Origin of the sequence: Sphingobacterium sp. E70 (genome assembly GCF_019285695.1) — a bacterium.
Taxonomy (GTDB): domain Bacteria; phylum Bacteroidota; class Bacteroidia; order Sphingobacteriales; family Sphingobacteriaceae; genus Sphingobacterium; species Sphingobacterium detergens.
This window is the reverse complement of record NZ_CP079104.1, coordinates 4337055-4390968: the sequence shown is the minus strand read 5'-3', so window position 1 is coordinate 4390968 and position 53914 is coordinate 4337055. Positions and strand designations below refer to the sequence as shown.

Genomic DNA, 53914 nt, shown 5'->3' with positions numbered 1-53914 from the left:
TGATATACTCTTGTTATTTGATCTGTTTTATTCAAGACAAACGATGTTGTCAAAACGACCGCATTAGGATCTGAAAAATAATTATTCACTATGATTATCTATTAAGAGCTAAAATAAACTGGTATTCTGAATGTAGTTCTCACAAAATTGTTGTTCTTCTTCGCAGGGATCCACTTCGGCATTTTTTTGATAAGACGAATGACCTCCTTGTCACATTCTTTATGAAGGGGCTTGACAATTTTTATATTTGATAGTTCACCAGTTGGCTCTACAACAAATTCCACCAAAACATTGCCTTCAATACCCAGTTCTAATGCCTCATCAGGATATTTTAGATTGGTTTGGATAAATTTTTGAAGGCGTTCAATTCCACCCGTATATTCTGCAGGGACGTCAGGGATAACACATGTAGTGTCAGGCGATGACTTTGAGACAGGTTTGACCGTATCATTTAGCACGTTGGGATACTCCTTTTGAGATTGTCCGTTTACACCAAAATAGTAAACAATACAATAACAAAAATTGTATTTAACCCAATCATAAAATATCTTTTTTCATCTGTATAAATTATTTGATCATCAATTATTTTTAGATTAAGGCATTCACGCTGCCTTCGGCGGTATAAGTGTTTGTCTCATCGGTATAAATGAGCTTGTTTTACTCGGTTTGAATAAATCATGATAGTTTCATCTATCTCAATTTTTGATATTTTCAAATGGGCCAATATTTCCCCTTGGATAAAAAAGGAGGTATTACCCGTCAAAAATCACAATTATAGAGACCATTCCGCTCGAATAGATTAGTCTGCGTTTTTTAATTATGATGGAATATAAAGGTAATTTACAATAGATAGCAGGTCAGTTTACAATTCGTTAAGGAATATTTTAAATTCGATGGATTTAAAAACTAGACAAATATAAAAACGCTAGATTTTATCGAATAAAAAAAGGAATTAAAGAAACAAAATCTGTCTATAGAAATAACCTTAGAACGCTCACAATGTTTTTATTACAATTTATGATCAGGAGATTATATCTCAAAAAGAATCTGCAAAATCGGAATAAAACAATAATGATTTATTATTTTTAAAGTAAATAATGTAATTGATTATATAACCAGTATATGGACAAAATCACTAAAGAAGACGTTTCCGAAGCAGAAAACCAGCTTTTCCAAGCTCAGCTAACAAGCAATGTAAATGCCCTTGACCAATTATTGTATGATAATCTCATTGCAGTTGCACCAACGGGACAAATGCTAACCAAAGAAATGGATTTAAATGCGCATAGAACAAAAGCAATGATTATTGAAGAGGCTTCCACAGAAATTGATGATATCAGAATAACCGGAGATACCGCGCTTTCCGTCGTTACGATGACGGCAAAAGGCAAAGTAATGGGAGCTCCATTGGAAGGAAAATTCAGGTATTTCAGGGTTTGGAAATATGTTGATGACAAATTAAAAGTCATTGGTGCAAGTTTCATGCAATTGCCGGAATAAAGATGTGATGAGTCGCTTGCATCTATAGCTCGTTGATGTTAAACCAGACGCTATATGGAACCAATCGGTATACCTTAAGAATATCATGTGACGCACTTGCTTATAATGCGATATCTGACACAACAAATGACTGTATTGAATTTAAGTTTGAACTTGACACAAAGTATTACATTATCTTATTGATTAGATTATTTGAAAACCGTTTAATCTACAATTTACTTCCTCCGACCTTTAGTGAATACAGCCCTTATCGTGCGGGGAAATGGACTTCACATAGAATAGACCGCATCCTCACACTCTTTGGGAAAATAAATGATGCCTATGATGAATATCGTGCTTATGGGGATACTTGCATGGATTGTACCGTCGGTTATTCAAAAGAAGAACTCGAGGACATGTAGGCCAGTTATATACTAAGACCTAACAAAAGTTGAGTTAAAAAGTCATCACAGTATGGAATGTTTAATTGGACTCTGCTATTTCGATAGCACAACCTGTGTATGATTAAAACCTTTCACTGATTGCTGTACCTTTAACACCCCAAAAATCGATTTTGGACATTATTTGCTCAAAATCGAAGGACACTTTGAATTAAACAACTGAATAGTTATTGTTTCATTGATTGAAAAACAATATTTTTGTCAAAACCCAAATTATGAAGAAGTTTTTCAAAATTCTTAAGTACGCATTTGTTTCCATATTAGCCGTTCTTGCACTGGCTTTTAGCTATATATTTATTTCCAACAAGATTTTCATCGGAACAGTTAACAAGAAAAATACAGATTACCTCAGCTTGCACAAAGTGCAGATTGCGGATAGTATTCCAAGTAAGTTATTCGACGATAACTTCTATAATTCGGACGTCATTTTGCTTGGGAAATCCATGGTTATGCGGATAACCAAAAACTGGATAAAGAGCTTCTTTTATACTTGAATAAAAAACTGAATATTAGGTACTATATCGCTGAGATGGATAGTACGAATGCAGACAAATTAAACTGTTTTCTTTCAAAATCCGTAAAAGATGAGGCATTGCTAAAAGAGGTTGTTACTGCTATACGCAAACGCATCCCTCAACAATCGAGTGTCGAATTATATCGTAAATGGATCGAAATATATGACTATAATCAAAAGCTAGCTGACAGTGCAAAAATCAGCGTCATTGGCATTGACAAAAGTTTTGTAAACGATAAATCGACTATATCCCGAGATTCGGCAATGATGCTTAATCTGGAGGACTATATCAAAAAGCATCATCTAGAAGGTGAAAAATTTTATGGATTATTTGGCTTCTTCCATGTATTACAAAAGGAAAAGATACAACTAGCGTTCCCTTCGCTGCGAGATTAAAAGACAAAGGTCGTAAAATAACAAGTTTGGTCAGTTATACCCTTGATAGTGAAATGTATCTCCCAAAGAATCCGCAATTCCCAACGCCACCGGACGAAAAAGTAGCTTGATAAATGCAGATGGCCCCTGATGCTCGTGAAAGGAATTAACGATCTAAAGGAAATGAGCCAGCCGAATAGCATTTCATTATTTAAGCTAAATGCGAAGGATTCGCCTTATTTGGATTCTCAAGATCTAATATCGGTGAAGTCACGAATGTTTGGTGAAAATATTATCCCCAGCGATAAGACCCATACGACAGATTATTTTCAATATGTATTTTTATTGCGAAACTCTAAAGCGCTTAGGAAATTAGATTAGGGCTGATTTTATTGCCAATTTGGCCAAATTTGATTATTGATAGCGGTTATAAGATTATTTTTACAGATTATATCTAGATTCAATTTAGATGGTCACTTCGCCCCGGAGACCGATGATCTAAAACCTCTAAAGATTCGGTAATCTATTACATGAGAAAAGAAAAAGTCTTTTTTTTTTACCGATATATTGGTGCTTTCACCGATTAAAACAAACACTTCACCTAAATAATACCAAGAAGGGAACTCGAAAATAACTAAGTTAGATGCACAAAATAATAGTTCACCATTGACATTTAGGCAACATAACTTTAAAAATAGATCCCCAATGAAAAAACACTTAAGTATAGCGTATTCTTATCATAAATCGCCGACTCAATATGCGAAAGAGAGATTACATAAAAGCGTAATTTTACTCTTACTTTTTCTATTATTTACAACCAACATAATCGCCCAAACTACAACATACACCGTAAAAGATATAAAATTTAAAAGTAAAGGGATTGAATTAGCGGGGACAATTTTCACCGCTTTAAATTCGAAAATTGGAGTTGTCATAGTCCACGGATCTGGACAAGAACTTAGATCGAATAAGTTTGCAGCAATGTTGGCTAAAAATGGGATATCTGTATTGACTTATGATAAGAGAGGGGTTGGTGAATCAGGAGGGGAATATGCCGGTCCCGAAGTTGGTACGAATAATATTGACTCAGCAAACCTCAATCTTCTAGCGGAGGATGCCAGTGCAGCAGTTTTAACCCTTAAAAATTATTTTGGAAAAAAACTAACACATATTGGTCTCTCGGGGCAGCCAAGCTGGCTGGATTATTCCTTTGGCATCAAATAAATCAAACAACGTGGATTTTACGGTCATTTTTAGTGGACCAGTAGTTCCTACATTGGAACAGCTCCGTTTTCAATTTTTTACCGAAGGAAAGGCAAATTTTTGGTCGAATCACACCGAGCAAGAGGTAAGGGACCATATCCGAACTGCCCCGATAGATATAAATTTATTACAACCGATCCGCAGGTATCCCTTCGCAGTTCAAATACAGCAGGAATCTGGCTTTTTGGTGGACAAGATGTCCAAATCCCTGTCGGTTTATCCATTGATCATCTCAATTTACTTAAAATTGAAGGGAAACCCTTTGAATACTGTCTATTTCCAGAAATGGGGCACTTTCTAACAGCTTCGGACTCTTCAGCTCCTATTAAAATCGCTATAAATTGGATCAAAAAGCTAAGCGGAAAAGCAAAATAAAAGCGAAAAAAAGCTCATGTCTTAAATAATTAGACATCTACAGATCGTTCTGATAAAGTTCCACCACAGCAAAAAATATATGTATACAAATTTTTAAGTATTTTTATTTAAAAATTATAACCGACATAATGACTTTAATAAGAATCTTGGCCCAAATCTGGTTTACAATAATACTGATTACTGTCAATTTATTACTCCATACACAAGCCGCTTCTGCGCAACAGGATTTCCAAATTATGGGGATCGGAAAGACAATGTCAGATAACGATATTATCTATCTCGTCTACAAGCAAGATGGGAAGCTTGTTATAGATTCGACAAAGGTCAAGAATAATTCCTTTCGATTTAAAGGAAAAATTGGAAACTCTCCCCTTTCCGCTTCATTGTCCAGAAATCAGAATCCTACCAATAATAATTATAATTTCATAAGTGACAGTAAGAGCATTTTCCTGGAGGCAGGGAAAATAATCTTGAGAAGCAATGACACCCTCAGCAATTCTGTTCTTTCAGGTACAGACTTAAACCGAATACTTCAGTTGAAAAATGAAAGGTTGTTTCGTATCTTAAATGAACTAAAAAGTATAAAAGACCCCTACTTTTTTAATGCGGAGGAATTGAAAGATACTATTTTGGTAAAGCAAAATCAACGGATTGTAGATTCGTTGTATTTCATTTGGAAAGATCAGGAATTGGATTTTGCCCGAGATTTTCCCGACTCCTATATTAGCCTTGATCTAGTCGACCAGATTTCAAAAATAAACAGGTTAATAGATAAAACCGAAATGGTCTTCAATGGATTGAGTGAGCGACTTAAAGCGATGCCACAAGCAGATATCGTGAGAAATAATATCAGAGAGAAAAAGAAAATACGAATAGGAAATAACGCGCCTTTATTTGACATGAAAGACATTCATGGAAATATTGTTCAATTGTCATCCTATAGAGGGCAGTTCGTCTTAATCGATTTCTGGGCCTCCTGGTGCCTACCATGTCGAAACGAACATCCCAACCTGATTGAAATCGATAGATTATATGGGAAGCGAAATTTTTCTATTATCAGCGTTTCCATTGATCATAAAGAAGATGACTGGAAAAGAGCTGTCAAAAAGATGGTCTCACATGGACCCAATTGTCCGATTTAAAGGCTAGCGATAGTGACGTTTACAAGCAATATGGAATTACAACAATACCTGCTAGTTTTTTGATAGATCCTGACGGAAAAGTAATAGCGAAGGATCTGAAAGGTGATGCGCTAAAAAATAAAATTCATGAAATCGTAAAGTAAATTTAAGGACGCTCAATTTCACAAATTTCTACCAGTCGAGGGGCCTATTGAATATGCTTGATAAGAAAAGAGCTAAACGCCATCCCAAACAGAACGATAGGGCAATTTATCTTGGACGCGATCATTTAGCTTGTGAAAATTAGCACTTATCCCAATAATTCTTCACGATGTGTTTTAAGAAGGCCGTGTAAAAATTCAAATGTGGGGTTGGCTAAATACAGAGAATTGATCATGAGAGGTGTGGAATCCCATGTAAAACAGCCAAAACCCCAATGAAAGATAGGGTACCAGCGCTAATTCCTCATCTTCGACAGGGCGTATAAGACGATATCCATCCAAGAAGATGCGATAGGAATCATGAGCAGCCTGCTGTGTCATCCTCCCAGTATATACATCTAAGATGAGGTGTTGCCAAAAGGTCATGATATCATTCACCAGCCAGCCGTACCCCATGAAATCAAAGTCAAAGAAAGTCACCGAATCATTTTCGAAATGAAAATTTTTGGGTAGAAAATCAAAATGGCAATAGCCTTTTGAAAATACCGATGGATCTATTTGCGACAGTTTTTGTTCAATACGATGAGCCATCTCACACAACCAGCTATATTCTCCAGCGTTTTCTTTAAAAACAGGTCTCAGCTTTTCCAAAGGCTTAAAAACTGTTGTCTCAAGATCGAAAGTCCATCTTTCTCCGCCCAAACTAACTGTGGATGAGGTATGGTGAAAACGTGCCATTTCGTTTCCCAAAACACGAAGCTGATTTTCATTCAAAGACCGGACGACCTGACCTCGGGCAAAACTGAACAACACCGCATAACGCTCCCCTCTACTGCTTCAATTTTCTGTATTGATTCTCCCAAAATATCAGTGATCGGATAGGATACGGAAACCTTTACCTCCTTTAACGCTTGCAACAATTTCACTTCCTCTCCTATCTGCGGTAAACTTCGATGTGATGAACGATAAACCCGCAATATAAACTTGGCTTCAGAAGCTTCTACAAGATAAGTATCCCCTACCCCGCGAAGCAGAAATTTACATTGAACATTTTCAAGTCTATATTTCGCTGAAATCAGCGAAGATAATGCGATTGGACAGAGTGTAGAATAAGTAGCAGGAAAAACAGGTTTCATTTCATAAAGATACCTGAATATTTGGCAGATCACAAATACACATCCATTGCAAAACCAAATATTCCAAAAGGTTTATTGACCTAATATTAGATTTGGTTCTTTATAATTTTACACAAAAAAATTCCCTTTTTAAATTCCACAGTGTAAATTTATATAAATGAACACTATAAAGAAGATGGCATCGATTCTACCAAACGGGCAAGTGAAAAAATACTTTTTTTTCCTGGCTTGCATTTTACTCAGTTTTTGTACCTCATGTAAAGATATTGGCAAACTGGTTGATAAGCAAAAATCGAGTTCCTATTTTATCGATTCCAAAGGACAGGTAGTCTATTGTCAGAATGGCAATTGGTTTAGCTTGGGCATATTGCAAATGCAGGCTGATGCGAAATCGTTTGAGGTTTTGGCGGAAGATATAGGCAAAGACAAAGACTCCGTATACTTTCGTAATATGGCACAAAAACTGGTAGACAGGAATTCCTTTTATGTCGACAATCAGGTTCCTAAAGATCGTTTTCACGTATATTATATTGATCAGGTCTTGGGCTTTAATATCATTGAAGGAGCGGATCCAAAACCTATGAACTAATCAGCAATCATATCAACTGGGCCCGGACAAAGACCATTACTTCTACTCTAATGATATGATACAGGCCGATCGGAAAACTTTTGCATTCGTCAATGACTTTTTCTGAAGGATAAAGATTCTGTTTATGTTTCGCCTAATATTGGGGACTTTAGGTCAGTCATGCCTAACACCGGAAATGTTGAAGCCATAAATAAGTATTACATGAGAATCGAAAATACAATATGCTATCCGCCTTTTCAGCAAGGCTCTACTGCCCTAACGAAATCATTTGATTCCATACATACCATTCGGGTGCTTGATCAGGATATAATTTGTGTCAACAATAAAACCATCCTATTCCGGGGCAAAGATTTTAAATACACAAATGTTGATGCCTCCTCCTTTCAATTATTTCCTGTACATGAAAAAGATGGAATATATGCAGACAACCCTTATTCAAAAGACAAGAACCATATATACTATGATCAAGAAATAGTTCCGGATGCGGATGTAAAGACATTTATACCCGTCGGTCGTGATTTCGGAAAAGACACCAAAAATGTATATTATCAGAAACAACGGCTAGAAGGTGTAGATGCAGGAAGCTTTAAGAAAGACGGGGATTTTTATAAAGACAAACGAGGTAATAAATTCAGCGCTTTGACAGGAAATAAAGTGTAAATAAATATCTCCTCCCGAGGGAGCTTGCAGGAGGGGATAAACTTTAAATTATGTTCTTTAAAAGATCAAATACTTGCTTTTGATTCGCGAAAGTAGCGTCGAAAATACAATCCTCCAATACTTACTTAAAGTTAAACTGCTGCTGCATCTATATTTAAAAAGTCTCTCCTAATTCCGAAGCAACATATTGTATGTGGCCAAATAAAACTCATCAATCAGTTGCTTAATTAAATCATCTTTTTTACAATCTACGGCCAGTCCGACCCAATTTTTGGTTGGAAGATATTTACTTCGAATCCATTGAACAGGCAATTCTACTTGCTTTTCCGTGCGCAACCATTCTAATCCACATTCGTTGAAATAGATCTTTTCATTAAATAAATCCATAACAAGGAATGGTCTTTTTTGAAATAGAAAATACTCATATCAAGATCAGCAAGCTCATTGAGGCTGATATATTTTTTTAGATGCATATAGGCATTTATTTCGGTCAACATAACGGTCTATTTATTCTATTGGTTCATTAAATTATCCATTGGTCCAGATCACTAATCACAGTTGATTGGCTCGCTTATCAGTTGGGATTAGTTACCAGTTTCCTCTTGGAATTTGGATTATAATTCAGTTACGAATCAAATCTAGGTGAATCAGAGCTGTTGGTTGGGGTAATTTTTGGTCTAATAGGTGGAAAAACACAATTTTATATTGCCAATTGGTTTCTTAACTGAAATGCATTTGAATATCTTGGTATTTGAAATAGTTAGGGTGACAACATCCATTCTGATAGGAAAAGCGATAGTGGTATTTTTTCAGTACAAATTTTTTTTTTTAAAAAAGAATCTCCGCAATCCAAGCAATCCAAAAAGTCGTAAATGCTTATAAGTACAGAAAAATTATAAACTAAAAGACTTTTGTTATGAAAAAGATAACACCAAACAATGAGTCACTATTGACCTCCGATAGTGAATTTGAAAAGAAAGATCTCGGACGTAGAGATTTTCTAAAATTTGCAGGCGCCAGTGCCGCCTCACTTGCCATTCTTAGCGTGGCAAGCTGTAAAAAAGATCGCGATGACGATATGGATAATGGTGGTAAAGGCATGTACTTCGGTAGTGGGGACATAGCCATCTTAAATTATGCCTATGCATTGGAACAGCTTGAAGCTGCTTTTTACATCCAGTTGGTCAACAATCCTTATTCAGGCATTTCGGATATGGAAAAAGCCTTCTTTACAGATATCCGTAACCACGAGATTGCCCATCGAGAGTTTTTTAAAGTGGCTTTGGGAGCAAAAGCCATATCCAGTCTTGAATTCAACTTATCAGGTATTAATTTTAGCAGTCGAGCATCGGTCTTAGCTACCGCTAAAACATTTGAAGATCTGGGTGTTTCGGCCTATAATGGTGCCGGTTGGTTGATTAAAGATCCTAAATATCTCCTTTTAGCAGGTAAAATCGTTTCCGTGGAAGCCAGACATGCCGCTTGGGTGCGTGATATGATCGACAATGGTAGTTTTGCCAACCAGGAAGTTGTCGATTCCAATGGACTTGACCTGGCCAAGAGCCCTAGCGTAGTTTTGAGTGCAGCGGCACCATTTATCAAATCAAAAATAGATGTAAAGGATCTACCTACCTATTAATTCACTTAAAATCTAATTATCATGAATCTCTTAAACGTATTTGACCAAATAAATGCTGTAGATCCAGAATTTAGCGATCGCATCAGCCCACGTCGTGAAGCTATCAAAAATCTGGCCTCTATAAGCGGAAAAGTCACGCTAGCGGCAATTCCTTTTTAATCAGCGAACTCTTTAAAAGGCTTATGGGGCTACCGCACCCACTGACGTCAACGGTGTACTTAACTACGCCTTGACCTTGGAATATCTCGAAGCGGAATACTATACAATGGGGTTGCCAAAGCTGGTCTTATTCCATCGGGTAGACCACTTGGTGCCATCACCACCATCCGCGACCATGAAGTTGCGCATGTCAATTTCCTCAAACAGGTACTTGGCAATAAAGCTGTTTCCAAACCTACATTTGATTTTACTGCTGGGGTACTTTTGGTAATGTCTTTAGCAATTACGACACCTTTTTAGCTGTTGCACAAGCTTTTGAAGATACAGGGGTACGCGCATACAAAGGACAGGCTGGTATACTCCTCGGTAATCGTGTTGTGCTTACAGCAGCTTTACAGATTCATTCGGTAGAAGCGAGACATGCCTCCCACATCCGTCAGATGCGACGGGCCCGTGGTGGAGGTGCAACTGATCAAAAACCGTGGATCACAGGAAGCAATGACACCGGTATCGGCGCAGTTGTAGACCCTATATATGCTGGTGAAAACAATATTACACAAGCTGGAGTGGACATCACAGGCCTCTCTAGTACTATGGGAAAAATATCAACAAATGCGGCTACCCAGTCTTTTGATGAACCACTTTCTGCAGAAGCTGTACTTAATATTGCAGGTTTATTTATTAAAGCATAACAAAAAAAAAAGTAGTTTATCTGTTTAGCATGTCCTGGTTTGTTTATCGAATCAGGGCATTTTTTAGATACCGCCCATAACATAGAGTTCACTAAGCGTAGGCACATCTTTGCCGCCTTCATCCTCCAATGTAATAGCAAAAGCTTGCGCTTTGGGTATGTCCAGCATTTTGCTTGTGCCATCTACCTTTGCATCCAATGGAAATACACCCGCATTCACCGGCTTACCATCAACCATTGCCCACAATTGATATTGCTTACCTTTAGGAGCAACAGGCATCTGCTCAAGATTTAGGTACACTGCTTTCGAAAGTTGATCCCAAAAACCAAAGCATGAAGGTCTGGTTTATTTTCAACCCCTTTTAGCGGAATTGTTTTTATTGCAGGATTTTGCACAAGGCGCCATTTATCTTGTAAGGTGGCTAAGCTCGCTTGTTGCTGATCAAACGAAGCACTCGTCTTTGTCAGTTTATCTTTCGTTTCATTGTTTTGCTGATACAGCAACACATTAGCGCCGACACTGAGTACAAGCAACACGCTCGCGGCTATTGCCCAATTGTAGGACTTACGTGGTACAATTATATTACTCGGATCCTCCTTCGTATTCAGTTTTCTACTGTTATCTATTTCAGTCTCTTTTCCTTTGGAAAGATCATTAGCAGCAACTAGATTTTCTGTATTTAGCTTATTCCAGATATCCTCTTTTAGAGACACAGGCATAGCCATCGCTTGGATATCAGCCAACTCTTCGAGCGTTTTCTCCGCCTCAGCGATGGCCTGTTCCACTTCGACATTATTTTTTCGAATACAGTTCAAGATGCTCACTTCCTCTTCCGAAGCAAGCCCCAAAACGTATGATTCAATAATCCCTGACGATATGTATGCTTTAATATCCAAAACTAACGATACTCCTTTAATAATTGTTGTAGCTGTAAAAACGCAGCTCTGGTACGTGTTTTGACCGTTCCCAAAGGAACGTCAAGCTGTTCGGCAATTTCCTGTTGCGTATAGCCTTCATAGTATGCCATCTCGATTAAGATACGCCATTCAGGCTTTAATTTATCCAAAATATTTCTGAATCCAATAAAATCTGCTTTGCTGCTCTGTTCGATTTGAGCCTGATCCTGTTCTTCCTTACTATTTACGATATTTGAAAGCGGTTGGTTTTTTTGTTCGTTTAACACAGCCTTGGATTTTCGGTAGTCTAGGGCGGTATTCCGGGCAATACTGATCATCCAGGTGTAGAGCCTGCCTTTTTCAGCGTCGAAAAGATCCACATGCTTCCAGATCTTAACAAATACATCCTGTATCACTTCCTCGGCATGCTCACTTGAAGCCACCATACGACACACCACTCCATAGAGTGCCTCCGAATAGTTATCATAAAGATAACTAAAAGCCTGTTGGTTCTTTTTTTTCAATAAAAGAATCAGTGTTTCTTCAGGAAGGTTGTGTAAAGGACTCAAATTTTACGTTTATAACTGGATAAAGATCAAAATTATATATTATAAAACCAAGCCGCTGTTATAAAACAAGTTAAAATACCTAACCAGCCGCATAAAATACTTAAACTGCAGATCGATTAATAATGATCTCATCCGTTTTATTGTTCTCTGCTATAATCCATTTTTCTCATCTGAAGAACGTTCTAAAATAGACTTCAAATGATCAACGTTAGAATATAATATCTCTTTAAAAAAGAACAACTGATAGCTTAGTAAAAAATGTAGTGAGAAGAGGACAATGATCTGGCTTCACTATTTTAAATAGTATTTGTAATATCTTTACTTTTATTCGCAAAAAAAAATAGAAAGATGCGCATATTAGTAACAGGTTCAGCGGGAAAACTAGGAAGTACAACAGTTCAGACGCTACGTCAGGCGGGACATCATGTCACAGGAATTGATTTATTGGAAAGTAACATGACAGATCACTTTCTAGATATCCAACAACTTGATTCTGTCATCGAATTTACTGTTGGTTATGATGCAATTATTCATACGGCAGCACTACATGGAAGACATATGGATTTAAATTATATTCGACAACATTTTATAGATACAAATATTACGGGACATTGAACTTGCTAAATGCCTGTGTAAAAAACGGTATAAAACGATTTCTTTTTACTAGCACAACTTCTATATATGGCAACGCCATGGTTAATGATGAAAAAGCGGTATGGGTTACGGAAGAACTAACAATCCAACCACGTGATATTTACGACATCACAAAACAAACCTGTGAAGAACTCTGTAGAGATTTTTTTAAAAAAGAACAAATAATGACTAGCGTCTATCGTGTAGGTAGATTCCTTCCCGAACCTGAGAATCTCATGTTAAACCATCGTTTGTATAGGGATTAGATGAAAGAGATGGCGCTGAAGCTCTTCGACTCGGTGTTGAATTCCACTTTACAGATTTTCAGATTTTCAATGTGTCCAGTGGATCCCCTTTTGAAGTTGATGATTTAATTGAATTAAAATCTAATCCTTTGCAAATTATCACTAAGCGTATTCCCAAAGCCATTGAAATATACAAACAAAAAGGCTGGAACTTTCCAACCTCAATAGATCGAGTATACAGAAGTGATAAGGCAGCTCATGTACTTGGCTATAAGCCACAATTCACATTCATGTTTCTTTTAAATCAACTATCCTAGAATTTTAGTTATTTTCAATATCTAAAATTTCATTTAATATAGCTTAGTTTTGGACAATAATTACACAAAGTTTTATTAGTGAATTCAATCAAGGAAAAATTATGATACATAAAGTTCTCATTTTGAGTTTAGGAATTTATAGTCTGGCAAGTTGTATCTCCCAAAAGACTGTTAATACTTATGGAAAAGAAGTAGAAAGTATACATCTAACTGAGGGACAACAAAAATATTGAAAGAATATCCATTGCAGATTAAATTCAACCGCATTGTAGAAGAAAGCCGTTGCCCCGAAGGGGTGGATTGTATATGGGCCGGAGTTGCTGTTGCCGAAATTGAATTAACGGATAAGGCTACCAAACCCGTAATTTTGAATCTCGCGACAACGGATATGCAAACAAGGGATTATCAGAAATCTACTGATTTTAACGGCTATACCGTTACATTACAGAATGTTGCCCCTATCCCACGGCAGAACGCGGAGCACAAGATTTAAAAGGAAACTATAAAATTTTCATTTCTGTACAAAAAAGTAAAATAAACGATGTTTAATAAGTGAATGATGATCACCGCACTGTGGGATAACAATGAACAAAAACGTGGTCTTTCAAGATATAATACGTATGCGTAAAGAAAATTCGACCAATGCCGTCAATGAAAAAGCACTACAACAATATTGCAGTGCCTTTAAGACATTATCATTAATTAGCGGACGCTGGAAGCTTTCCATTTTATTCAAACTGCTTAAAACCGAGACAAGCTATTCGGAGTTCAAACTCCTTCTACCTGAAATAAGCGACCGAACGCTTTCTAAACAATTGAACGAATTAATGGCGGATGGATTAATTTTAAAGAATAAAAGCAAGGTTTCGTCGATATATTCATTGACAGATAAAGGCCTGAAGCTCGAAAAATTCTAATAGACCTTTCCGCATTTCATGATCAAGATTAACCAAAATCTATTTTTTCCAGAAACTCTATCACTTCCCCATTAGGACTGTATACCAAACTATTTCTCACAGGAATAGTTTTTGTACCATTTGATAAATCTAGCTCAAACAAGCCTTGACTTAGGTCTTTGGCCCCATATTCAAGGGCTTGTTTTCTTGCCGCATCCGCATCTTTCACAACGAAACATATATGAAGCAAAGCATTTTCTATGTATTCGTCATCCGGTCTTCTTTTTCTGCCCTGTGTTGGTATAGCTGCATTTTCATCACATATCTCCAAATAATAATTGATGGCTCTGTTATGAAGCATAACACATTTTTCTAAATTGAAATCGGGTAAGGACCAGCTGTGTACTATTTCGAAACCAAAATTCTTATAAAAATCCACAGTATGCTCAAAGTCCTTAGCTTTAATAGATATATGATGAAAACCGATGATGTTATTTTTTAATCCATATTGCTAAGTTTTGTATTTTCAAAGGTACCCATCAATAGATAGCAATAAAAGGACTTACAAAATTGTTAGTACATGAAACCAAGGGCTAAAGTATAGCAATCTTTACCTTCTTGGCTTAGGGAGCTCTTTGATCCAGATATTCTTAAAATCTACTGGTTGCCCCTCACTCTGCAAGGCGATAAATCCGCTACTCAACAACTTACCATCAATCTTAATTTTGGGGTCATACCCATTTGCTGTTCCCCCTCCGATCTGCGGTTTTGAGTATTCAAGAACGGTATCGCCGTTAATAATATGTTTAATAAGTGAATCACCCAATACTATCAATTCTCCCTTAACCCATTGATCACCATCATAGGTCTTGGAAGTCGAATTTAAACAATGTGAAGAAGCGATCTTACCTTTGTAAACCACGTTAGTCCCCGGAGAACACATATTACCTGTAGGCCGTGGCTTGCCATCACTTAATCCGCCCAAAAGCTGCATTTCTACAGAGATGGGCCAATCTTGTTCTTTCAGCATCGTGCGGGGATCTTGTGAATGAAACATGACACCACTATTGCGCAATGTATACGAAGGTGCTCCTTTGTGAAGATCACCCACAAACCGATATTCAAATTTTAAGTGATAATAAGAAAACGGTGTTTTATAATATAAATGACCAAACTGATCATTGAAATCACCATATTGATCGTATCTGATCTTAATAATTCCATCTTCAACCCTAAAGGTGTTCCCATAATTCTCACCAACTTCATGGTGATGAATTTTGACAAACCAATCATTAATATCCATTCCATCAAATAATGGTTTCCAGCCTGCGTTATCAGACTTACCTTTTATTCCGGCACAACCACCAAACACCAGAGCGGCGGCTAAAATTATATAAAACAATCTTTTCATTGAATACTTATTTGGTTTAAATCGGATGGCAATATACGACATATTCCATTAAGCCTCATTGAACAGGCTTGTTCTTCGTATTTAATAATTGCTTTTAAACATCTTAGCTTGATTTATAAAAGTTTCGAGTGTAAACAGCTCCAAGGCAACACTGCTGAAAAATTTCAAATGCTTTTCTCTGCGGAGAAGAGCAGGTATCATTTTTCCCGGATTTAGCAAATCTGACAGAATTCAAGTAACTATAGGAAAAATCACAGTAGAATAATTTTTATATAAGAGATACTCCCGAGATTTTGATCCCGGGAGCATTTTTCGCGTTAATAGGCGACCAACTTCTCTTCGATTTCCTTGACGGCTTTCACTGTTTTCATAAAGGAATCGGGTGTAACGGAAATAGAATCTATACCTTCTTCGACCAGAAACTGGGCAAAATCTGGATAGTCGGATGGGCCTTGACCGCAGATGCCGACCTTGACTCCCTGCCTCTTTGCGGTGCGAATAAGGTTCGCAATCATTATTTTGACCGCAGCATTGCGCTCATTATATAAACCGGAGACTAAGGCCGAATCGCGATCCAATCCAAGTACCAACTGGGTAAGATCATTCGATCCAATGGAGAATCCATCGATATAACGAGCGAACTCTTCAGCGAGGATGATATTGGAAGGAACTTCCGCCATCAGATAAACCTCCATACCCTTTTGGCCCCGTTTAAGACCAAATTCATCCATCACCTGATAAACCCGCAGCAACTCATCTACTGTACGGCAAAATGGGATCATAACAACGACATTGTCTAGCCCCATTATTTCGCGAACCCTTTTTATCGCTTTACATTCCATCCCAAAGGCCTCCTTATAGGCCGCTGAATAATATCTCGAAGCTCCCTCCAACCAATCATTGATTTTCCTCTCCGGGTTCAAAGTGCTTTCCACCGGGCATATTATAGTATTCATTAGTTTTAAAATCTGAAAAACGAACGATTACCTTATTTGGATAATAGGCCGAAGCGATTTTACCGATTCCGTAGGACAGCTTTTCAATGAAATATTGCTGCTCATCGGCATAACCGGTAATAAGCGAACTGATGTAGTTGCTCAATTCGATATCATTCAGTTCCCGATGTTTTAAGAGCGCCATCGGATGAATCTTGATATAGTTGTTGATAATAAATTCCTCCCGTGCCAAACCTACTCCTTTTGCCGGATACTCCGCATATTGAAAGGCGATGTCCGGGGATCCAATATTCATCATTATTGGCGTACTCACATCAGGTAGGTCAGAAAGATCATGTTCATGCTTACTATATGGAATCTGTCCTTGGTAAATGAACCCGGTATCCCCTTCTGCACATGAAACAGTAACTTCCTGTCCGGTAAGTAATGTTTCTGTCGCTCCATCACAGCCCACGATAGCGGGCACCCCCAATTCACGGGCAACAATAGCAGCATGACATGTCCGCCCACCTTTGTTGGTAATTATTGCAGCTGCCTTTTTCATAATTGGCTCCCAGTCGGGATCGGTTATCTCCGCAACCATGATATCACCTGTATTAAAGTTGATCTCTTGTATATTTTGCTTATTGACGCCTTTGAAATTATGAACTCTCCCGGAAGCAATCTTGTCTCCCACCGCAATACCTTTTAAAAGAACCTGCGAGGACCTGTTTTTCGCATTGATTTTATATTCCGTGATACAATTGGATTTTTTTAGTGAATGGATGGTCTCAGGTCTTGCCTGAACAATGTATAAATCACCTTTCAAACCGTCAAGAGCCCATTCTACGTCCATAGGGCACCATTTTCCTTTGAGCGCGGTATAATACTCTTCAATAATACACACCCATTTGGATAACTGAAGGATTTGCGCATCGCTTAGACAAAATCGCTTCGTGCTTTCCACTGGCGTATCGATCACCTTCACTGTTTCACTTTCTGAAACACTGTAAATCATCTGTAATTGTTTGCTCCCTAGCTTCTTTTCTACAATCGATGCGTAACCTCTTTTTAACAAGGGCTTGTATACAATAAATTCGTCCGGATTCACCATCCCCTGAACAAGAAGTTCGCCCAATCCATAGGATCCATTGATAATCACGGCATCTTTAAAACCACTTTCTGTATCAATAGAAAAAGCAACTCCTGAAGCCCCAAATCGGATCGTACCATCTGTTGTATGCATACAGAAAGTCCGATATTAAAATGCCCAAAATTAAATGCTTCTCTATAACTGATCGCTCGATCCGTGAAAAGAGAGGCAAAACAATTTTTAATCGCTACCAACAGATCTTGCCGCCCCTAATATTTAAATAGGTATCCTGCTGACCAGCAAATGAGGCATCAGGGAGATCTTCAGCGGTAGCAGAAGAACGGACCGCAACACCAAAGTCCTGTATATGCTCTAAACCGATAAGCGCTTCATAGGCGACCAGGATCTCCTGTTCCATTGCCGACGAGAAAATACCTTGCTGAATCAATGTTCTGATCCTAGCCCCACAACTGGTCAGCTCCCGCAGGTTTGTACTGTCAACACCCTTCAGTATATCTTTGATTTTCTGATCCAGTTGATTGTCGGTGATAAACTGAAAGTAAGCCTGACTGGTCACAATAAATCCATCGGGAATATTTACTCCTAAAGGTTTCAAATGCTGTAACATTTCTCCTAAGGAAGCACTCTTCCCTCCTACCAAATCAATATCCTCAATAGAGGCTTCAATCAGGCGCATTGTAAATCTGTTGTTGTTCATTATACAATTATTTTACACGAAGTTAGGCTGCATTTTTTGAAGTCATTTGTTAAATATTAAGACAAACTGATATTATTTTAATAATTTTATTTACATCATAAGTATATTTGTATTTATATTATATAAATGGAAAACTATTTTGGACAGACCATCCTAACCAAAAATTCGATGTTTACCTTAGCAACAGCTGATGTTTACCATGCCGCAAACAGCTTCCATAGTCATCGTGAACTCGAGCTGATTTATATCTGTTCGGGAGAGGGAACTTTTTCAATAGGTCAATCGTCCAAAAGAATTTCCAGCGGTACGATCATCCTCATTGGCGCAAATGCGCCACACATGTTCAAATTCGAAACGAACCGCTATTATGACTATGCCATGAAGCACGGCAGGACGCCGGTACCTCTCAAGCTGTTCACATTACATTTTGATCCCAACAAATTAGGGCAAGATTTCCTCAATCTCCTGAAAACAATTTATTAAGCAAGCTACTAACCGCTTCAAAGGTCGGATTGCAACTCGAAGGTCGGACAAAAACGCTTGCAATAAGGAAGCTCAAGAAGCTAGAAAGCTGTGAAAGCTACGAACAGCTACCTTTGTTACTACTGCTAATAAATGAAATCAGTGCAAGCCAAGATATTCCCCAGAGCTACGAAAATGACGCTATCAAACCCTTTAAGAAAATAGACGAAACACGTTTAAGCAGGATCTACTTGTACACCATGGACAATTTTTACAAAGACATCAAGCTAAGTGACATTGCCGGTATAGTATACATGGTTCCGAATGCTTTTTGCCACTATTTTAAGTCTCGTACCGGAAGAAGCTATTTTGACTTTCTCATTGAAGTCAGAATCGAACATGCCTGTAAGCTATTGCGTGACGGAAATGAGAGTATCTCTGCCATCTGTACGAGCTCAGGATTTAACAATCTTTCGAACTTCAACCGCTATTTTAAACAGCAAACCGGAAAATCTCCGATTGCCTATCGGCAAGAACATCGGCAATAAAAGTATTGTCATAAATAGCTGCAACTCGTTATCTTTGATATAACCCTACCTGATATAGTCATGCCTGCCAGCAATAACTACGACTCTTCAATCGCCAAGATTTCCAACATTAACTTCAAGCTGATATCTTCTATCATACACAACCATTAAACAGGCACGGGATCTAATTTACATCCGATATTGTGAAAAGCATCTCTATCTTCAGGCTGTTTTTGGTAGCGATAAATAATTAGCTGATAATCAAATCGAATAGTTTTCAATTTGGAAGTATGGTTGTTATTAAAAAAATGAATTAACTTTAATATAGTCTCTTTTTGTTCATTTTAGACAGTAACCGTTATGAAGCTATCCAGTCGCAAAACCAAGTGATGATCCTCAAAATTTATCAATCAATCTAGTCGTAACCGGAGAAAATGAAAATGTCAATGCTATAACTGCCTTACGCAATAAGTTTGAGGCCTGGAAAACAGATGTTAAAAAAGATAGTGCATAAATTTTAGTCTACCATCAATAGTCGTATGGATAGCATAAATCTGTTTTTTATCCAGCGAATTGACCATGGTTACAGACTGAAACTCTGTAAGGGTAATTTGTACTGATTTGACCGAACCTTTAATCTAACAAAGTTCCTCCATGGCGATACCATTATACGGAAGATACTGCAATTCTTTAATAGCTAATTGTTGACCATGTGCATAAATTGCCAGGCACAAGATAAAAATGAATGTTAAATTTTTTATAGTCATCTTTATATTTTAAAACATCGGTGTTATTCCATTACGATTATTATGCTTTCTTTTTTTTTTTAGCCAGCGACCCACAGTAGTAAATACAAGGGAAACAGCAAAGGCAAAAACAACATCTATGAAAAAGTGCCAGGGTGAAATTCCGTTAACTGTCCAATTGAATTAGTTGTTACGAAAAAAACATAGACTGCTTTATGATAAATCACTAATGGGAAACCGAAACTAAGGCTACCATCATTATCTGTATCATTATGATAGCTCAATGCACAAAGAGCTAAAAATACAACTGTGGCATACAATAACCATTTGAGCATTGTTTTCATCATCTATTTTGTAATTGTTAATTTACTTCTATTTCTTTCAGCTTTTCATTTCCATAAAAACAGGAAAATACATCAGTTCTGCTTTAGCCGGATTCAATGTATAAGTTCCGGTATAACGTGGCAATAAGTCAATCTCAAATAAGTGTGCCCCTTTGCTCAGTTTATTGCAAAAGATAACAACGCGATCTTTGAAATGTTCACGATGTGCTTCTTTCCAATAATATCCATTTAATTTGCTCTCATAGGAGCAACCCGCTGGAATTGGCACTTCAATCTGTACATATTCGGCTTCGCCGGTTAACTCTAGCGAAACTTCGAGTTTGACCGGCTTTCCTCTTTAACAAATTACCCTGTCCCGAATTGCCCTTAAATCGTGTAGAGATCTTGAAACCTTTCGTTGTCTCAATAGTAGGATTCGGATTCCAAAAGCGCTGATATGCGGTAACAAATAATGGTCCTGTTCCTCCTTACTAACTTTAACCTGATCTGATGGCGCAAATTTCTGGGTATACGGGAATGTAGTTACACGTTTGCCATTGACTATTGCTACTGGAGCTTGAAAAGTCGTCCCATTGGCTTTCAACAAATCAGGAAGGATGGTTTGTATAATACGTGAAGACTCATATATATTACTCCAACTGCCTTGTTGCCGCTGTGCGAAAAAAAATAGTTTCGTATTTGCTCCAGCACTGACTCTTGCTCCCCAATTGTTTTTAAAACTCGGTATGCCAATAAGGTATTCTCGGTATTAGTCTCATTAGGACGAAGGAATACTCCCAGTTGCTGATCCGCAAGCTGTCTATTCGTCCAATACATTCCTCCTAAAATAGTTTTTGACGCATATTGGAGTACAGTATCAGCAATACCGAGTTCGTTTGTAATCCCCAATTTAGAAATCAACAAAGCACGTAATAATTTATCTTTGATAGTTTTACTTTTTAGCCTTTTATCGATCGCGTAGAAATACTCCTTATAGTTTGCTTTGGGATCCAAACGATTTAGAAAAACCAAGGAACTAAACAAGTTTTCTTTCGCTACCGTTAATCTATCTTTATCTAAAAGCACCTCCAGCGAAGCTAAACTATTTTTAAGATTCAATTCCTCCTGTTCAATATATTTACTTCTATCCAGCACGGTTTTATAACCTGCATCTTCGGCATCCAATAGCACACTGACCACATAATTACTGATCCACGGAGTGGTTTCACTTTGTTCCACCAGCCCCAGCCTCCACTCGTGTTCCTGTTTTTTCGTAATTCCTTTAAGAGACTGAGTATCTTTTTTCCTCTCCAAAAGGTTTGCTCAAAAGAGTCGAAAGCATTTTTTTCGAAAGGAGCGCACTTAATTTAGATGCCAGTTGCTCATTACACAAATATTTATAAGTTCCTATCTGCTCGATTTCCCGTTGGACCAATTCCAATGAATTTGCTTCTGCATGCACTGTAATCTCACCTAATGCAGAGGATGTTTTTAGTTCATAAGGATTGGAATCATTGAGTACTTTAAAATCTCCCTGATGTTGTTCAAGTCCTTTCTCGCAAACAGGAATACTTCGTTTTTCGCCATCAAAGTAACCATTGGAAGTCCAATAGAATAGGAAAGCCGCACACTGTCTCCTTCGGCAACCTGAACAGCGAAGGGATCGCGATATGATTTACCTATTTTTAGTTTCGCTACAGTTGAATTAATCCCATTATTAATGGTCCGGGATACCTCCAAAGTATCTAGTAGATAATTAACGATCCGTCCCATCGCCATAAATCGATCACCCCGAATAGCGAATCGCGGGATAGCCAGATGGGCTGAAACAGCTTTGAAGGATTTAATTTGCAGTTCCTTAGTATCTGTAAAATCTTTTGCCCCTTTAGCGATAAAAAAGTCTTCCAGTTTGTGATATCATCAGGATAGGAAATATCAAAGCTCGCCTTACCCATGGCGTCAGTTGTTAGTTTAGGCTGCCAGAAAGCGTCATCATGAAAATTGACGCGCATGGCATTTACAGATTCCAGGTATGGCATAGTGATGGGTGCTGGCGAAACCGCCGCGCTGCCACTTTTCGTTTGTACCATGATTACGCCATTCGCAGCGCTTGATCCATAAAGTGCAACCATAGACTGATCTCTTATGGTATTCAATGAAGCAATGGTTCCTGGAGCAAGGTTAGAAAGATCCCCGTATAAGGTACTCCATCTACTAATATCAATGGCCGGGCATTTCCGCCAGTATTGCTCCCACGAATGGTCACTCCCGCAACACGTCCCTGTAAGGATTGTGAAATATTATTTTCCATATGCTGTGAGCTGATCGTCGTTACTGATCCTGTCATTGCTTGCTTCCTTTGAATTCCGTAACCTACGACAACCACCTCCTCTAAATTATTTTCAGATGGTCGCAATTCAACAAAATAATCCTTGCCAGTAGAAACCTTTACAATCGAGGCAATATAACCAACTGAGACAATCTCTAGGGTAGCATCGTTTGACTCCGTAAGATTCAATTCAACACTTCCTTCAAAATTCGTAACATATCCTTGCTTCGATCCTTGTACTTTTACTGTCGCACCTATCAGAGGTGTATCACCCTGATATACCAAAACCCTCGTTTGCTGTTTATCCTTACGTTTGGCAATAAAACCTGCCCGATCTAATTTTAGTCCTGTCTCCACTCCCGTTACTTCATACTGAATAGAATCCCGCAACGGATTTGCCACCCGCTGTATAGTGGTTTCATCACGAACAAGTTTGTAAGCTAAAGCGGCAATATCTGATGTTTGGCTCCACGAAATAGCATCTAATTTTAGATAGTTTTTACCATGAGGCTTTAACTTTACTGGTAGGCTGTATGATGTAGAATCATCTTTAACAATATGTACTATAATATCGTTGACAGGCAGGTTATTGAAATTACGTTCAGCGCCATAATACAACCTAAAATAACCGCGATCGGCCTCTTTTGCTGGCTCGATAAAAATCAATGTTGGCTTAACGTCTTTTCTGTCTGAATCCTTTCCCAGGATCAGATTTAGATTAAATACTTTGGACTTTGGGTCTTTTTTATCGTAACAAATTGTGCCAGTCCGCCACTATTTTGCATGAGCTGAGAAAATTTATCGGCTACGTTTTTCCTGATGTCTCCAACCGCCCATATTTTTTCATCGAAAGTCAGTTTTGGCTTAAAATCATAGGCGTCTTTGCGAATATAATTTGCATCCCAGTTTTTGAGTTTTTGATAGTCCCGGTAAAGAGTGTATTGGTACCCGCCTTCAATTTCAAAACGTCCAATTTTTGTCGTATCTACGATTAGCGCAGCTACTTTTGGAATATTATTATATATGTCTGTTCTTGGGAAAGGGCCTACCAATACAGGTAAAGGAACCTGGGTTCTCAACTTATTGTTATAAATGGTATTTGATTCAGGATTTAAATAATAAAGATCACCTGCCGTCTGGATAAAGGCAGGTAGCTCGATCTGCGCGTTTAGATTAGGTAATTGCCAAGCGCCAAAGTTATTCGTTACTGAAATAAGCTGTTTTTTTAGTTCATTGATTTCAGCAGTACCAAGATTTCCGATCTGTTCTTTGGGAAGCATACGTGTTATAATCTGTCCTTGTCGCAATGTCTTGTCCGAATAGGAAAAAACAGTATCTCGCGCAGCATTAAAAGAGGCTACTATTCTTTTTCCTTTTTCAACATAAAAGCCCTTGACAGAGATCTCCCTATCCTTGGTTCTAAAACGGAGATCATGCTGCCCGGGATAAATTGCAAAGATATAATCAGCCTGATGTTGTGTCTGCCTTGAGTAGATCAAAGTACCGTCGATCCATAACATGTGTACCCCTGTACTTGACCATCTACCACGATATACGGAGAAAGTTGGCTTTGATTTCCTGTGAGCGGCCGCGTTGCCTCATAATAATTAGCTGGAAATAGGAATTGATAGAAAGCAATTGTATCCAATTGCATTTCCTTCGACCATCTCGCCCAATCTTTTAATGCTTTATTGTGCTGTATCTGCTCCTCATCCAAGTCAAAGTCGTCATTTTGAATTGGTCTTGCACTCCGCATCAGACCTCCAATGGGAATATTCGGGAATCTGGTATTCTTGAATTTTGAGGTAAAACCATATGCAGTAATGTCAATATCCTTGACCGGCTTACCTGTCATATCTGTTACGGACAACTGTACTTCGGCTTTCTGGCCCGGATAAACTGTTGTTGCTGTATTGATGTCCAGATTCAGTTTTTTCTGTATAAAAGGTAGCTCTTCCTTAATCACCTGTGACCTTCCCCAAAGAGATACGTAATCTGCATACTATAGCCATCGTTTCCTTTTCCGGCAAATGCCTGATTTAATTGAGTTGTATAACCCGAAGCAATGGTTCTTTTTGCCTTGCGTACCTGATACCAAAAAGGGATAGCAGCAGGGTTATGGACATTTAATATCACAGAATCAGCAGCGCGATAAAACCGATAGCTCAATTGTCTTTTTGTTCATCCTCCAGATCTATTGTCTTGGTTATTCCGTTTGTTTCAACAGTTATGCCCGAGGCCTGCCAAGGAAGCGGAATAGTTGCGGGTAGCTTGCTGTTTTCTGTTCTTAAAATTTCACCGCTTTCGCCAAAGACCTGAACTTTTGCAGTTCCTATTTTTTCTATCCCCGCTCAAAATATTTTGCTTCGGCAATTCCATCATTGGTTGAGAGTTGAATTTCCTTTTCTGTTTCCAACACGGAAAGATCAAGTGTTTCGCTATATCGCTCATTATCTGAGCTCAGATAGGTGCCAATTACCTGAAAAGAAAGACCAATATCTGCTGGAAAAATAGTATCGGGCAATATGACTTCTTTTTCAGCTACTTCCGTGAGCGATATGCTTGTATTCCAGAGTGTATCGGGAACAAAATTTACACGATTAGATTTCATACTTGCGGAAAATTGTGGCATGGGCAAAACCGTTAATTCTACCTTGCCATCGTAAATTGGCATATCGTTTTCATTTACAGCTTTTAATTTTAAACGGATACTGTCACCTTTAGCATAAATAGTTTTGTCGGTTTTCATGCTAAAGGTGATGCTTTTTAGCTCATAATCTTCATAATGTAATACTTCTTGATGTAATATTTCTTTGTCTCTGGTCGATTCCAATACAATCTGGTACGATTTATCCAACATAAGTCCTAATCCAGCATTCAGGTCAAAAGAATAGCTATACATTCCCGGACGATATGGTCCGAGCCTAGTCAAAACAGTATCTTTGGCAAATCCATATCCACCCATTAGTCGTACGTTAACTGAATCTCTATAGGGTTTCCATTTCCCTTTTTCGAGATAAGCTTTAAATTTGACCTGATCATTTGGTTTATACATAGGTTTATTAAACACTATAAAACGCTGTGTTCCACGGGGATTTTTCTTACGAAAAATATTACCAATCCGATATTTCGTACGTACCCAGCTATTCTTCAAGCCTCTCCATAGGGATTGTCTATATTTATAGGACGAGTTTTTTCTACACTGAGATAGTGATAAACACCTTTATGTAAAATCTTAACAATATCACCATCGTGAGCATTTTTGGTACTATAGTAACTATGCCTTTTGTCATAGGACATGCGATGTTTGCCTAAATTCAGTTTTGCATCTGTGATCAGCTTGCCCAATGAATCATATAAACAGACCGCAAATTTCTCCCCTGGTATGATTTTAGCATATAGATCATCCACAACAAATTCGCGGTACAGCAGATTGCTTTCCTCAGCCCGAACCTGTACATAGTTCCCCTGGGTAGATCTACTCGCCTTTCTTCTTTTTTAGTTTTAAGTACAAAATCTGTAAGCATCGACTCTTCAAATTTCACTTTATCAATATGGATCTTTTTTAAAACTTCAGGGCTGAGTTTATAAATGTAATATTCAGAAGATCGGCGTTTGCCGTCAAACAAATTAGTTTGGCCAAGCAAGGCTGTTGAATAAAAAAATGCTAAAAGGCTAATTGCGAAGAGTCTCCAGTTCATATTTAATGCTATTGGCTATAGTTTATTTAAAAATAAAGAAATTAAATCAAACAAACTTATTGATTTAGTTTCGCTCAATTCGATTTTTTCAAGAAAGGGATGCAGCAAATTTTCAAATTCCACAACGACAAAAAAATATTTTTTTGAAGACCTAATATAACAACCTAAACCTGTCAAGTTCGATAGCTTAAAAAAGAGGAACAATAAAGTCCATTCATTACCAGAAAAGCCCACATTAAAAATATCTAACTCATAATCTGCCCTGTACAACGAATGTAAGCAGAATACTTGCAAGATATCGCTGAGGTTTATATATTTGCGACATCAAAGAAATCCTAATGCGGAAGTGGCGTAATTGGTAGCCGCACCAGACTTAGGATCTGGCGCCGCAAGGCGTGGGGGTTCGAGTCCCTTCTTCCGCACTTAAATCCTCCTGAGTATAAAATCTCAGGAGGATTTTTTTATTTTAGAATATCCCAGAATTATCTGAGCCACCCTACTGCCTTAATCTATCTCTTATTCAATAAGATATTTTGAATTACGATAAAACCCAATAAGGCGAACAATTACAAAACTAAATTCATTATATTAGTGTTAATACTATTAACTTAATAACCTAATTATTAGCTATAACCGATTTGGATATGAACCTTTTATTTTTAAACATTGGAACCCAAGAACTCATTCTTCTCCTCTTGTTTATTCCGCAGTTCTTGGTCATTTATACACTATACAATATTGTTACCAACAATAAGTTTACTAATGACAAGAAACTTCTTTGGGTTGTGGTTGTTTTCCTTTTCAATATTATCGGCAGTATCTTATACTGGATGATTGAAACAAAAAAGCCAGAAGCTTATTAACAATAAATAGCCATTCTCGACAACTATTGACATACTGGTGTCATCGTCGAATTTATCTTTGAGGTATTCAACTAAAATAATATTATCATGGCATTATTACACGCGTACTTAAATTTCAATGGCAATTGCGAAGAAGCATTTGACTTTTACAAAACAGTATTTAATACTCCACTAATGGGCGTTCATCGTTTCGGCGACATGCCTGCGGATCCCGAACATCCTATTGCAGAAGCTGATAAGGATAAAATTATGCATACTGCACTCAATATTAACGATTCGGTTATGCTAATGGGCTCAGATTGTTTGGAGAGTTTCGGACAGAAAGCGACCTTTGGAACAGGCAGTTATTTGATGTTGGACGCTCAATCTGCAACAGAGGCAACAGAACTTTATGATAAACTTTCGGCAGGCGCCCAAACTATGGAAATGCCTTTGGGCGAGCAGTTTTTCGCCGAATTATTTGCGTCCTTTCAGGATAAATTCGGCATTGCATGGATGATCCACTTTGAAGGCAATAAAAAATGGGAGCATAAGGAATCCCTTCAAACAATACAGCTAAACATATACGGTCTATTACTCTATTTCCTGCAAATACATCGTTTGTGGGGAATGGATTAATAGTTATTTGCACTTGGTTCGGGAGTTAAAATATCATCAGACCTCTCTCTGAGTTGTTCCACCAATAAAACCACATAGGCGTATAGCGACAAACTGTATTATTAATAGGATGATAAGATAACCAACTGGTTTTCCTAAAAAAGGCCAATTGCTATTTTTATCATTCCTGAAACAAGAATGACCATCATAAAGTAAAATGTTGTGTTCGAACCAGTCTGCCGTAAATAGTTAAGACTAAAAACTGAAAGGTAAAATCCGGATAAAAGGATCAAATAAAACTTTAAAAATTCAGGTCCTTTCAAAGAAAATGGATTGTAAGTTTGATGGTTTATTACAAGCCAGATCATACTTATTACAATTGTGGCCGAGTGAAATAGTATTCTTTTCATCTGTCTGAATTATTTGTTCATCAATTATTTTTAGATAAGGTATTATTCATGGGCTCAATCGTTCAGCTCACTTGGCTCAGGTTGCCTTCAGCGGTATAAATTCAGGTCTTAACCTCCACAGCCCCCGCAACCGCCACAGCCACCGCAGCCACCACCACAACTTCCACCTCCGCTACAGCTTCCCCTGTAGTAGCACAACTTCCGCCATCAGAATTAGTATTGTTACCATTTTTTGGATTTTTCGTGATAGTACCACCAAAAATCCAGGAGAAAAAACCTAGCAAGAAGAAGATACTAATCACCAACACAATCATGGCTGCCAACGTATTAATCACTTCTCCTAGGCAAGACGTCATCATCAACAGCAGCGCAAAAAGGGAACCAGCTTTAATCTTTTAAACCAACTCAGTCCCGAAGGTTTCAGATTATTATTCCAAATATCTTGGGGTGCATCTTGATTAAAAATTTCTCTATAGCTGGCCAACGTATCTCCGAACCATTTTTTGTGCCTACTTTTTCTGTGACGCCACCTTTTGATGGGTGATGATGTAACTTTCTTTTCAAAATCTCCGGACAGAATTCCTCCCAATAGTTTTGAGTATACATAAGATGCATATGCCAGACTTTATCTACGGTTTCACTTGGTGAAGCACCGTCCGGCAAAATACAGCAGAGATAGACAAACTTCTTATACTCTTCTATCGCTTTTTTTTGTAAAGTCCAAAGTCCAGTTTTCTTCTTTGGCCAGTTTCTTTGAAAAAGGAAGATCAACATCTGGACTGTCTAACGAAAACTTCTGAAGCCTGCTCCAGAGAGAATCGTTCTGTAGTATGGTGTTTGTTTCCATTGTTTTAAATTTTAAGTTCTATTTCTTATTCAAATATGCTTTGATTAGAAAATATAAAAGTCCTACAACAGTCTCTTTATGTTGTAAATAAATCTTAAATTAGTCTTATACAAAGACGGATGAAAAAGAAGATATCCTGCATCTTGAGAAATTAATGAATTTTCTGAGCATGCATTTTTTGAAGAAAAATCATTGGGAAGATGTCACAAAAACCGAATGGTCTTACATCGTTGCAGAGCTTAATGAATTAATTATCAAGGACAATACAGAAAAAAGCATCACCAAAGAACCTGAAATACTGGGTTCCAACTATCTTTATGAACACCTGATAATCAACAAACTAAAGAAGTATTACCAGAATAAGACCACCATTCTAAGCAAACCTAATTTAGCAAAACTGAGCTTAATCGTCAGAGTTTTAGGCTATGCAAATTATATTGATTTTATTAATTCAAATACGGAAGCATTTAATTTTAATGATCTACGGATTAATATGAACAATGCAAAGCAGAACACATTGCTTTTGGATCGGTTGGTGGGATGCTGGTATTCCTATAACAGGAATCTTCCAGACAATATTCTACAGGCTAAAGAGGATCGGATATGGCGTTCCGCGATGGAGATCTACAAGTCTGAAACTTCTGATGAATATTTTATTGAACGAAGTGGTGGTGATCATCACAAATATTTTGGGAAGGTAACAGCATATTCAGACTTTGTCTTTATCATAATGAACAGCAATACATTTATTCGTCAGCGGCATTTTATTTCAAGAATAAAAGACATCAATGAAAAGCTTAAAAACCCAGAATATAAGCTCTTTGAATTGCATTTTATAAGTACCTGTATCAGCTTTAATCAGGAACCGATTGCGCTATTTGAGATATTTCAAAAGCAGAAAGAAAGACCTTTATCTCCGATTCGATCAGCTTCCCCATTGACAGCGATGAAATTCCTCAATCTATTTTAAGGCAGCTTGAAGATACTGAGGCAAACAGAATAGATTACAGATAGGTATTAGGTGGGATGATATCCGGAAGGTAATACCTCAAATTGGTGTTCAGTATCTTTCAAAAAAATCAGCATGGAATCTTCCATGCTGATTTTTTTCAATCGCTGTGCGTGTTAGCTCCACAGATTCAAAATTGTTGTTATAACTTAAGCTGACCAGTCGAAAGGTTTTGTACAGGGTCGCACTCAAATTTTAATACCTTACCCAGGCTCTTTGCTTTTTTACCTTTTTTACAAACACGTAAGCTAGGTCTAAATATTCTTCAACTTCCTTTCCACTTTCATCTCTACCTTTTAATATGACAGAATAATATTTTCCATCGCTATCTTTTTTAAAAACACCTCGTTAACGGTAACTTTTTCGGTGTTTCATTATCACAACAGCTGCACCACAAAACAACAACTGCTTCCTTCTTGAGATATCCAACAGCTTTCTCGGCCTGCGCCTGTGTTAGTGCCGAAAGTTGATCTGCTTTTGAAAAAAAAGCAGTGCAGAGCAATACAAAAAATAAAATGGTCTTTTTCATCTATTTAAATTTGTCTTTTAATTGTATAGAAACTTTTCAATTTTTTAAAGAATAAGTTAAGCAAATACTATGCCCTTTAATAGTAAAAACGCTGCCCCCTCTCCACAAATTAAATATGCATTATTATAATTACTTTTCCCAAACCAAAGCACTGGCTCCTAGAATGGCTGCATCTGCTTCCTCCAGTTCACTGAAAACCAGTTTCACCTTATTTCTAAATAAAGGAAAAGATTTCTTTCCATGTGCAACTTTGCAGGTTTTAAAATAAAATCACCAGCTTTTATTACCCCACCAAACAGCAAAATAGCTTCTGGAGAGGAGAACATCACAAAATTTGCCAATGCTTCCCCCAGTTTCTGACCAGTATACCTAAAGACTTCAATGGCAATGGGGTCACCTTTTTCCGCACATTTATGAACAGTTTTGGAGTTGATGGCGTCTTCGGGATATTGATTCAGCATTGACTCCGGAAATTCAGCTCTCATTTTTTCGCAGTAATTGTGATTCCCGTTGCAGACGCATAGGCTTCCAGACTTCCTTCAGAACCCGTGCTCCAATGCTTTCTTCCTCCAGGTTTGACGATCGTATGCCCCAGTTCTCCTGCAAATCCATCATGTCCATAAATAAGCTTCCCGCCAGCAACAATGCCGCTTCCAACACCTGTTCCTAAAGTGATCATAATAAAATCCTTCATTCCTCTTGCTGCACCAAAAGCATTTCACCATAGGCTGCGGCATTTGCATCGTTGGTGATTGTACAGGGAATATTGAATTTGGCAGTCATTAAATCACTAAATCGAATCACGCCTTTCCAGGGAAGATTAGGGGCATGGTCTATTGTCCCAGTATAATAATTCGCATCGGGAGCACCAACTCCAATTCCATCAAAGTTCTCTTCACCACCAAACATTTCGATAAAAGGATGGGCTTTCTCATACAAAGCGTCTATAAACGCTTCAACATGTTCATAATCATTCGTTCTTATACTTCCTTTTTCAAGTACCTCACCCCGATGATTGACTACCCCAAATTTCGTATTGGTACCTCCGATATCTATGCCTAGCGCTACACGTTTTGATAAATCTATTAATGACATTACTATTCCTTGTTTCTAAGTTTTAAACTTAGAAAAGATAGTATTTTATAGTGAATTAAACAAGGGATTCGTGTACCAGTTTGGATACTGACGATGAAACAATCGAATACAATGATGGTCTGTTTAAACAGATATTACAATAACAGCCTGTCGATTGTCGATGCTAGTTCGATTATTTAAGATCATGAGCCTGGTTTTTAACGCGTCGAGTTCGACGCGTTAAAAACCAGGCTCATGTATAGATCGTGCTTTATGTCTCTAGTTCGTATTTTCAACATAATAAAGATCTGAAAAGATCTTTGCTAGCTTTGAAGGATCTTCTCGCCAGGTATTGTACATCCCTTGCCCCATCTCATCAGGCACAATATCAAGTTTACCCTTAGATACATATTCCAATATTTTTAAGGCTGTGCTATCCGGATCCGGCATATCCCAATCACTCCCTTTGTTCATATCCGTATCAATTGCTCCGGGATTGACCGCAAAACAGCAATCTCCTCTCTCGCCAATTCGATTCTGACAGACTGTGTTGCTGAAAAGAGGGCTGCTTTTGAAGCAGCATATCCCGCAATAGATGGTAAGGGTGAATAAGCTGCAATCGAAACAATGTTGATCATTTTTGATGGCTTATTTTTTCTCAGAATAGGTGCAAACGCACGCATCATCTTTATTGTTCCAAAATAATTCCCTTCATATCGTTATCCATTCCCGACAGGTCGCCATCCAAAATATTTCCTGCACTTAAAACGCCCGCATTATTGATAAGGATTTCAGTATCCTGAGTGGCAGCTGCAATCGTTGCGATCTGCTGATCATCTGTTATATCCAAGGACAATGGTACGACACGGCTATCATCAAATAACGGCATTGTGCTCAAATTCCTACAGGTAGCATATATCTTTCCTGCCCCATTGTTTAGCAGCGCGTCTACAAGCGCCCTACCTATCCCTCTGTTGGCTCCCGTGATCAGGATGACCTTATCTTTAAAAATCTGCATATCGATTGATGTATTAGTTAATACAAATCTATCTGGATAGATAAAAGATAAAATCCGAAACTTGCTACATTTGTTATTCTTCACTTTGAAGTCAATAAAAATTCCTCCAAAAAAATCGAGCATTAAAGATCACAGCACTGATTTTGGTCACCTGCGTTTTTTGATCCTATTTTTTAAAGTCCAAACCTGCGTTTTTTTATCATATTGACCTGATTTATCATTTTGCTTCAAATCCGTTAGTTTATAATCTCTGCATGGATCAGCTTCATCAATTTTAGCTGTATAGTTTATTCTGTCTATTACACCGGGTTTGAGTTGTATATAGAACGTTCCATTTTCCATTTTTTCTAAATTAACGGCAATAAACTTTTGCCTTCTGTTTATTGTAAAAGAAAGGGAAATATGTTGGTCGTTTGGCGCTATTTTATATATTTTAATTCCTTCGGCAGGATAAAGCGGGTTGTCACTAAAAATTAAATCCTTTCCATTTTCATTTAGGTAATTAATGTTGCTTACCATTGGAATATAAATCTCGGCACAGTATACGTTATCGTCATTGCTTTTACAAGCTCCAACAGTAATAAAAACTAGGGATAGGAGGAATAATTTTAGATATTTTTTCATCTGTATAAATTTGTTTTTAGTTGTAATGAAGCTATCAGATTTATTCATAGAGTGTATGCTTTATGCGGCATTCATGAGCTCGCTTCACTCGGTTTGAATAAATCATGATGGTTTCATAATACATCTATTTGATTAGCATAATATCAAACGCCAGTTTCCATTGATTCGCTACAACATGAAGTAACAGATAGATACACCCCGTCAATAGCCCCTGCAATAAAGTTGAAGCTGTTGATTGAAAATTATTTGTGGCAATTACGTAATCTTAATATTTCTCTATATATTCAATATTTAAATAAACAGATGTTTATTTAACAAGATTAACTCCCTACCATTTAGAGGTCTGGGAAGTGGCTAAGCCTACCATTTTATCCGACATTTAACACAAAAAAATACAACAAAAAGTTAACTATGTTAAAAAGCTTACCTTCCAGGTCATTATTGGTTGTTTTGACAGTTTCACTCTCACCTCATTATAAAATGTATTCACTGATTCCATTCCAGTCTGAGAACTATCATGATAGGACACATATCTTCGGAGTTGAAGCTGGTTTAATCTTTAACATTCGCAAATAAAATAATAGCACTACAGTTTAGTAGCTTTTAGCTTCTAACCCCATGTGTAGGATAGGGTATTCTTTACCCTGTCCGTCCAATGCGGACCTTTCAAGAACTTTAAATCCGATATGCTTGTAGAAATCCACGGCTTGGATATTTTGCTCATTTACATCTACTTTAGCCACCTCCAGATGTTTTATTGCATGATAAATCAGTTGTTTACCAATTCCTCTACCACGAAAATCATTGTGAATAAATAACATTTCCAGGTTCTCTCCAGCAATTCCCATAAACGCAACTAATACGCCATTTTCCTCATAGCCCAACAGCACAACATGCTCAAAATAGGTTGGAATTTGCGCCTTATAATAATTAAAATCCTCCTCTTTCAGAAAATCATGTGTGTTCAACACAGCACTCTCCCATATTTGGATCAGATTTTGATAATCGCTCGTTTCAATTTTTCTAATCATACCTGTAAATTTTGAAGGGTAAAAAAGCACCCCCCCCATTCATTGTAATTTAAAATAAAATTCTTTAGAATAAAATTACAATTATAGCTATATTTCATCTGTATAAATTTGTTTGTTCATTCGTCAATTTTCCCTTTAAGGCATTCATGCTGCCTTCGTCGGCTTCAATTGTGATGAAGTGATCAGATTGATTCATAAAATAAATTATCTCTATGGCAAGCCTCAAAACATTCATTCATAAAAAAACTTGGATTTTCAGTTTTTTAGCATTTGTTTTTAGCTTAAATGCATTTGCACAGCAAGTACCCAAAACCTATTATGCGACACTGTCTGAGGGAGTGAAACTTTATGAAAGTCCCAGCGAACAAGCAAATGTCCTAACGATCGTCACCTATGGTTCTAAAGTGACCTTCAATAATTCAGATGTAGATAAGCTGACCATGCTAGACAATTCAGTGGTCGTAAATGGAGCAAGAACTTATTGGATGAAAGTAACACATAATAATGTCAAGGGGTATGTTATAAAAGATAATTTGGCAACCATACAGCCACCGAAGGAGAATACGGATAAGCTTTCTGATTGGTTGAAACAATTCGCTCAACCCTTCGGCAATAAATGGGAAAGTGGCAAAATAGCTGAATCCTTGAGCGAAAGTGAACATGACAATTACATTTCAAGGCAAATATTTCAAAACGGAATACTTCTAACGGTGACCTCAGGTTATGACGTAAATTCCTCGGAGACTGTGCAGATACCAAATACCAATATATTCGCAGTTTATAACCTGATACAACATATCGGAAGTTTTAAATCGGTTTTTAAATTAAATACAGTACTGCGTGAAGGGACATCTAGTTTTAAAGATAGCGAAGGCAACGAATATAAATGGGAGGTCTTCTATCAGAAAGGAGAAGAAATTGAAGACAAAATCCTACAGTCAGTTGTAATAACCTGGAACAATGGAAATAACAATACACTCAAAATATCCACGCTTGGTAATGATATTGTTGTTTTTATGAAACCACACTGTAAATTCTGTTACGATCCAGTATAATTTTTAAAATATGATAAACCTGAATTACAGTCTTTTTCCCGTTTCATCGGTATCTTAGTATCCCTTGCTCCAATGACCGGAAGCGCTCAAGTACCATCTTTCTATCTGGTTACTCCGTTTGAGATCGAAGGTTATTTCACAAAGACAATATTCCCGTTTAACCCAACTTTTATGAAGGAAAATAGGGTAAAAAATGCAACCCTCAAAAGTCAGGAAAATGGAATTGCCAATCACTATGCATTTGATTCCAATGGTCTTTTGGCGAGCATAAGTATGACCCGATTCAATAAAGAAAAAATAGATACTGTTTTTTATACAGCATATCACTATAATACCAATGGTCTTGTCGCTAGAGAAGCGAGAATTGATTATCATAATGGCACCGTAAAAATAAAGCTGTATGGGTATGACGAAAAAAATCGAATTGACAATATCAGTATCTTTTCCTTGAACGCTCAAATGCCCAATAGAACACAAAATAATGATTGGATGGGCGAACCTGTTCCCGGTTTAGATCAAATCATTCTCAAAGGATCTTGGCCGGATGAAAATCTATTAAACAACATGATCAATGAAAATAAGTTTTCTTCCTGGCGATATCGTTATTTTACAGAGAATAAATTTGAGGCAGAGGAACGTACAGAATTCTTCGATTTTGTAAAAAATGGGGTAGTCAAGATACCTGTCACCAAAAGATAACGTATTATTATCTAAATAATCAACCTATTGTTCAATTTCTCCATGCTGGTTGTGCTGCCAAGACCATACCCTCCGAACAATATGATTTTAAAGATGGACTTCTATTGGCAATAAATGAAACAAATGCCAGTATTGAGCCTAGAAATGAAAAATATACCTATGACAAAAACAAAAATCTGGTATTGATGGAAAATAGCTGGAATGGGCAAAAAGTCAGCGAGTTGATTATGACGTATAATAAAAAGGCTTTCTAACGACAATACAACGAAAATCTGAAACAGCTAAAATGGCTCATTATTTTGAAGATCGCATCCTCGATCTGAGCTACTCCTTCTATTGAAAAATAACATCATATTAACCGGTTTCGTTGAAATATCCCTTCAAAAATCTTTAGATAGATATCACCACGAATTGGTCGACCTTAATTTAAATTTGCAGTTCTGTATTCCCCGGAGTTTTCCGATTGTCTTTTGAAAAACCTATTAAAATGTTGTGGGTATTTGAATCCGAGTTCAAACGCTATCTCACCAATACTTTTTCAGTATCAAATATTTTCTGTTTTGCAAGTTCGATCAATTTGAATTGAATAAATTCCTGTGGTGATTTGCCAGTTTCCTTCTTGATAAGATCGCCAAAATAGTTCGGAGAAAGATACAACTGTTCAGCACATTAAGATACTGTCGGAAAGCCATTCTCCTGAGGTTTTTCAGAATTAAAATAGTCGTCTAAAAGCGTCTCAAATTTTTCTAATATTCCTTTATTTACATTGTCGCGGGTGATAAACTGTCTATCATAAAAACGCTGACAATAATCGAGGAAGAGCTCAATATTGGAAACGATCAGCTTCTTGGTATGCTTGTCGATGTTATGTTTTAATTCAAGTTTGATTTTCTCCAGACAGTCAATGATGGTCTTCCTTTCCTGCTCTGATAAATGTAGCGCTTCACTGGCGGAATAGGCAAAATAAGAATAATTGCTAATGTCCTTGGCGAGCGAAGTCCCATATAAAAGCTCCGGATGGAAAACCAAAGCTGTACCCTGGGGTTGATAATATTCATTTCCATTCTCCCCGATCACCTGTCCCGGTGCGAGAAATATCAAAGTACCTTCCTCGTAATCGTAATTCTTCAGTCCATATCTCAAGTCTCCACATTTCACTTCTTTAAAGAATATGGTATAAAATTCATACCTAAGCTTCGACAACTTTCTTGGATCCGCTTTGCTCAAATCAACAATGCTAATCAAGGGATGCAACGTTTCATTATTATTGAAATTGTTGTATTCTTTGATTGTTTTAAAATTGATAATCTCTTCCATGGCAATTTCTTATTTATTCAAAATTACAAAACTGAAATCCAGTATTTTATTAAACAGGCTATCATCAGTAATAATGGTATCAATATAAGTAATCCATATACCATATTCCGCTGCTGTAAACCTGAGATTTGTATTGTGAGCACATTGTATCAGGATAAACAATTAAAAACTAAAAGTTTGGATAAGTAATATTGGTAGTAATACCTGTAATCCGTATACCCAAAAAGCAAGCCAACATGCTGAACTTTGCATAAACACTGAAAGCAGCGATGAAGGCACTAACGATAGATTGGTTTGTAAAAATTAAATAACAGGAAATAACTTTAAAATCACATCAAATGGAACAGATAAAATATATTATAGTAGCCATGTTTATGGCAACGGGCATGATCACAGAAGCCCAGAACAAGTCCAAAAACCCCTTTGGTCTTGTCTATGGGGATGCCATCAAGGAAAATATAAAGGGTGAAGTAAATATCCATCCCGTCAGCTACAAATTGAATGGAATCGATATCGCTGCCAACGTATATACTCCTGCGGATTACGATAGTTCAAAGAAATATCCGGCGGTTGTTGTCGCCCATCCTAACGGTGGTATCAAGGAGCAAACCGCGGGCCTATATGCACAGCGTTTGGCAGAAGCGGGGTACATTACCATTGCTGCCGATGCAGCTTATCAGGGTGCAAGTGGTGGCACTCCACGTCATACAGACAGACCCCAATTCCGTACCGAAGATATCCGTGGAATGGCAGACTTTATAAGTTTGTATGCTGGCGTAGATGCAAACAAAGTAGGTGCGTTGGGAATTTGCGGTGGTGGTGGTTATACACTTAAAGCAGCACAATCGGACAAGCGTCTAAAAGCCATAGCTACCCTGAGTATGTTCAATTCTGGTGAGGTAAGACGTAATGGTTTTCAGAATTCCCAGATAAATACCATTCAAGAGCGCCTAAAACAAGCTTCGGATGCCCGCGCGCAAGAAGCTGCCGGTGGAAAGATCAAGCTTTCGGGGCTCGCCAGCGTAACGGATGAAGAAATTGCCAAAACACCAACCGATCTCTATCGTGAAGGATTTGTCTATTACTACCGAACCCACGCTCATCCCAATTCAACCTTTCTCTATACAACAAGCAGTTTGATGGATCTCATGACATGGGATGCTACTGATCAGATCGAACTTATCGATCAACCGCTGCTCATGATCGCAGGAAGTAAAGCTGACACAAAATATATGAGCGACGAAGCTTTTCCAAAAGCAATCAATGCAAAAAACAAGGAGCTTTTTGTAATCGAAGGGGCCACACATATTGAAACCTACTGGAAACCGGAATATGTTGAAGAAGCTGTAGGAAAATTGACCAGCTTCTTTGGTGAAAATCTGAAATAAGGGATTTAAAACGAATCAAACAAGATGAAAAAATTAATATTCAATATGCTATTCATCGTCATGGGGCTACAGTTGTCCTTTGCACAGCAATCTTCTCCCGATCAGGAGATCATGGCGATATCCAAAGAAAAATGGCAATGGATGGCTGATAAAAACACCTCCGAATTAGATAAGCTCTTTCATGAAAAATCCATGTTCGTCCATATGGGTGGCTCCTGGGAAACAACGGGAACTCGATGTCATCAAAAGTGGCGGTATCTGGTATAAAAAAGCGGATGAAACAGAACGGTGTCTGGAAATTGGGCTCTTTGTCATTCACAAAGCTACTTGTCCCTGATAGCAGGTAATTGAAAAAGATCAATATTCCAGAACGCAGATTGTATAATCAAGAATAACAATGACTAGCAATAAATTAAACAACATACTACTTATCTTATTTGTATCCTTTTCCTCTATGTTGAAAGCGCAAACAAACCCAAAGAAAAGCTTATCTTTAAAAGAACAGCATATTGTGGCCATCGCCGCATCCACTGCAAAAGGAGATCTCGTTATGCTCAAAACAGAACTGGAAACAGGACTTGACGCCGGTTTGACGGTTAACCAGATCAAGGAGGTCATTGTGCATATCTATGCCTATGCTGGGTTTCCAAGAAGTATCCGCGGCCTACAAACATTCATGGTTGTACTGGACGAACGAAAAGCAAAAGGTATAACAGATCCACCCGGAGCCGAAGCTTCGTCTATTGATAATAGTGAAAGTAAATATGCACGTGGGCGGACAATACTGCAGCAACTAACGGGTGCCCCTGAAATGGGAACGAAAACTGGTTATGCCGCTTTTGCCCCTATTATAGAGGTTTTCTGAAAGAACATCTATTTGCTGATATTTTTGAACGGGATATTTTGAGTTATACAGAACGGGAGCTGGTCACAATTTCGGTACTCGCAAGTATCGGTGGCGTCGAGCCCATGCTTCAATCCCATTTGAAAATATGTCTGAATGTCGGCCTGACTGCCGAACAATTGCAACAATTCGTTACGATCATAAAGTCAAAGATCGGGGAAGGTGAAGCAATTGTTGCTGGCAATGTACTGGACGAGGTGCTGAAGACAACAAAGTAAAACAATGAAACAGCTATTACAAATGAAACACTTAAAAATAATTACTCCACTGATATTCACCACCCTGCTTTCGGCATGTGGAAACAAGGTACAATCCATCAATACTGATATGAACAGAACTGAAAATCTGATTTTTGCCAAAGGGAAAAAAATCGAAAATGATAATTTCACGGAACAGCCTGGCTTAACAGCCTGGTCGATGCGGATAATACCAACCAAAATGCTGTTGGAAGTGTAACCTTCGAACCTGGTGCACGAACAAAATGGCATTCTCACCCAGCAGGACAAATTATATTGGCTTTGGATGGGGTTGGATATTATCAGGAAAAGGGCAAGGAAAAGGTGATCGTAAGGAAAGGAGAAGTTGTGAAGTGTCCGATCAATGTCCCTCATTGGCATGGAGCGAGTGCGGATACAGCCTTTGTACAGATTGCGATAACTGGGCGGGAAAAAGGAGAAACAGTCTGGCTAGAGCCTGTAAGCGACGCGGAATACTACGGCGGGCAGAAATAAAGGTAGCCCTAATCCCTGTAACATACTTCGTATTAATGAGTCTTGACGATCCAATAAGCAGTAGCCGGTATTCTGGAGATCCCATTAGTCGAATTGTAAAAGGGATATCACGGATTGTAAATAGATAAGATTTAATTTTATAGTAGTCATTAATTTTAGTTTATAAAGGCTGATGCTATTTGTTCAGCTCGTTAAACCTTCGACAAAATGACAACAGCAAACAACGTTCAGGCAATTGCAGAAAAAGTTAAATCCTTTGCAATGGGATTTATTGGCGCATTTTTTTGGTTCTTGGAGTCAGTTATTTTAATGAGCAATCATCGTATAGAATCCCAAGAATATTACTTCCTGTTTATGAATTTTTAGGAAATATAGGTTTAGCAATCGGTTTACTTATATTGGGAGGCATACTTTTATATTATGCTTACATCAAATTTAAAAATACGGTGGCAGACCGCTTATCATGCTGATTGTTCTACCCCTGTTTACACTACTAGCTTTTGGTTTAAATACATTCTTCAACAATAATCAGGCTGGCAAAAAGAGGACAATGCCCAAAATAGACAAGCGACAGAACAGGTAGGAAACGCAAATCGTCCCGAGTTAAACAATGAGAAAGCAGAAAAATATTTGGATAAGCTGGAAAACCTATTCGCTGAAATGACCAAGGCTAAAGAGCGTGCTGATGAAAATAGGTTTAAGCTCCTGGAGACACAGTTTTTAGATTTGGGTACTGAATTAGCCATTATTATCCCAGAAATGGCTAAAACAGATCAATATCCAAGCTTCATACAGTATAACGCTTATGTATCAAACAAGATCCATAAGATGCGAATGAACTAACAGACTCCTAGTATAGTGATTGAAACGAATAATGTTTCCAACAAAAGTTCTAACACTTTCAGTTTAAGATATACATTTTCCTATGCTCCCGACAAGGATGAGAGAAATGATAAATACAGCGATCTTACATTAAAATTAGAACCAGTGTAGGAAAATTAAAACCAGTGTACGATCTTTTTCGCTAGATAGGATTGAACGACAGATAGACCATGAATTGATCATTGATTAAAACAATACATAAACAAAACCTTCATGCTCTTGTAAGCACCAACAGCCATGAAAATCAACTGAAGGTCCTTTCTGACCAATAGAAAACAGACACTTTCGCAAAAAAAGGTTTTCAAACGGGGAGAATGAAAACCTTTAAATAACCAATTATAAACCTAAATTATGATAGTACAAATATAAAGATCTAAAATCATAAAAACAAAAATATCTACCAAAATAGTAGATATTTTTTTCATTCTGTTTTCAATCCTTTACACGTATGCTGTTTTCGAGCTAAAAAGAACAAAGAGGCTACGACAGACAGAATAAACGGTTTACATTAAAATATTATTTTCAGCAACAATAGGTTGTGGTAGAGAAGTCTCATCCAACATATCACGCATATCAATTTCGATCATTCGGCTAATTTGTGTAATCGGTATATCATTGGCACTACCTTCAAATGGATTGACGGAGCTCTCTCCTATGGTATCCAAAACGTGAAATGCCCATGCTACGATTGTCGAAAACAAAACATTAAGCCAAATACTATATCCTTCCAGAAACGTCCCCTCCCCAATTTATCATACTCCCGGAGCAAACCAAAAGGCAATAATAAAATAAACACAAACATCAGATAAGTCGTAACCGAAGCGAAATTGCGCGGATAAGGAAAGTTTTTGATACGCTCGGCTTTTCCCTGATCATCGATCAGCCTGATGATCCCCTGTTGCAGCTCCAACCATTGAAAATCATTGATATGCCCCTCTTTTTCAGGGCTGCAACCTGTTCCGACTGTAATGCCAACAATTGGGTTGCCCTATTCTTTTGGACAGAATATAAGTGAGTTCCTTTTCTTCCAGGTAGCTTCCCAACACCTCTTCCAACTTGCCATCCCATTCAGGAATACGATAATGTGTACGCAGAAATTCTTGATTGCTCTTACGACCGGTATTTTCCCAAATACGTGGTTCCCTAAGTTGGTATCGCAATGCGGTAAGCCAGGCAAAGTGCCGGTAGAACACTTGTTTTACAATCGGGCTCTGCTTTCCACCGGCCGTATCGCGTACCAAAAATGCGAAATTACGACTGTCGTTGATCACGCTGCCATAGATCTGCCTCGCTTCCCAAATACGCCCATAACTCGCATTATTTTTAAATCCGACAATGAAAGCCAAGCCAGTCCCCAACAGGGCAAGGGGCTGCCAGGGTAATGCAAGAAAATGCCAGCCAAAATAATATAAAGCGGTAGGGACTGTAGCTATTAAAAGTATCCACAAGGTATCGCGGAAAGTCCATTTGAAAAATTCCTGGGGACTGTATCTTCTTCCGGTATGCATAGTCTATTTGATCATATGTTCTCTTGAAAATACGAAATATTCTGCATTAATCAACTGTCATTCATTAAGATCCACTATCCTTCTACAGCATACTTTATTGCATACAGTTGTGCCCGAATCAAGCATGATGATGTATCCGTATAACAGTATAGACGATTGAAACAATCAATTGTCCCTCTCTTTTTCTTTCGTCCGACAGAATTATTCAGCTGTAAACATGATCAGCTCGATGCTTGACCGGTATACTGACTATATCACAAACTCAATCCCAGTGTAAACGCGACACCTTTTGATTGTAAGTCCACATTCCCATATCCTATTCCTGTTAGAGGTATCTTAACAAAAGGTTTTATGCCTATATTAATCTTGTTGCTGATTTTCTTTTCAACCGATATCGAAAAGTCTGCTACACCAAAAATATGCTGGTTTTCGCCATTAACCTCATAGCCTACACTTTTTTATCGTCGTAACTGCTTTTGGCCCCATAGACTGCACCCTTTTTGTCTCCATAACTGGCTTCACCTTCATAGTCAAATGTATATTTTTCCTTCAGCATAAAATAACTGGACAGACCAGCACTGACATTAAACTTTACCTTTTACTTTTCAATACCGTATAATTTGCTGTCAAAGGGACATCGATCACATCACATACGGCAGTGACCTGGCTAGGCAACTGTGTCAATTGAGGAGGATTCGACGGAGAATAAAAGCTGTATGCTGACTTATAATTCTTCTTGGCATAGACAGCGCCAACAGAAACACTCAACCCTTTAATTAGTGGGTAGGAATACGCCAAACCAACGTTCTGACTTAAGGAAGATTTACCGGCACCTTTTACACTCGTTAGATCAGGTCCCGCCAAAAGTGTTAACACAGACGGTTCTCTTTCTGGTGCACTGGACTCCTCAACTTGCTTTTGATTATACAACGCGGCTAACCGATCTCCTGTTGTTTCAACCGGATCTACGGATAAATTAAAACGGATAGTTGCCCAGCTTTAAATTTCATTTTCGGAACTGTAAAATCGGTTTTCGTTTCAATCCGCCGTAGGATACCATGATTTGTTTCCGGGAGTGCTGCTATCGTATTATTTTGTGTCAGCTCTCCAGCAGTTTTTTCCCCAGACTAAAATCAATACCTTCTTTCAACCCGGATTTTATATTTTCCGTTTTTCCCTGAGGGGTTATCCGTGAAAAATCATGCGGAATAATCCTATCCCCTACCTGCTGCTCAGATTTTTTTATAGCAGCAGATTGACCAGAATTATCCATTTTTTTGCTTTCTACCGGTACATCCTTATTCCAAATAAAAAAAAGAGCGAGAACTGCGGCAGCTACCATAGATAGTACTGTCAGGAAATACAATGCTGACTTTCTCTTATTTCGATCACTGTTCAATCGAGACTCCATCTCCTCCCAATGCGATTCATTAAAGTCAAAATTGGCTTCATCGAGACCTTTTCTAAAGATCTCATCAATCTTGTTCTTGTCCTTTTCCATCATGTATTCTCCCCAGTTTTACCTTTTGTCTCCTCTTGGCTTTTTACCATTTCAGCAAGTCGTCCGCGGGCTTTATGCAAATTGGATTTTGAAGTTCCAACTGCAATCCCCAGCATATCACTGATCTCTTCATGTCCATACCCATCAATCGCATAAAGATTAAACACTGTACGATAGGCCGGTGGAAGCCGATGTATCATCCCTAGCAAATCCTCGTAATTCAATTTTTGAGTTATCGTATCATTATCGGCAATAGCATGTTCAACCACAGCAATATCGACCAAGTAACCCTGTCTAATTTTCGCGCGATAGAAATCTATTGCCGTGTTTGTCATGATTTTTTTATCCAGGTAGATAAAGGCTTCTGATAATCATATTTGATTATATTTTTAAATACTTTAAAAAATCCCTCGTTTAAAATACCTATTGCATCTTCTTTATTATCCGCATATCGTAAACATATACCCAGCGCCAGTGCATAATATGTGGTATAAAGATCTTTTTGAGATCTGCGGTCCTCATTTATGCATCCCTTAATAATATGGATAGATTTTTCGTCAACTTCTTTTATCGCCACTCGATATTGTTGCTTTTCTTTTGATAAATATAGTATAAAATGTAGTACGATGAGATAATAAGAAAGGTTGCCTGCAATGAAAAAAACATTTTTTCATTGCAGGCAACCTTTTCCAGAACATGGTCGTAATGGCTAGTATCAACAATTAAAACTTAGTATAATGGAAATCAACCCAAAAAATGTAAAAACAACCCTAATTGCCGTCCTCATGTTGTCCCTTTTTTCGTCTTGTTCTAAAGATGACGATAAAGCCCCTGAGGATAAAAAGAGAGGAATACAAACAGCTGCAAATGCTCAATTTGGTACCATTCTGACAGATGCTAATGGAAAAACGCTCTATTTCTTTTCAAATGATACCAAAGGCATGTCAGCATGTACAGGAAATTGTCTATCAACCTGGCCGATTTATCATAACAATGAGACTAGTTCTGATATGAAGATCGATAAAAGCCTTCTAGGTGAAATTACGAGAGCTGATGGTAGCAAACAAAGTACCTACAAAGGTTGGCCACTATATTATTATGCTGGAGACAGCCAATCTGATCCTGTAAAAGGGGATGCCGTAAATAAAATCTGGTATGTGGCAAAGCCCGATTATGTGCTGATGGTTGCCAATGCACAACTTGTCGGGCATGATGGGAAAAACTATTTGGGAGATTACACGGAAGGTACGAGCAGCACCTTGTATTTAACCGACGATAAAGGCCGAACACTTTACGCCTTTAGCCCTGACAAATTCAATAAAAATACATTCACCAAACCCGATTTCAGTAATGATAATATCTGGCCCATCTATCAAATGGACAAAGGAGCCTTACCGTCCCTCATAAAATCGGCAGATATTTCGGTTATCGATGTTTTTGGTAAAAAACAATTGACTTTCAAAGGATGGCCTATGTACTATTTTGGTCAGGATCAACAACGTGGTGACAACAAAGGAATTAGCTTTCCTCGCCCCGCAGTATGGCCAATCTTGAATGACAAATCAACTATTGCACCTGCTAGCTAAATTATAATTTATGAAGCTTCATGATTTATTCAAATAAACGGCCAGCTGAACGGAGTCCGAAACATTCGAACGAGTCCCTGAAAGCACAAGCAGATAAAAATGTGTAAAAAATAAAGCTGATAGCTTCATCAACTTCGAGAAAAAAATGATAAAGATGAAAAAACTAAAAATAGCTAGACCGCTCATCCCGAACAATAAGTTCATCTTGACTATTGCGACTATTGTTATAATAGCGATTGCACTTACAGGTTGTACAAAAAAACAAGCGGAGGAATTATCTCCTGAACCTTCGGGGCCAGAAGAAGTTACCGTAAAAATGTATCCTATACAAATTTTGCAAAAGCACTTTTTGAAACCAAATGCAGGTCATGCCATACCGCCGGACGACCTGCCAGTGCACGCTGGGAATTTAACGGATATAACTCTGTCAAAGATCATATTACAAGAATTAACAACGTCGTACTCGTGACCAAAACGATGCCCATCGGGGCACCTTGACAGCGAAAGAAATAGAATTGCTGGATGCTTGGATCAAACGCAATACTCCGGAAAACTAATGCAAAACTCATATGAATAAGATACATATCTATAGTATACTCCTGTTATTGCTATGGAGTAAAGCGGCATTCGCTCAGCAGACAAATTCCTTAGTCTCCAAAGCTGCAACCATTTCTTTTTCAGCAGTGCCCCCTAGAAGATATAGAAGCGAAAAGCAGTTTAGCGGGGTCTGCCCTAAATATCAAAACAGGAGAAATTATCTTTCGGGTAAAAATTACCTCATTTCAATTTGATAAAAACTGATGCAGGAGCATTTTAATGAAAACTATATGGAGAGCGATAAATATCCGCTCTCTGAATTTAAAGGTAAGATCGAAGAATGTGAAAAATTAGCCAAAGATGGCACCTACAAATTGAATGTTTCAGGTACTTTACAAATTCACGGTGTCGGTAAATCCTATTCTACCGCGGCAACTTTCAATGTGAAGAATGGTGCAATAAAAGCTATCGCAGCCTTTGATGTCAGACTGGCAGACCATAAAATCAGTATTCCCTCCATCGTCGGAAAGAAAATTGCGGAGGTCGTGAAAGTAAAAATAGAAGCTGCTTATAACTAATAATTATTCCATTCAATTATGAAAAGTATACTATGCATAATGCTATCTATTATTTCGCTGAAAGTAGTTGCACAGGAAGATCTCGATAAAATGATCAAGCTTGAAGGGCCAAAGAACGAAAAAGTTACGGCGACATTTAAATCAGGCAACTTGATCAATCTAAAAACTACTGAAACCATTCATCGAAATGAAATGGACTTCAGAGTAGATCACCGGTTTGGGGATATTGGAGGAAGTGCCGGCGGAGCAAAAAATTTCTTCGGTCTTGACAATTCAACAGATATCAGGATCGGTTTTGATTATGGTTTAACGGATAATATCAACATCGGAATCGCCAGAGCGAAAGGTGCTACAGAAGTCAGACAACTCTATGAAGGTAATATCAAATACCGCTTTGTTGAACAAACAATAGACAATAGTGTACCTGTTTCGATCGCCTTTTTGGAAGCACAGTCGTATCCGCGATGGAGGCTTCGGAAGAAAAACATTCAGCGGCAAGTTTCGAACGGTTCAGCGACCGCCTGAGCTATGTGACGCAATTGATTATTGCTCGAAAATTCAGTTCGAGTTTGTCTCTTACCGTTGTACCCTCCTATCTTCACCGTAATTATACAGCTTATAATGATCAGAATAACATGTTTGCAATCGGTATTGGTGGTAGGGCGAAAGTCAGTAAGAGGATAGCATTCGTTGCCGACTATTTCCTTCCTTTCCTTCAATCCTCGAAAAGAAGTACCGTGAAGAGGTAACTGGCCAACGCTACTACAATGCTTTAGGAGTTGGTCTGGAAATGGACACAGGTGGACATATATTTCATCTCAATTTTACAAATGCCACAGCGATACAAGAATCACAGTTTATCAGTGAGACCAACAGTTCATGGGGAAAGGACAATTTAGATGGGGATTCAGTATTGCAAGACGTTTTAATTTTAACAAAAAGATAAAGGATAAAATCAGTATACACGCTGCGCTTATTGGTTTGCTATCAATGATATTAATCGTTTAAAGCTGAACTATTATTCCCCACCGATAAAGGTGGGGGATGATAGTTTTTTAAAAAATGCCCATGAGAGGCATTCCTTTGAACAGCTACTTAAATATTTTTAAGTGTGGTGTACCATTGGTAGCCACCATTTAATCTGATTTTTATTTTTTCTGGCTTCGCAGAGCGTATGGTATACTTGATCAATTTACCCTCTTTCCATTTCATGTCTACCGTATAATTACCCCTCGCTTTAAGGCCTTTCACCTCGCCATTTTCCATGCATCAGGTAGAGCAGGCAACAGATCTATACAGCCATCGTGACTCTGCAAAAGCATTTCAGCAATACCAGCTGTAGCACCAAAATTGCCATCGATCTGAAATGGAGGATGTGCGGAAAATAGATTCGGATAAACACCGCCACCACCGCCCATATTATTGGGATCAGCTACCGGTTTTAGCATTTCCCGGATCAATTTGAACGCTCTGTTTCCATTATGAAGTCTTGCCCAAAACAAGGTTTTATAAGCGATAGACCAGCTCGTACTATTATCTCCTCTTACCTCAAGCGTCTTTTTTGCAGCTTCCGCAAGTTCGGGAGTAGATAAAGGCGTGATTAATGCTGCTGGATAAACCCCATATAAATGAGAAACGTGACGATGAGTCGGTTCGATTTCCTTATAATCCTCCAACCACTCCTGTATACGTCCATCTTTGCTGATCACTCCGGCCGGTGGTATCGCCTGCAGCAAATTCTCCAAATCCTGTCTAAACGCATGATCAATTTTTAGCTTTTTGGAGGCTGTGATCACATTCGTAAACAGCTCCCGCACAATCTGATTATCAATGGTAGGTCCCATACAGATGCTCGCGTCTTTCCGTTAGCCATATAGAAAGTATTCTCTGGCGAAACCGACGGGGAAGTAACCATCCAGCCTGTTTTAGGGTCTTTCACTAACACGCTTTTATAAAATTCTGCCGAACCTTTCAGCACAGGATAGATATCTTTTAGATAGTTTAAATCATTTGTAAAAGCATAATGATCCCATAAATTGCTACATAACCATCCTGAGCCCGCATTTGATGCTCCCCATGATGCACTTTCGCCAGGCTCAGTAAATCCCCAGACATTTGTAATGACATGCGCAATCCAGCCATCAGCATTATAGTAAGCCTTGGCGGTTTTCTTTCCCGGTTCAACAAGACTTTTCACCAATTCCGCAAGTGGCAGATTCAGTTCAGATAGATTGACCACCTCCAGAGGCCAATGATTCATCTGTACATTCACATCCAGGTGATAATCCCCATTCCATGGTGTGTTGATCTCCTGCGCCCAAAGACCCTGTAAATTTGGTGGCAACAATCCCACTCGGGTGCTACTGATGCTCAGGTATCTCCCATACTGAAAAAACAAAGTCGCGAGTGATGGATCATTATTGAAATTGTTGTAGAAATTGGCTATCCGACGGTCTGTTGGTAAATCTGCAACTGCCCCTTCTCCAAGATCAATATAAGCACGTTTAAAGAGCTTATTGAATGTAACTATATGACTGCGTTTTTGCAGATCATAACTTTTTTTCATCGCCGCAGACAAAAATTGACTTGTCTTTTGTTCAAAGTCAAAGCCCTTGAAATCGGTTCCGGCAGAAATGTAAATCAACACCTCAGTAGCATCCTCAACAACCAGATTATTATTTTCCGGACGGATCGTTCCGTCTTTCAATTTCGCCTGTACCCGAGCCAGATATTTCATCCCCTACCATCGGTACCATTATTGAGCTGGCCGGACATCTGCAATTCGTTGCCCACTGTATTAACCTGATAACGTTCAGGTCTATTCATCGCAATACGACAATTGAGCTGCCCCGGCTTGTCTGCTGTCAACCGAATGACATCGACATCATCGTCAAAACTTGTAAAATACTCGCGTTTATAATTTACACCATTACGTGTAAATGTACAGTTCGCAATGGCTTGGTCCAATAGGAGCTCGCGACGGTAGTTCTCAACTTTTTGTTCCTTTCCCTGATCCCCTTATAGGTGAAATCGACCTGCAATGCACCCATTGTTTGAAATTTACCCCACCGTTCTCCTGCTGAGCCTTCACCTTTACAGACAAAATTGCTGTTTACCAATGCTTGCGCCTCATCATTTTTACCCTGTAAAATAAGTTGCCGGATAGCCGGAAGGCTTTTGTAGGCCTCGTAATTATTGGCATCCTGCGGACTTCCAGACCATAGAGTAATATCGTTCAGGACAATGCGCTCCTTTAAAATACCGCCATCGGGTGTCATTCCCAACCTGCCATTGCCCATCGGCAATGTGGCTTCCCAAATTTCCGCTGGTTTATCATACCACAATTTTAAGGGCTTTTGCTGAGCAGATACAGTTGTAAAAGCGAAGCAGCAAAATAAAATACAGTTAACAGTTTCTTCATGATATATCGTGTTTCAAATCCCTCATTTTGTTGTGGAAAGCTAGTTAATCTCCATAAACCTTAAATTCATAGATATTGGCAATAGTCTTGTCTTTGGCAGGTAACACTGTCAATCGTACCCATCTCGCTTTGGCATTGCCCTCATCAGCAAAACATGGAATTGATATTTTAGCGTTGTTGGTTTTATCTGCAAAAACAGACCATTTTACATTGTCGGCGGAATACTCAATTTTATATTGTGCTCCTTTATCCACAAAATCCGTGAAGGTTTCACATCTTTTGATTTTCTGTACAGAACCAAGATCCACGACCAGATGCTGCTCGGTACCATCAGCTTTTGGACTCCACTTGGAAAGGCTATTTCCATCAAATGCACCAATCAAGCTATGTCCCACGGGATCAGCTGGAGAGGTCGCTGGTTTCCATGCAGACAGCAATTGGCCTGAGGCCGGAGTGTAGTTGAGGACAAGGTTGTCGAATCCAGCAAAATTAAAGCCCGATACGTAACCTGCCGCACCAATTGAATAGGTATCATCCTGTACATCAACAACGAGTTGGCCGTCTATGTAACCTTTGATATTGCTTCCTTTTCCGGTCAACTTCAGCTTATGCCATTTACTCGTATCCACATTTCCACTTGCAAGTATATTTTTCTTTGTCTGAAGTTTCCATGTACCATCTTTATAGATATTAAAACGATAGCCGAAAGGAATATTTGATTGATTGGCTTTATCATAGGCTCCTCTCAAAATTAGTCCGGCATAGCCGACTCCATTAAAGGCATCATTTTCGACAAAAACATCAGAAGAAATTTCACCCTGCTCCCATTCCGTATTTTGCGCAACAAACGTATAGGCACATTCATCCGGAATCCAGTGAGTGATATCGTTTACGAGCAATTGTCTTAAGTATTTATTATTTCCCTCAGATTGCGCCAATTCAAAAGCCCCGAGTTGTCATAAAAGTATTTTGGCGAAAGCGGGGCTCTTTCTAAAGAGTAATTATCAAAATTATCACTGTATTTTGTTGGGAAGGCTTTTCTTTAGGAATATTGTGCGCTCCCTTTTGCTGACCTGTCGTTGTCGTAATCGTATAAATACTCTCCGGATCAATAGCTAATGTAACTTCTCCGTTGACTACAGAAACATCTTCCTGTTGTACAAATTGGCTTTTACTGTCCGACTTCCACACATGCAACTTATCTTTAGGAAGATCAGCGATATTGAATGTTAATTTCTGCCCCTCTGAACCGCTGACCACCACAATACTATAATCATTGCTGCCATCCATGTTTTTATAAGTACAGTAAGCACCATCACCACTGAATTCCCCACAGCCACTATCGAGGTACTTCCATCCCGGTTTGGCAAACTGGTTAAAATGCGCTACTGCCCAAATCGTTGGCCACACCTCATAATATCCTGACCACGGTGTAGTCCCTTTCATCAAGCCTACGTTCGAAAAACAGGAAATATCGGGCATTGAAGCAATCGGACACCACATATTTACTTTCACTATTTTCCATTTGATGTAACACTTTAGAATGTTCTTGGCTAAGTATGTCGTGTTTCTCCAGGATGCTCCGGGCAATGAAAAATCCTCACCGGACCATAAGGGTAATTCTGTCAGAACAGAATTTGGATTTGGTTCTTCACCTCTATATCCCCACATATAGGAGTCCGGATAGTGATAGCTGATCGATGAAATTGTATTTCTGAACACAGAGTCTTTAACCAGCAAATCACTGATTTCCCATGCTTTACCAGCACCTTCGGGTGCATTTATTTTAATATCTTTAAAGCCATTCCGATCGAGTGTAGGTCTTAACACATTGACAATCCAATCCCTGTTATAATCGCGTTCATTCCAACAACCTGAAATATACTTCATCTTGAGGCCCCAGTGTTTTGCACCTTCAATAAACTTGACCAGGTAGTCTGCATTATCCTGTGACCATACCCCTTTAAACCATCCGGGCATGCTCCATTCCAGGGCATCGAGTTCTATATTCGGATTTCTATTTGCAGCTTCACGCATCAGCCAGTACTCAAATCCACGATTGTAATGAGGTTTTTCCATTTCCGCCCTTGTTCGTGCAAAACTTGGTTCCGAACCACAGGTGGTGTTACCATCCTCCAATTTCAGTCTTAAGATAAGTAAAGCCTGCACCGAAGTTTGGCTTGAACAGGTAATCTAAAATATCACTTCTGGATTTATCGGCATAATCTATTAACAATCTTGAGGAAGAGCCTGCACTGACAGCTCCGACCCCATCAAAAAGCCGTCCGGTACCTTTTCCGTCGATCTTAATTATTTTAGATGAACCAGCATTCGTCTGTGCTAAAGCGGCACTGACTGCAAGAGCTAAGTAAAGTGTTGTAATTGTGTTTTTAAACATAGTTGGTTTCATTGTATTACCTGTTTGAATTTCGTATAAATTTCAGGGTAAAATCTGATGGTGTTACCCCAAATATTCTTGTATTAGTGTATGCTAAAAATTGGTTACTATTTAACGATCCGATCACTTGTCCAGAAGGTCAGTTCACCCATCGTGATAAATGTACCTCCGCCCCAAGTTTCCAGTACTTTAATTCGGATATACCTCGCTTTGGGTGTTCCCGGAGGAAGTTTAAATTCTTCGCCTGCTTTTGCGTAGTTGATATCTCCATCGGTTATTTGTCCAACCGGTAATCCTGAAGGTTTTATGGATTGACATTCGGCCAGTTTTGTCCAGCTTCCCCAAGAGCCATCCGAAGAAGGACTATTGCTACCCCATATTTCGAATTTCTTCACATTCTCAGCCCTAAAGATACGGTCTGCCGCCTGCCAGGTTTTAAATCGGCTTATAGAAACAGATTCCCCATATCAAAAGTAAACCATTGTGAAGATCCATCAGTGGAAGCAAAGCCTTTACCGTCATAATCTTTATTCCAAAGATATTCCATCAGCCACCCCCAATTATCCCGAACATCTGTAGGAAGCGAATAGACCTTAAAGTTAGCCTTATCCACTTCGCGCTCGAATGCTGGAATCCCGGTCTCGACCTGATCGACAGTGAACTCGTCTATTGCTTTAGGCTCGGGTAGAAATATAGATCTGTAGACAAGTTTAGTATCATTCTTATAACTTGGCAACTCTGTAGTTGTACTTCCTCCGGGAACAATGGCTGTCTGTGCCACACCCGCTTCGTCTGTATACTTTAGTTCAATGGATTTTTCGCCATCTAATGCAGCATTCCAATTGACAATAAGCTTGTTTCCATCCGGAGAAAAATCAATTGATTTAATCGTACGGTTGTACAATGCACGTTGATAATTATCACCATATGCTGTACCAGTCACTTTTTTGACGACTGATCTCGCGTTATTGGCGGTATATGT

At 38.4% G+C, this 53914-nt stretch carries 86 protein-coding genes, 1 tRNA gene and 6 pseudogenes (2 of these 93 only partly in view); 42 read left to right on the top strand and 51 right to left on the bottom strand.

The genetic code is table 11. The annotated features are described in order from the left end of the window. A protein-coding gene (locus KUH03_RS31050; RefSeq protein ID WP_257088216.1) for a hypothetical protein crosses the window boundary here: on the bottom strand, positions 1–53 show its beginning. Its footprint begins 175 nt before the window's first position; 53 of the gene's 228 nt are visible here — the first part of the coding sequence; its start codon is at positions 51–53; its stop codon lies off the left edge, out of view. Positions 54–101: 48 nt separating this feature from the next. Continuing rightward, the gene (locus KUH03_RS31045; protein WP_257088215.1) at positions 102–458 is read right to left on the bottom strand and encodes an energy transducer TonB; all 357 of its coding nucleotides are present in this window, start codon (positions 456–458) and stop codon (positions 102–104) included. A gap of 664 nt (positions 459–1122) precedes the next feature. Between KUH03_RS31045 and KUH03_RS31040 the strand changes: the two genes are divergently transcribed. The 9 genes from KUH03_RS31040 to KUH03_RS31000 all read left to right on the top strand — a co-directional run bounded on the left by KUH03_RS31040 (position 1123) and on the right by KUH03_RS31000 (position 5752). Beyond that, complete coding sequence (locus KUH03_RS31040) at positions 1123–1500, top strand: nuclear transport factor 2 family protein (protein ID WP_257088214.1); 378 nt, start codon at positions 1123–1125, stop codon at positions 1498–1500. 35 nt (positions 1501–1535) lie between these two features. Beyond that, entirely contained in the window at positions 1536–1901 is a 366-nt protein-coding gene (locus tag KUH03_RS31035; RefSeq protein ID WP_257097472.1) for a hypothetical protein, read from the top strand. 254 nt (positions 1902–2155) lie between these two features. Further along, on the top strand, positions 2156–2434 hold the full coding sequence (locus KUH03_RS31030) for a hypothetical protein (protein ID WP_257088213.1): 279 nt from the start codon (positions 2156–2158) through the stop codon (positions 2432–2434). Next, the gene (locus KUH03_RS31025; RefSeq protein ID WP_257088212.1) at positions 2431–2850 is read left to right on the top strand and encodes a hypothetical protein; all 420 of its coding nucleotides are present in this window, start codon (positions 2431–2433) and stop codon (positions 2848–2850) included. The genes KUH03_RS31030 and KUH03_RS31025 overlap by 4 nt, the downstream gene beginning before the upstream one ends. A 135-nt stretch (positions 2851–2985) precedes the next feature. Beyond that, positions 2986–3210, top strand: a complete 225-nt coding sequence (locus tag KUH03_RS31020; RefSeq protein ID WP_257088211.1) for a hypothetical protein — start codon at positions 2986–2988, stop codon at positions 3208–3210. A gap of 324 nt (positions 3211–3534) precedes the next feature. Continuing rightward, the gene (locus KUH03_RS31015; RefSeq protein ID WP_257088210.1) at positions 3535–4053 is read left to right on the top strand and encodes a lysophospholipase; all 519 of its coding nucleotides are present in this window, start codon (positions 3535–3537) and stop codon (positions 4051–4053) included. Positions 4054–4152: 99 nt separating this feature from the next. Then, the gene (locus tag KUH03_RS31010) at positions 4153–4467 is read left to right on the top strand and encodes a hypothetical protein (protein WP_257088209.1); all 315 of its coding nucleotides are present in this window, start codon (positions 4153–4155) and stop codon (positions 4465–4467) included. Positions 4468–4595: 128 nt separating this feature from the next. Beyond that, complete coding sequence (locus KUH03_RS31005; RefSeq protein WP_257088208.1) at positions 4596–5609, top strand: TlpA disulfide reductase family protein; 1014 nt, start codon at positions 4596–4598, stop codon at positions 5607–5609. After that, positions 5597–5752, top strand: coding sequence for a peroxiredoxin (locus KUH03_RS31000; RefSeq protein WP_257088207.1), 156 nt, complete (start codon positions 5597–5599; stop codon positions 5750–5752). The genes KUH03_RS31005 and KUH03_RS31000 overlap by 13 nt, the downstream gene beginning before the upstream one ends. 195 nt (positions 5753–5947) lie before the next feature. Here the strand turns inward: KUH03_RS31000 and KUH03_RS30995 are convergent, their stop codons facing one another. Next, positions 5948–6562: a phosphotransferase enzyme family protein gene (locus KUH03_RS30995; protein WP_257088206.1), complete on the bottom strand. Its 615-nt coding sequence runs from the start codon at positions 6560–6562 to the stop codon at positions 5948–5950. Beyond that, on the bottom strand, positions 6520–6885 hold the full coding sequence (locus KUH03_RS30990) for a hypothetical protein (RefSeq protein WP_257088205.1): 366 nt from the start codon (positions 6883–6885) through the stop codon (positions 6520–6522). The genes KUH03_RS30995 and KUH03_RS30990 overlap by 43 nt, the downstream gene beginning before the upstream one ends. A gap of 202 nt (positions 6886–7087) precedes the next feature. On the opposite strand from KUH03_RS30990, the gene KUH03_RS30985 reads away from it, so the two are divergent. Both KUH03_RS30985 and KUH03_RS30980 read left to right on the top strand, forming a co-directional pair. Continuing rightward, positions 7088–7474, top strand: coding sequence for a DKNYY domain-containing protein (locus KUH03_RS30985; RefSeq protein WP_257088204.1), 387 nt, complete (start codon positions 7088–7090; stop codon positions 7472–7474). Between the two features lie 102 nt (positions 7475–7576). Continuing rightward, a complete protein-coding gene (locus KUH03_RS30980; protein WP_373564860.1) occupies positions 7577–8134 on the top strand; it encodes a DKNYY domain-containing protein in 558 nt (185 codons plus the stop codon). Positions 8135–8302: 168 nt separating this feature from the next. Here the strand turns inward: KUH03_RS30980 and KUH03_RS30975 are convergent, their stop codons facing one another. Continuing rightward, positions 8303–8521, bottom strand: a complete 219-nt coding sequence (locus tag KUH03_RS30975; RefSeq protein ID WP_257088202.1) for a hypothetical protein — start codon at positions 8519–8521, stop codon at positions 8303–8305. 529 nt (positions 8522–9050) lie between these two features. On the opposite strand from KUH03_RS30975, the gene KUH03_RS30970 reads away from it, so the two are divergent. The 4 genes and pseudogenes from KUH03_RS30970 to KUH03_RS30955 form a co-directional block, all read left to right on the top strand. Further along, positions 9051–9773 (top strand): ferritin-like domain-containing protein, encoded by a 723-nt coding sequence (locus KUH03_RS30970; protein ID WP_257088201.1) that lies wholly within the window; start codon positions 9051–9053, stop codon positions 9771–9773. A gap of 21 nt (positions 9774–9794) precedes the next feature. Next, a complete protein-coding gene (locus tag KUH03_RS30965) occupies positions 9795–9932 on the top strand; it encodes a hypothetical protein (protein ID WP_257088200.1) in 138 nt (45 codons plus the stop codon). 156 nt (positions 9933–10088) lie between these two features. After that, positions 10089–10232, top strand: a complete 144-nt coding sequence (locus KUH03_RS30960) for a ferritin-like domain-containing protein (RefSeq protein WP_306429830.1) — start codon at positions 10089–10091, stop codon at positions 10230–10232. A gap of 29 nt (positions 10233–10261) precedes the next feature. Next, positions 10262–10624 (top strand): annotated as a pseudogene (locus tag KUH03_RS30955) (ferritin-like domain-containing protein); the annotation flags it as partial. 63 nt (positions 10625–10687) lie between these two features. On the opposite strand, the gene KUH03_RS30950 reads toward KUH03_RS30955, so the two are convergent. Genes KUH03_RS30950 through KUH03_RS30940 form a run of 3 tightly spaced genes read right to left on the bottom strand, consistent with a single transcriptional unit; the run spans position 10688 to position 12089 of the window. Continuing rightward, on the bottom strand, positions 10688–10924 hold the full coding sequence (locus KUH03_RS30950) for an anti-sigma factor (RefSeq protein WP_257088199.1): 237 nt from the start codon (positions 10922–10924) through the stop codon (positions 10688–10690). Continuing rightward, positions 10915–11520: a hypothetical protein gene (locus KUH03_RS30945; protein WP_257088198.1), complete on the bottom strand. Its 606-nt coding sequence runs from the start codon at positions 11518–11520 to the stop codon at positions 10915–10917. Before KUH03_RS30945 ends, KUH03_RS30950 begins: the two co-directional genes overlap by 10 nt. A 2-nt stretch (positions 11521–11522) precedes the next feature. Then, complete coding sequence (locus tag KUH03_RS30940) at positions 11523–12089, bottom strand: RNA polymerase sigma factor (protein ID WP_257088197.1); 567 nt, start codon at positions 12087–12089, stop codon at positions 11523–11525. 348 nt (positions 12090–12437) lie between these two features. Between KUH03_RS30940 and KUH03_RS49380 the strand changes: the two are divergent. The 4 genes and pseudogenes from KUH03_RS49380 (at position 12438) to KUH03_RS30920 (ending at position 14201) form a co-directional block, all read left to right on the top strand. Then, positions 12438–12988, top strand: a pseudogene (locus KUH03_RS49380) (NAD-dependent epimerase/dehydratase family protein). Between the two features lie 71 nt (positions 12989–13059). Continuing rightward, positions 13060–13284: a hypothetical protein gene (locus tag KUH03_RS30930; RefSeq protein WP_257088195.1), complete on the top strand. Its 225-nt coding sequence runs from the start codon at positions 13060–13062 to the stop codon at positions 13282–13284. Between the two features lie 229 nt (positions 13285–13513). After that, on the top strand, positions 13514–13777 hold the full coding sequence (locus KUH03_RS30925) for a hypothetical protein (RefSeq protein ID WP_257088194.1): 264 nt from the start codon (positions 13514–13516) through the stop codon (positions 13775–13777). A gap of 127 nt (positions 13778–13904) precedes the next feature. Beyond that, the gene (locus KUH03_RS30920; RefSeq protein WP_257088193.1) at positions 13905–14201 is read left to right on the top strand and encodes a helix-turn-helix domain-containing protein; all 297 of its coding nucleotides are present in this window, start codon (positions 13905–13907) and stop codon (positions 14199–14201) included. Between the two features lie 28 nt (positions 14202–14229). Here the strand turns inward: KUH03_RS30920 and KUH03_RS30915 are convergent, their stop codons facing one another. The 5 genes and pseudogenes from KUH03_RS30915 to KUH03_RS30895 all read right to left on the bottom strand — a co-directional run. Further along, positions 14230–14652, bottom strand: coding sequence for a VOC family protein (locus tag KUH03_RS30915; RefSeq protein ID WP_373564859.1), 423 nt, complete (start codon positions 14650–14652; stop codon positions 14230–14232). A 138-nt stretch (positions 14653–14790) separates the two neighbouring features. Continuing rightward, on the bottom strand, positions 14791–15591 hold the full coding sequence (locus tag KUH03_RS30910; RefSeq protein ID WP_257088191.1) for a DUF1080 domain-containing protein: 801 nt from the start codon (positions 15589–15591) through the stop codon (positions 14791–14793). Between the two features lie 317 nt (positions 15592–15908). Beyond that, positions 15909–16484 (bottom strand): putative PEP-binding protein, encoded by a 576-nt coding sequence (locus KUH03_RS30905; protein ID WP_257088190.1) that lies wholly within the window; start codon positions 16482–16484, stop codon positions 15909–15911. A 4-nt stretch (positions 16485–16488) separates the two neighbouring features. Beyond that, the gene (locus KUH03_RS49375) at positions 16489–17091 is read right to left on the bottom strand and encodes a PEP-utilizing enzyme (RefSeq protein ID WP_373564858.1); all 603 of its coding nucleotides are present in this window, start codon (positions 17089–17091) and stop codon (positions 16489–16491) included. Positions 17092–17349: 258 nt separating this feature from the next. Beyond that, a pseudogene (locus tag KUH03_RS30895) lies at positions 17350–18247 on the bottom strand (PEP/pyruvate-binding domain-containing protein); the annotation flags it as partial. Positions 18248–18463: 216 nt separating this feature from the next. On the opposite strand from KUH03_RS30895, the gene KUH03_RS30890 reads away from it, so the two are divergent. Both KUH03_RS30890 and KUH03_RS30885 read left to right on the top strand, forming a co-directional pair. Continuing rightward, positions 18464–18820, top strand: a complete 357-nt coding sequence (locus KUH03_RS30890; protein ID WP_257088189.1) for a cupin domain-containing protein — start codon at positions 18464–18466, stop codon at positions 18818–18820. Positions 18821–18849: 29 nt separating this feature from the next. Beyond that, the gene (locus KUH03_RS30885) at positions 18850–19347 is read left to right on the top strand and encodes an AraC family transcriptional regulator (protein ID WP_257088188.1); all 498 of its coding nucleotides are present in this window, start codon (positions 18850–18852) and stop codon (positions 19345–19347) included. Positions 19348–20453: 1106 nt separating this feature from the next. Here KUH03_RS30885 and KUH03_RS30880 read toward each other — a convergent pair. The 10 genes and pseudogenes from KUH03_RS30880 to KUH03_RS30835 form a co-directional block, all read right to left on the bottom strand. Beyond that, positions 20454–20738 (bottom strand): annotated as a pseudogene (locus KUH03_RS30880) (hypothetical protein); the annotation flags it as partial. A 257-nt stretch (positions 20739–20995) separates the two neighbouring features. Next, on the bottom strand, positions 20996–21634 hold the full coding sequence (locus KUH03_RS30875) for a hypothetical protein (RefSeq protein WP_257088187.1): 639 nt from the start codon (positions 21632–21634) through the stop codon (positions 20996–20998). Positions 21635–21886: 252 nt separating this feature from the next. Continuing rightward, a complete protein-coding gene (locus KUH03_RS30870; protein WP_257088186.1) occupies positions 21887–22168 on the bottom strand; it encodes a hypothetical protein in 282 nt (93 codons plus the stop codon). After that, positions 22141–22551, bottom strand: a complete 411-nt coding sequence (locus tag KUH03_RS30865) for an alpha-2-macroglobulin family protein (protein ID WP_257088185.1) — start codon at positions 22549–22551, stop codon at positions 22141–22143. The genes KUH03_RS30870 and KUH03_RS30865 overlap by 28 nt, the downstream gene beginning before the upstream one ends. Continuing rightward, a complete protein-coding gene (locus KUH03_RS30860; RefSeq protein WP_257088184.1) occupies positions 22548–23390 on the bottom strand; it encodes a carboxypeptidase-like regulatory domain-containing protein in 843 nt (280 codons plus the stop codon). Before KUH03_RS30860 ends, KUH03_RS30865 begins: the two co-directional genes overlap by 4 nt. A 47-nt stretch (positions 23391–23437) precedes the next feature. Then, a complete protein-coding gene (locus KUH03_RS30855) occupies positions 23438–24244 on the bottom strand; it encodes a hypothetical protein (RefSeq protein WP_257088183.1) in 807 nt (268 codons plus the stop codon). Next, positions 24220–24690 (bottom strand): hypothetical protein, encoded by a 471-nt coding sequence (locus tag KUH03_RS30850; RefSeq protein ID WP_257088182.1) that lies wholly within the window; start codon positions 24688–24690, stop codon positions 24220–24222. The genes KUH03_RS30855 and KUH03_RS30850 overlap by 25 nt, the downstream gene beginning before the upstream one ends. Next, on the bottom strand, positions 24687–24860 hold the full coding sequence (locus KUH03_RS30845) for a hypothetical protein (RefSeq protein ID WP_257088181.1): 174 nt from the start codon (positions 24858–24860) through the stop codon (positions 24687–24689). Before KUH03_RS30845 ends, KUH03_RS30850 begins: the two co-directional genes overlap by 4 nt. Positions 24861–25065: 205 nt before the next feature. Then, positions 25066–25878, bottom strand: a complete 813-nt coding sequence (locus KUH03_RS30840; protein WP_257088180.1) for a hypothetical protein — start codon at positions 25876–25878, stop codon at positions 25066–25068. Beyond that, entirely contained in the window at positions 25875–26135 is a 261-nt protein-coding gene (locus tag KUH03_RS30835) for a hypothetical protein (protein WP_257088179.1), read from the bottom strand. Before KUH03_RS30835 ends, KUH03_RS30840 begins: the two co-directional genes overlap by 4 nt. 630 nt (positions 26136–26765) lie before the next feature. Between KUH03_RS30835 and KUH03_RS30830 the strand changes: the two genes are divergently transcribed. From KUH03_RS30830 to KUH03_RS30820, 3 genes are all read left to right on the top strand, one after another. After that, positions 26766–26847 (top strand) — tRNA-Leu (locus KUH03_RS30830). 222 nt (positions 26848–27069) lie between these two features. Further along, positions 27070–27288 carry a PLDc N-terminal domain-containing protein gene (locus tag KUH03_RS30825; protein WP_120258917.1) on the top strand — a complete coding sequence of 73 codons (219 nt, stop codon included), beginning with the start codon at positions 27070–27072 and terminating at the stop codon, positions 27286–27288. 87 nt (positions 27289–27375) lie between these two features. Further along, positions 27376–27906: a VOC family protein gene (locus tag KUH03_RS30820; protein ID WP_257088178.1), complete on the top strand. Its 531-nt coding sequence runs from the start codon at positions 27376–27378 to the stop codon at positions 27904–27906. Between the two features lie 490 nt (positions 27907–28396). Here KUH03_RS30820 and KUH03_RS30815 read toward each other — a convergent pair whose 3' ends face one another. Next, positions 28397–28654 carry a hypothetical protein gene (locus tag KUH03_RS30815; RefSeq protein WP_257088177.1) on the bottom strand — a complete coding sequence of 86 codons (258 nt, stop codon included), beginning with the start codon at positions 28652–28654 and terminating at the stop codon, positions 28397–28399. Between the two features lie 61 nt (positions 28655–28715). Continuing rightward, positions 28716–29069, bottom strand: a complete 354-nt coding sequence (locus KUH03_RS30810) for a hypothetical protein (protein ID WP_257088176.1) — start codon at positions 29067–29069, stop codon at positions 28716–28718. A 227-nt stretch (positions 29070–29296) separates the two neighbouring features. Between KUH03_RS30810 and KUH03_RS30805 the strand changes: the two genes are divergently transcribed. Then, on the top strand, positions 29297–30112 hold the full coding sequence (locus KUH03_RS30805) for a hypothetical protein (RefSeq protein WP_257088175.1): 816 nt from the start codon (positions 29297–29299) through the stop codon (positions 30110–30112). Positions 30113–30883: 771 nt separating this feature from the next. Here the strand turns inward: KUH03_RS30805 and KUH03_RS30800 are convergent. From KUH03_RS30800 to KUH03_RS30765, 7 genes and pseudogenes are all read right to left on the bottom strand, one after another. Next, a complete protein-coding gene (locus KUH03_RS30800) occupies positions 30884–31165 on the bottom strand; it encodes an ROK family protein (RefSeq protein WP_257088174.1) in 282 nt (93 codons plus the stop codon). After that, positions 31162–31775: pseudogene (locus KUH03_RS30790) on the bottom strand (ROK family protein). Before KUH03_RS30790 ends, KUH03_RS30800 begins: the two are co-directional and overlap by 4 nt. A 258-nt stretch (positions 31776–32033) precedes the next feature. After that, a complete protein-coding gene (locus KUH03_RS30785; RefSeq protein WP_257088171.1) occupies positions 32034–32228 on the bottom strand; it encodes a hypothetical protein in 195 nt (64 codons plus the stop codon). Next, the gene (locus KUH03_RS30780; protein ID WP_257088170.1) at positions 32225–32440 is read right to left on the bottom strand and encodes an SDR family NAD(P)-dependent oxidoreductase; all 216 of its coding nucleotides are present in this window, start codon (positions 32438–32440) and stop codon (positions 32225–32227) included. The genes KUH03_RS30785 and KUH03_RS30780 overlap by 4 nt, the downstream gene beginning before the upstream one ends. A gap of 2 nt (positions 32441–32442) precedes the next feature. After that, the gene (locus tag KUH03_RS30775) at positions 32443–32772 is read right to left on the bottom strand and encodes an SDR family NAD(P)-dependent oxidoreductase (protein ID WP_257088169.1); all 330 of its coding nucleotides are present in this window, start codon (positions 32770–32772) and stop codon (positions 32443–32445) included. Between the two features lie 147 nt (positions 32773–32919). Next, positions 32920–33396, bottom strand: a complete 477-nt coding sequence (locus tag KUH03_RS30770) for a hypothetical protein (RefSeq protein ID WP_257088168.1) — start codon at positions 33394–33396, stop codon at positions 32920–32922. 593 nt (positions 33397–33989) lie between these two features. After that, entirely contained in the window at positions 33990–34427 is a 438-nt protein-coding gene (locus tag KUH03_RS30765) for a GNAT family N-acetyltransferase (protein ID WP_257088167.1), read from the bottom strand. Positions 34428–34639: 212 nt separating this feature from the next. Here KUH03_RS30765 and KUH03_RS30760 point away from each other — a divergent pair, with 212 nt between their 5' ends. The 3 genes from KUH03_RS30760 (at position 34640) to KUH03_RS30750 (ending at position 36435) form a co-directional block, all read left to right on the top strand. Continuing rightward, entirely contained in the window at positions 34640–35482 is an 843-nt protein-coding gene (locus KUH03_RS30760) for an SH3 domain-containing protein (RefSeq protein WP_257088166.1), read from the top strand. Positions 35483–35554: 72 nt separating this feature from the next. Further along, the gene (locus tag KUH03_RS30755) at positions 35555–36181 is read left to right on the top strand and encodes a hypothetical protein (protein WP_257088165.1); all 627 of its coding nucleotides are present in this window, start codon (positions 35555–35557) and stop codon (positions 36179–36181) included. Between the two features lie 104 nt (positions 36182–36285). Further along, complete coding sequence (locus KUH03_RS30750; protein ID WP_257088164.1) at positions 36286–36435, top strand: hypothetical protein; 150 nt, start codon at positions 36286–36288, stop codon at positions 36433–36435. 415 nt (positions 36436–36850) lie between these two features. On the opposite strand, the gene KUH03_RS30745 is transcribed toward KUH03_RS30750, so the two are convergent. Continuing rightward, positions 36851–37498 carry an AraC family transcriptional regulator gene (locus KUH03_RS30745; RefSeq protein WP_306429220.1) on the bottom strand — a complete coding sequence of 216 codons (648 nt, stop codon included), beginning with the start codon at positions 37496–37498 and terminating at the stop codon, positions 36851–36853. Positions 37499–37836: 338 nt separating this feature from the next. On the opposite strand from KUH03_RS30745, the gene KUH03_RS30740 reads away from it, so the two are divergent. From KUH03_RS30740 to KUH03_RS30705, 8 genes are all read left to right on the top strand, one after another. Beyond that, a complete protein-coding gene (locus tag KUH03_RS30740; RefSeq protein ID WP_257088163.1) occupies positions 37837–38886 on the top strand; it encodes an alpha/beta hydrolase in 1050 nt (349 codons plus the stop codon). Positions 38887–38910: 24 nt separating this feature from the next. After that, positions 38911–39153 carry a hypothetical protein gene (locus tag KUH03_RS30735; protein WP_257088162.1) on the top strand — a complete coding sequence of 81 codons (243 nt, stop codon included), beginning with the start codon at positions 38911–38913 and terminating at the stop codon, positions 39151–39153. A gap of 130 nt (positions 39154–39283) precedes the next feature. After that, positions 39284–39751, top strand: a complete 468-nt coding sequence (locus tag KUH03_RS30730) for a carboxymuconolactone decarboxylase family protein (RefSeq protein WP_257088161.1) — start codon at positions 39284–39286, stop codon at positions 39749–39751. 38 nt (positions 39752–39789) lie between these two features. After that, the gene (locus KUH03_RS30725) at positions 39790–40008 is read left to right on the top strand and encodes a carboxymuconolactone decarboxylase family protein (RefSeq protein WP_257088160.1); all 219 of its coding nucleotides are present in this window, start codon (positions 39790–39792) and stop codon (positions 40006–40008) included. Positions 40009–40012: 4 nt separating this feature from the next. Then, the gene (locus KUH03_RS30720; protein ID WP_257088159.1) at positions 40013–40246 is read left to right on the top strand and encodes a hypothetical protein; all 234 of its coding nucleotides are present in this window, start codon (positions 40013–40015) and stop codon (positions 40244–40246) included. Continuing rightward, the gene (locus tag KUH03_RS30715; RefSeq protein ID WP_257097466.1) at positions 40201–40521 is read left to right on the top strand and encodes a cupin domain-containing protein; all 321 of its coding nucleotides are present in this window, start codon (positions 40201–40203) and stop codon (positions 40519–40521) included. Before KUH03_RS30720 ends, KUH03_RS30715 begins: the two co-directional genes overlap by 46 nt. 207 nt (positions 40522–40728) lie before the next feature. Next, positions 40729–40887, top strand: a complete 159-nt coding sequence (locus KUH03_RS30710; RefSeq protein WP_257088158.1) for a hypothetical protein — start codon at positions 40729–40731, stop codon at positions 40885–40887. A gap of 264 nt (positions 40888–41151) precedes the next feature. Further along, the gene (locus KUH03_RS30705; protein WP_257088157.1) at positions 41152–41364 is read left to right on the top strand and encodes a hypothetical protein; all 213 of its coding nucleotides are present in this window, start codon (positions 41152–41154) and stop codon (positions 41362–41364) included. A 542-nt stretch (positions 41365–41906) separates the two neighbouring features. Here KUH03_RS30705 and KUH03_RS30700 read toward each other — a convergent pair. The 7 genes from KUH03_RS30700 to KUH03_RS30670 form a co-directional block, all read right to left on the bottom strand. Beyond that, entirely contained in the window at positions 41907–42068 is a 162-nt protein-coding gene (locus tag KUH03_RS30700) for a hypothetical protein (protein ID WP_257088156.1), read from the bottom strand. Positions 42069–42085: 17 nt separating this feature from the next. After that, the gene (locus KUH03_RS30695; protein WP_257088155.1) at positions 42086–42313 is read right to left on the bottom strand and encodes a hypothetical protein; all 228 of its coding nucleotides are present in this window, start codon (positions 42311–42313) and stop codon (positions 42086–42088) included. Positions 42314–42344: 31 nt separating this feature from the next. Then, complete coding sequence (locus KUH03_RS30690) at positions 42345–42851, bottom strand: bestrophin family ion channel (RefSeq protein ID WP_257088154.1); 507 nt, start codon at positions 42849–42851, stop codon at positions 42345–42347. 651 nt (positions 42852–43502) lie between these two features. Then, positions 43503–43841: a hypothetical protein gene (locus KUH03_RS30685; RefSeq protein ID WP_257088153.1), complete on the bottom strand. Its 339-nt coding sequence runs from the start codon at positions 43839–43841 to the stop codon at positions 43503–43505. A gap of 169 nt (positions 43842–44010) precedes the next feature. Then, a complete protein-coding gene (locus tag KUH03_RS30680; protein WP_257088152.1) occupies positions 44011–44415 on the bottom strand; it encodes a hypothetical protein in 405 nt (134 codons plus the stop codon). Beyond that, on the bottom strand, positions 44412–44747 hold the full coding sequence (locus tag KUH03_RS30675; RefSeq protein WP_257088151.1) for an RNA polymerase sigma factor: 336 nt from the start codon (positions 44745–44747) through the stop codon (positions 44412–44414). Before KUH03_RS30675 ends, KUH03_RS30680 begins: the two co-directional genes overlap by 4 nt. Beyond that, on the bottom strand, positions 44744–44989 hold the full coding sequence (locus KUH03_RS30670; protein WP_257088150.1) for an RNA polymerase sigma factor: 246 nt from the start codon (positions 44987–44989) through the stop codon (positions 44744–44746). Before KUH03_RS30670 ends, KUH03_RS30675 begins: the two co-directional genes overlap by 4 nt. A gap of 160 nt (positions 44990–45149) precedes the next feature. Between KUH03_RS30670 and KUH03_RS30665 the strand changes: the two genes are divergently transcribed. The 6 genes from KUH03_RS30665 to KUH03_RS49370 all read left to right on the top strand — a co-directional run bounded on the left by KUH03_RS30665 (position 45150) and on the right by KUH03_RS49370 (position 48059). Continuing rightward, entirely contained in the window at positions 45150–45998 is an 849-nt protein-coding gene (locus tag KUH03_RS30665) for a hypothetical protein (protein WP_257088149.1), read from the top strand. A gap of 154 nt (positions 45999–46152) precedes the next feature. Then, the gene (locus tag KUH03_RS30660) at positions 46153–46467 is read left to right on the top strand and encodes a hypothetical protein (RefSeq protein WP_257088148.1); all 315 of its coding nucleotides are present in this window, start codon (positions 46153–46155) and stop codon (positions 46465–46467) included. Positions 46468–46798: 331 nt separating this feature from the next. After that, positions 46799–47113, top strand: a complete 315-nt coding sequence (locus tag KUH03_RS30655) for a YceI family protein (RefSeq protein WP_257088147.1) — start codon at positions 46799–46801, stop codon at positions 47111–47113. A gap of 39 nt (positions 47114–47152) precedes the next feature. Beyond that, on the top strand, positions 47153–47638 hold the full coding sequence (locus KUH03_RS30650) for a DUF5777 family beta-barrel protein (protein WP_257088146.1): 486 nt from the start codon (positions 47153–47155) through the stop codon (positions 47636–47638). Positions 47639–47643: 5 nt separating this feature from the next. After that, entirely contained in the window at positions 47644–47862 is a 219-nt protein-coding gene (locus KUH03_RS30645) for a DUF5777 family beta-barrel protein (protein WP_373564515.1), read from the top strand. Positions 47863–47903: 41 nt separating this feature from the next. Then, entirely contained in the window at positions 47904–48059 is a 156-nt protein-coding gene (locus tag KUH03_RS49370; RefSeq protein WP_373564514.1) for a DUF5777 family beta-barrel protein, read from the top strand. A 149-nt stretch (positions 48060–48208) separates the two neighbouring features. Here the strand turns inward: KUH03_RS49370 and KUH03_RS30640 are convergent, their stop codons facing one another. The 11 genes and pseudogenes from KUH03_RS30640 to KUH03_RS30595 all read right to left on the bottom strand — a co-directional run. Continuing rightward, positions 48209–48364 (bottom strand): glycoside hydrolase family 95-like protein, encoded by a 156-nt coding sequence (locus KUH03_RS30640; RefSeq protein WP_257088144.1) that lies wholly within the window; start codon positions 48362–48364, stop codon positions 48209–48211. Continuing rightward, positions 48361–48957, bottom strand: coding sequence for a hypothetical protein (locus KUH03_RS30635; RefSeq protein ID WP_257088143.1), 597 nt, complete (start codon positions 48955–48957; stop codon positions 48361–48363). Before KUH03_RS30635 ends, KUH03_RS30640 begins: the two co-directional genes overlap by 4 nt. Further along, entirely contained in the window at positions 48906–49850 is a 945-nt protein-coding gene (locus KUH03_RS30630; protein WP_257088142.1) for a hypothetical protein, read from the bottom strand. The genes KUH03_RS30635 and KUH03_RS30630 overlap by 52 nt, the downstream gene beginning before the upstream one ends. Continuing rightward, positions 49847–50080 (bottom strand): glycoside hydrolase family 95 protein, encoded by a 234-nt coding sequence (locus KUH03_RS30625; protein WP_257088141.1) that lies wholly within the window; start codon positions 50078–50080, stop codon positions 49847–49849. The genes KUH03_RS30630 and KUH03_RS30625 overlap by 4 nt, the downstream gene beginning before the upstream one ends. Further along, a complete protein-coding gene (locus KUH03_RS30620) occupies positions 50035–50457 on the bottom strand; it encodes a glycoside hydrolase family 95 protein (RefSeq protein ID WP_257088140.1) in 423 nt (140 codons plus the stop codon). Before KUH03_RS30620 ends, KUH03_RS30625 begins: the two co-directional genes overlap by 46 nt. A 121-nt stretch (positions 50458–50578) precedes the next feature. Continuing rightward, a complete protein-coding gene (locus KUH03_RS49365) occupies positions 50579–50929 on the bottom strand; it encodes a discoidin domain-containing protein (RefSeq protein WP_373564857.1) in 351 nt (116 codons plus the stop codon). A 78-nt stretch (positions 50930–51007) separates the two neighbouring features. After that, positions 51008–51478 (bottom strand): annotated as a pseudogene (locus tag KUH03_RS49360) (hypothetical protein); the annotation flags it as partial. A gap of 46 nt (positions 51479–51524) precedes the next feature. After that, positions 51525–52673, bottom strand: coding sequence for a hypothetical protein (locus tag KUH03_RS30610; RefSeq protein ID WP_257088138.1), 1149 nt, complete (start codon positions 52671–52673; stop codon positions 51525–51527). Further along, positions 52660–52944, bottom strand: coding sequence for a hypothetical protein (locus KUH03_RS30605; RefSeq protein WP_257088137.1), 285 nt, complete (start codon positions 52942–52944; stop codon positions 52660–52662). Before KUH03_RS30605 ends, KUH03_RS30610 begins: the two co-directional genes overlap by 14 nt. Positions 52945–53039: 95 nt before the next feature. After that, positions 53040–53345 (bottom strand): DUF5000 domain-containing lipoprotein, encoded by a 306-nt coding sequence (locus KUH03_RS30600; RefSeq protein WP_257097464.1) that lies wholly within the window; start codon positions 53343–53345, stop codon positions 53040–53042. A gap of 32 nt (positions 53346–53377) precedes the next feature. Then, a protein-coding gene (locus tag KUH03_RS30595) for a DUF4998 domain-containing protein (RefSeq protein WP_257088136.1) crosses the window boundary here: on the bottom strand, positions 53378–53914 show its 3' portion. The gene runs 336 nt beyond the window's last position; only the last 537 of its 873 coding nucleotides appear in the window; its start codon lies beyond the right edge, outside the window; the stop codon is at positions 53378–53380.

Bases quoted from the DNA above. Each gene is read 5' to 3' on its own strand.
- KUH03_RS31040 (WP_257088214.1), top strand. From the start codon at position 1,123: ATGGACAAAATCACTAAAGAAGACGTTTCCGAAGCAGAAAACCAGCTT.
- KUH03_RS31035 (WP_257097472.1), top strand. From the start codon at position 1,536: ATGTTAAACCAGACGCTATATGGAACCAATCGGTATACCTTAAGAATA.
- KUH03_RS31030 (WP_257088213.1), top strand. From the start codon at position 2,156: ATGAAGAAGTTTTTCAAAATTCTTAAGTACGCATTTGTTTCCATATTA.
- KUH03_RS31015 (WP_257088210.1), top strand. From the start codon at position 3,535: ATGAAAAAACACTTAAGTATAGCGTATTCTTATCATAAATCGCCGACT.
- KUH03_RS31005 (WP_257088208.1), top strand. From the start codon at position 4,596: ATGACTTTAATAAGAATCTTGGCCCAAATCTGGTTTACAATAATACTG.
- KUH03_RS30990 (WP_257088205.1), bottom strand. From the start codon at position 6,885: ATGAAACCTGTTTTTCCTGCTACTTATTCTACACTCTGTCCAATCGCA.
- KUH03_RS30975 (WP_257088202.1), bottom strand. From the start codon at position 8,521: ATGGATTTATTTAATGAAAAGATCTATTTCAACGAATGTGGATTAGAA.
- KUH03_RS30970 (WP_257088201.1), top strand. From the start codon at position 9,051: ATGAAAAAGATAACACCAAACAATGAGTCACTATTGACCTCCGATAGT.
- KUH03_RS30965 (WP_257088200.1), top strand. From the start codon at position 9,795: ATGAATCTCTTAAACGTATTTGACCAAATAAATGCTGTAGATCCAGAA.
- KUH03_RS30920 (WP_257088193.1), top strand. From the start codon at position 13,905: ATGCGTAAAGAAAATTCGACCAATGCCGTCAATGAAAAAGCACTACAA.
- KUH03_RS30910 (WP_257088191.1), bottom strand. From the start codon at position 15,591: ATGAAAAGATTGTTTTATATAATTTTAGCCGCCGCTCTGGTGTTTGGT.
- KUH03_RS49375 (WP_373564858.1), bottom strand. From the start codon at position 17,091: ATGAAAAAGGCAGCTGCAATAATTACCAACAAAGGTGGGCGGACATGT.
- KUH03_RS30890 (WP_257088189.1), top strand. From the start codon at position 18,464: ATGGAAAACTATTTTGGACAGACCATCCTAACCAAAAATTCGATGTTT.
- KUH03_RS30870 (WP_257088186.1), bottom strand. From the start codon at position 22,168: ATGGGACGGATCGTTAATTATCTACTAGATACTTTGGAGGTATCCCGG.
- KUH03_RS30855 (WP_257088183.1), bottom strand. From the start codon at position 24,244: ATGTTATGGATCGACGGTACTTTGATCTACTCAAGGCAGACACAACAT.
- KUH03_RS30825 (WP_120258917.1), top strand. From the start codon at position 27,070: ATGAACCTTTTATTTTTAAACATTGGAACCCAAGAACTCATTCTTCTC.
- KUH03_RS30820 (WP_257088178.1), top strand. From the start codon at position 27,376: ATGGCATTATTACACGCGTACTTAAATTTCAATGGCAATTGCGAAGAA.
- KUH03_RS30815 (WP_257088177.1), bottom strand. From the start codon at position 28,654: ATGATGACGTCTTGCCTAGGAGAAGTGATTAATACGTTGGCAGCCATG.
- KUH03_RS30810 (WP_257088176.1), bottom strand. From the start codon at position 29,069: ATGTTGATCTTCCTTTTTCAAAGAAACTGGCCAAAGAAGAAAACTGGA.
- KUH03_RS30805 (WP_257088175.1), top strand. From the start codon at position 29,297: ATGAATTTTCTGAGCATGCATTTTTTGAAGAAAAATCATTGGGAAGAT.
- KUH03_RS30800 (WP_257088174.1), bottom strand. From the start codon at position 31,165: ATGAGAGCTGAATTTCCGGAGTCAATGCTGAATCAATATCCCGAAGAC.
- KUH03_RS30785 (WP_257088171.1), bottom strand. From the start codon at position 32,228: ATGAACAAAGGGAGTGATTGGGATATGCCGGATCCGGATAGCACAGCC.
- KUH03_RS30780 (WP_257088170.1), bottom strand. From the start codon at position 32,440: ATGATGCGTGCGTTTGCACCTATTCTGAGAAAAAATAAGCCATCAAAA.
- KUH03_RS30775 (WP_257088169.1), bottom strand. From the start codon at position 32,772: ATGCAGATTTTTAAAGATAAGGTCATCCTGATCACGGGAGCCAACAGA.
- KUH03_RS30770 (WP_257088168.1), bottom strand. From the start codon at position 33,396: ATGAAAAAATATCTAAAATTATTCCTCCTATCCCTAGTTTTTATTACT.
- KUH03_RS30765 (WP_257088167.1), bottom strand. From the start codon at position 34,427: ATGATTAGAAAAATTGAAACGAGCGATTATCAAAATCTGATCCAAATA.
- KUH03_RS30760 (WP_257088166.1), top strand. From the start codon at position 34,640: ATGGCAAGCCTCAAAACATTCATTCATAAAAAAACTTGGATTTTCAGT.
- KUH03_RS30755 (WP_257088165.1), top strand. From the start codon at position 35,555: ATGACCGGAAGCGCTCAAGTACCATCTTTCTATCTGGTTACTCCGTTT.
- KUH03_RS30745 (WP_306429220.1), bottom strand. From the start codon at position 37,498: ATGGAAGAGATTATCAATTTTAAAACAATCAAAGAATACAACAATTTC.
- KUH03_RS30740 (WP_257088163.1), top strand. From the start codon at position 37,837: ATGGAACAGATAAAATATATTATAGTAGCCATGTTTATGGCAACGGGC.
- KUH03_RS30735 (WP_257088162.1), top strand. From the start codon at position 38,911: ATGAAAAAATTAATATTCAATATGCTATTCATCGTCATGGGGCTACAG.
- KUH03_RS30730 (WP_257088161.1), top strand. From the start codon at position 39,284: ATGACTAGCAATAAATTAAACAACATACTACTTATCTTATTTGTATCC.
- KUH03_RS30720 (WP_257088159.1), top strand. From the start codon at position 40,013: ATGAAACAGCTATTACAAATGAAACACTTAAAAATAATTACTCCACTG.
- KUH03_RS30710 (WP_257088158.1), top strand. From the start codon at position 40,729: ATGACAACAGCAAACAACGTTCAGGCAATTGCAGAAAAAGTTAAATCC.
- KUH03_RS30680 (WP_257088152.1), bottom strand. From the start codon at position 44,415: ATGATGGAAAAGGACAAGAACAAGATTGATGAGATCTTTAGAAAAGGT.
- KUH03_RS30675 (WP_257088151.1), bottom strand. From the start codon at position 44,747: ATGACAAACACGGCAATAGATTTCTATCGCGCGAAAATTAGACAGGGT.
- KUH03_RS30665 (WP_257088149.1), top strand. From the start codon at position 45,150: ATGGAAATCAACCCAAAAAATGTAAAAACAACCCTAATTGCCGTCCTC.
- KUH03_RS30660 (WP_257088148.1), top strand. From the start codon at position 46,153: ATGAAAAAACTAAAAATAGCTAGACCGCTCATCCCGAACAATAAGTTC.
- KUH03_RS30655 (WP_257088147.1), top strand. From the start codon at position 46,799: ATGCAGGAGCATTTTAATGAAAACTATATGGAGAGCGATAAATATCCG.
- KUH03_RS30650 (WP_257088146.1), top strand. From the start codon at position 47,153: ATGCTATCTATTATTTCGCTGAAAGTAGTTGCACAGGAAGATCTCGAT.
- KUH03_RS49370 (WP_373564514.1), top strand. From the start codon at position 47,904: ATGGACACAGGTGGACATATATTTCATCTCAATTTTACAAATGCCACA.
- KUH03_RS30635 (WP_257088143.1), bottom strand. From the start codon at position 48,957: ATGGGACCTACCATTGATAATCAGATTGTGCGGGAGCTGTTTACGAAT.
- KUH03_RS30630 (WP_257088142.1), bottom strand. From the start codon at position 49,850: ATGAAATATCTGGCTCGGGTACAGGCGAAATTGAAAGACGGAACGATC.
- KUH03_RS30605 (WP_257088137.1), bottom strand. From the start codon at position 52,944: ATGAAACCAACTATGTTTAAAAACACAATTACAACACTTTACTTAGCT.